Origin of the sequence: Microcoleus sp. D2_18a_B4 (assembly GCF_036702475.1) — a bacterium.
Taxonomy (GTDB): Bacteria; Cyanobacteriota; Cyanobacteriia; order Cyanobacteriales; family Microcoleaceae; genus Microcoleus.
In genome coordinates this window covers 1-57,671 of sequence record NZ_JAUBTL010000038.1, presented here as the reverse complement: position 1 = coordinate 57,671, position 57,671 = coordinate 1, and the positions used below count along the sequence as shown (strand labels likewise).

General features: G+C 44.9%; 55 protein-coding genes and 1 pseudogene (1 of these 56 running past the window's edge). 34 read left to right on the top strand and 22 right to left on the bottom strand.

Features of this window, described 5'->3' with window-relative positions:
- The 3 genes from QUB04_RS20770 to QUB04_RS20760 form a co-directional block, all read right to left on the bottom strand.
- On the bottom strand, positions 1-3,647 hold the 5' portion of the coding sequence (locus QUB04_RS20770; RefSeq protein ID WP_333287215.1) for a PAS domain S-box protein. The gene continues 1,843 nt to the left of window position 1, outside the view; the window shows 3,647 of its 5,490 coding nt (coding positions 1-3,647); the start codon lies at positions 3,645-3,647; its stop codon lies beyond the left edge, outside the window.
- A 724-nt stretch (positions 3,648-4,371) separates the two neighbouring features.
- Complete coding sequence (locus QUB04_RS20765) at positions 4,372-4,593, bottom strand: PAS domain-containing protein (RefSeq protein WP_333287213.1); 222 nt, start codon at positions 4,591-4,593, stop codon at positions 4,372-4,374.
- A gap of 57 nt (positions 4,594-4,650) precedes the next feature.
- Complete coding sequence (locus tag QUB04_RS20760) at positions 4,651-4,806, bottom strand: hypothetical protein (protein WP_333287211.1); 156 nt, start codon at positions 4,804-4,806, stop codon at positions 4,651-4,653.
- Positions 4,807-4,824: 18 nt separating this feature from the next.
- Here QUB04_RS20760 and QUB04_RS20755 point away from each other — a divergent pair, with 18 nt between their 5' ends.
- The 5 genes from QUB04_RS20755 to QUB04_RS20735 all read left to right on the top strand — a co-directional run bounded on the left by QUB04_RS20755 (position 4,825) and on the right by QUB04_RS20735 (position 8,969).
- Entirely contained in the window at positions 4,825-5,067 is a 243-nt protein-coding gene (locus QUB04_RS20755; protein WP_333287209.1) for a hypothetical protein, read from the top strand.
- A 243-nt stretch (positions 5,068-5,310) separates the two neighbouring features.
- Positions 5,311-5,709 carry a hypothetical protein gene (locus QUB04_RS32580; RefSeq protein ID WP_445301079.1) on the top strand — a complete coding sequence of 133 codons (399 nt, stop codon included), beginning with the start codon at positions 5,311-5,313 and terminating at the stop codon, positions 5,707-5,709.
- A gap of 296 nt (positions 5,710-6,005) precedes the next feature.
- Positions 6,006-7,403: a magnesium transporter gene (mgtE, locus tag QUB04_RS20745; protein WP_333287207.1), complete on the top strand. Its 1,398-nt coding sequence runs from the start codon at positions 6,006-6,008 to the stop codon at positions 7,401-7,403.
- Positions 7,404-7,642: 239 nt separating this feature from the next.
- On the top strand, positions 7,643-8,566 hold the full coding sequence (locus QUB04_RS20740) for a hypothetical protein (RefSeq protein WP_333287205.1): 924 nt from the start codon (positions 7,643-7,645) through the stop codon (positions 8,564-8,566).
- A 43-nt stretch (positions 8,567-8,609) separates the two neighbouring features.
- On the top strand, positions 8,610-8,969 hold the full coding sequence (locus tag QUB04_RS20735; protein ID WP_333287203.1) for a hypothetical protein: 360 nt from the start codon (positions 8,610-8,612) through the stop codon (positions 8,967-8,969).
- 408 nt (positions 8,970-9,377) lie between these two features.
- On the opposite strand, the gene QUB04_RS20730 is transcribed toward QUB04_RS20735, so the two are convergent.
- A complete protein-coding gene (locus tag QUB04_RS20730; RefSeq protein WP_333287201.1) occupies positions 9,378-9,896 on the bottom strand; it encodes a hypothetical protein in 519 nt (172 codons plus the stop codon).
- 20 nt (positions 9,897-9,916) lie between these two features.
- Positions 9,917-10,999 (bottom strand): ParM/StbA family protein, encoded by a 1,083-nt coding sequence (locus tag QUB04_RS20725; protein ID WP_333082516.1) that lies wholly within the window; start codon positions 10,997-10,999, stop codon positions 9,917-9,919.
- Positions 11,000-11,321: 322 nt separating this feature from the next.
- Here QUB04_RS20725 and ftsH2 point away from each other — a divergent pair, with 322 nt between their 5' ends.
- From ftsH2 to QUB04_RS20700, 5 genes are all read left to right on the top strand, one after another.
- Positions 11,322-13,208: an ATP-dependent zinc metalloprotease FtsH2 gene (gene ftsH2, locus QUB04_RS20720; RefSeq protein ID WP_006633417.1), complete on the top strand. Its 1,887-nt coding sequence runs from the start codon at positions 11,322-11,324 to the stop codon at positions 13,206-13,208.
- A gap of 179 nt (positions 13,209-13,387) precedes the next feature.
- On the top strand, positions 13,388-13,753 hold the full coding sequence (locus QUB04_RS20715) for a hypothetical protein (protein ID WP_333142222.1): 366 nt from the start codon (positions 13,388-13,390) through the stop codon (positions 13,751-13,753).
- A gap of 245 nt (positions 13,754-13,998) precedes the next feature.
- On the top strand, positions 13,999-15,288 hold the full coding sequence (locus QUB04_RS20710; RefSeq protein ID WP_333142221.1) for an aminopeptidase P N-terminal domain-containing protein: 1,290 nt from the start codon (positions 13,999-14,001) through the stop codon (positions 15,286-15,288).
- A gap of 255 nt (positions 15,289-15,543) precedes the next feature.
- Positions 15,544-18,471 carry a PAS domain S-box protein gene (locus QUB04_RS20705; protein ID WP_333142220.1) on the top strand — a complete coding sequence of 976 codons (2,928 nt, stop codon included), beginning with the start codon at positions 15,544-15,546 and terminating at the stop codon, positions 18,469-18,471.
- Positions 18,472-18,477: 6 nt separating this feature from the next.
- Positions 18,478-19,707 carry an ATP-binding protein gene (locus QUB04_RS20700; RefSeq protein ID WP_333142219.1) on the top strand — a complete coding sequence of 410 codons (1,230 nt, stop codon included), beginning with the start codon at positions 18,478-18,480 and terminating at the stop codon, positions 19,705-19,707.
- A gap of 15 nt (positions 19,708-19,722) precedes the next feature.
- Here the strand turns inward: QUB04_RS20700 and QUB04_RS20695 are convergent, their stop codons facing one another.
- The 7 genes from QUB04_RS20695 to QUB04_RS20665 all read right to left on the bottom strand — a co-directional run bounded on the left by QUB04_RS20695 (position 19,723) and on the right by QUB04_RS20665 (position 26,426).
- Complete coding sequence (locus QUB04_RS20695) at positions 19,723-20,304, bottom strand: HAD family hydrolase (RefSeq protein WP_333287198.1); 582 nt, start codon at positions 20,302-20,304, stop codon at positions 19,723-19,725.
- A gap of 264 nt (positions 20,305-20,568) precedes the next feature.
- A complete protein-coding gene (locus QUB04_RS20690) occupies positions 20,569-21,249 on the bottom strand; it encodes a hypothetical protein (protein ID WP_333287196.1) in 681 nt (226 codons plus the stop codon).
- Positions 21,250-21,387: 138 nt separating this feature from the next.
- The gene (locus QUB04_RS20685) at positions 21,388-21,876 is read right to left on the bottom strand and encodes a hypothetical protein (RefSeq protein ID WP_333287194.1); all 489 of its coding nucleotides are present in this window, start codon (positions 21,874-21,876) and stop codon (positions 21,388-21,390) included.
- Entirely contained in the window at positions 21,873-22,061 is a 189-nt protein-coding gene (locus QUB04_RS20680; protein ID WP_445301080.1) for a hypothetical protein, read from the bottom strand. The genes QUB04_RS20685 and QUB04_RS20680 overlap by 4 nt, the downstream gene beginning before the upstream one ends.
- Before the next feature lie 35 nt (positions 22,062-22,096).
- Positions 22,097-23,371: an RNA-guided endonuclease TnpB family protein gene (locus QUB04_RS20675; protein WP_333287190.1), complete on the bottom strand. Its 1,275-nt coding sequence runs from the start codon at positions 23,369-23,371 to the stop codon at positions 22,097-22,099.
- Between the two features lie 174 nt (positions 23,372-23,545).
- Positions 23,546-24,898 carry an AAA family ATPase gene (locus tag QUB04_RS20670; RefSeq protein WP_333287188.1) on the bottom strand — a complete coding sequence of 451 codons (1,353 nt, stop codon included), beginning with the start codon at positions 24,896-24,898 and terminating at the stop codon, positions 23,546-23,548.
- Between the two features lie 61 nt (positions 24,899-24,959).
- Positions 24,960-26,426 (bottom strand): ATP-binding protein, encoded by a 1,467-nt coding sequence (locus QUB04_RS20665; RefSeq protein WP_333287186.1) that lies wholly within the window; start codon positions 26,424-26,426, stop codon positions 24,960-24,962.
- A 253-nt stretch (positions 26,427-26,679) separates the two neighbouring features.
- On the opposite strand from QUB04_RS20665, the gene QUB04_RS20660 reads away from it, so the two are divergent.
- A complete protein-coding gene (locus tag QUB04_RS20660) occupies positions 26,680-27,042 on the top strand; it encodes a TRADD-N-associated membrane domain-containing protein (RefSeq protein ID WP_333287184.1) in 363 nt (120 codons plus the stop codon).
- Positions 27,043-27,122: 80 nt separating this feature from the next.
- On the opposite strand, the gene QUB04_RS20655 is transcribed toward QUB04_RS20660, so the two are convergent.
- Entirely contained in the window at positions 27,123-28,085 is a 963-nt protein-coding gene (locus tag QUB04_RS20655) for a glycosyltransferase family 9 protein (protein WP_333287243.1), read from the bottom strand.
- A 172-nt stretch (positions 28,086-28,257) separates the two neighbouring features.
- On the opposite strand from QUB04_RS20655, the gene ispD reads away from it, so the two are divergent.
- Positions 28,258-28,944 carry a 2-C-methyl-D-erythritol 4-phosphate cytidylyltransferase gene (gene ispD / locus QUB04_RS20650; RefSeq protein ID WP_333287182.1) on the top strand — a complete coding sequence of 229 codons (687 nt, stop codon included), beginning with the start codon at positions 28,258-28,260 and terminating at the stop codon, positions 28,942-28,944.
- A gap of 155 nt (positions 28,945-29,099) precedes the next feature.
- Here the strand turns inward: ispD and QUB04_RS20645 are convergent, their stop codons facing one another.
- Entirely contained in the window at positions 29,100-29,837 is a 738-nt protein-coding gene (locus QUB04_RS20645) for an SDR family oxidoreductase (protein WP_333287180.1), read from the bottom strand.
- A gap of 33 nt (positions 29,838-29,870) precedes the next feature.
- Positions 29,871-30,638 carry an SDR family oxidoreductase gene (locus QUB04_RS20640; RefSeq protein ID WP_333287178.1) on the bottom strand — a complete coding sequence of 256 codons (768 nt, stop codon included), beginning with the start codon at positions 30,636-30,638 and terminating at the stop codon, positions 29,871-29,873.
- Positions 30,639-30,814: 176 nt separating this feature from the next.
- Between QUB04_RS20640 and QUB04_RS20635 the strand changes: the two genes are divergently transcribed.
- Positions 30,815-31,750 (top strand): AraC family transcriptional regulator, encoded by a 936-nt coding sequence (locus QUB04_RS20635; protein WP_333287176.1) that lies wholly within the window; start codon positions 30,815-30,817, stop codon positions 31,748-31,750.
- 53 nt (positions 31,751-31,803) lie between these two features.
- On the top strand, positions 31,804-32,136 hold the full coding sequence (locus tag QUB04_RS20630) for a hypothetical protein (RefSeq protein ID WP_333287174.1): 333 nt from the start codon (positions 31,804-31,806) through the stop codon (positions 32,134-32,136).
- Positions 32,137-32,278: 142 nt separating this feature from the next.
- On the opposite strand, the gene QUB04_RS20625 is transcribed toward QUB04_RS20630, so the two are convergent.
- The gene (locus QUB04_RS20625; protein ID WP_333287172.1) at positions 32,279-33,211 is read right to left on the bottom strand and encodes a LysR family transcriptional regulator; all 933 of its coding nucleotides are present in this window, start codon (positions 33,209-33,211) and stop codon (positions 32,279-32,281) included.
- 261 nt (positions 33,212-33,472) lie between these two features.
- Between QUB04_RS20625 and QUB04_RS20620 the strand changes: the two genes are divergently transcribed.
- The 6 genes from QUB04_RS20620 to QUB04_RS20595 all read left to right on the top strand — a co-directional run bounded on the left by QUB04_RS20620 (position 33,473) and on the right by QUB04_RS20595 (position 36,716).
- Positions 33,473-33,766 (top strand): hypothetical protein, encoded by a 294-nt coding sequence (locus QUB04_RS20620; RefSeq protein ID WP_333287169.1) that lies wholly within the window; start codon positions 33,473-33,475, stop codon positions 33,764-33,766.
- 103 nt (positions 33,767-33,869) lie between these two features.
- A complete protein-coding gene (locus QUB04_RS20615; protein WP_333287167.1) occupies positions 33,870-34,133 on the top strand; it encodes a hypothetical protein in 264 nt (87 codons plus the stop codon).
- Positions 34,134-34,214: 81 nt separating this feature from the next.
- A complete protein-coding gene (locus QUB04_RS20610; protein ID WP_333287165.1) occupies positions 34,215-35,279 on the top strand; it encodes a tetratricopeptide repeat protein in 1,065 nt (354 codons plus the stop codon).
- Positions 35,280-35,394: 115 nt separating this feature from the next.
- Complete coding sequence (locus QUB04_RS20605; RefSeq protein WP_333056916.1) at positions 35,395-35,691, top strand: DUF4258 domain-containing protein; 297 nt, start codon at positions 35,395-35,397, stop codon at positions 35,689-35,691.
- Complete coding sequence (locus tag QUB04_RS20600) at positions 35,684-35,938, top strand: YgiT-type zinc finger protein (RefSeq protein WP_333287163.1); 255 nt, start codon at positions 35,684-35,686, stop codon at positions 35,936-35,938. Before QUB04_RS20605 ends, QUB04_RS20600 begins: the two co-directional genes overlap by 8 nt.
- 268 nt (positions 35,939-36,206) lie before the next feature.
- Positions 36,207-36,716, top strand: a complete 510-nt coding sequence (locus QUB04_RS20595) for an N-acetyltransferase (protein WP_333287161.1) — start codon at positions 36,207-36,209, stop codon at positions 36,714-36,716.
- A gap of 243 nt (positions 36,717-36,959) precedes the next feature.
- Here QUB04_RS20595 and QUB04_RS20590 read toward each other — a convergent pair whose 3' ends face one another.
- Positions 36,960-38,537 (bottom strand): adenylate/guanylate cyclase domain-containing protein, encoded by a 1,578-nt coding sequence (locus tag QUB04_RS20590; RefSeq protein WP_333287159.1) that lies wholly within the window; start codon positions 38,535-38,537, stop codon positions 36,960-36,962.
- An 88-nt stretch (positions 38,538-38,625) separates the two neighbouring features.
- Here QUB04_RS20590 and QUB04_RS20585 point away from each other — a divergent pair, with 88 nt between their 5' ends.
- The 10 genes from QUB04_RS20585 (at position 38,626) to QUB04_RS20540 (ending at position 46,464) form a co-directional block, all read left to right on the top strand.
- Entirely contained in the window at positions 38,626-38,886 is a 261-nt protein-coding gene (locus QUB04_RS20585) for a hypothetical protein (RefSeq protein WP_333287157.1), read from the top strand.
- Between the two features lie 277 nt (positions 38,887-39,163).
- Positions 39,164-39,994: a prepilin peptidase gene (locus QUB04_RS20580; protein WP_333287155.1), complete on the top strand. Its 831-nt coding sequence runs from the start codon at positions 39,164-39,166 to the stop codon at positions 39,992-39,994.
- Positions 39,995-40,055: 61 nt separating this feature from the next.
- Positions 40,056-40,271 carry a hypothetical protein gene (locus QUB04_RS20575; RefSeq protein ID WP_333102041.1) on the top strand — a complete coding sequence of 72 codons (216 nt, stop codon included), beginning with the start codon at positions 40,056-40,058 and terminating at the stop codon, positions 40,269-40,271.
- Positions 40,272-40,473: 202 nt separating this feature from the next.
- Complete coding sequence (gene accD, locus QUB04_RS20570; protein ID WP_333287241.1) at positions 40,474-41,424, top strand: acetyl-CoA carboxylase, carboxyltransferase subunit beta; 951 nt, start codon at positions 40,474-40,476, stop codon at positions 41,422-41,424.
- A gap of 380 nt (positions 41,425-41,804) precedes the next feature.
- Positions 41,805-41,996 (top strand): translation initiation factor IF-2, encoded by a 192-nt coding sequence (locus QUB04_RS20565; RefSeq protein WP_333058460.1) that lies wholly within the window; start codon positions 41,805-41,807, stop codon positions 41,994-41,996.
- Positions 41,997-42,141: 145 nt separating this feature from the next.
- Positions 42,142-42,630 carry a photosystem II cytochrome c-550 gene (psbV, locus tag QUB04_RS20560; protein WP_190663569.1) on the top strand — a complete coding sequence of 163 codons (489 nt, stop codon included), beginning with the start codon at positions 42,142-42,144 and terminating at the stop codon, positions 42,628-42,630.
- A gap of 154 nt (positions 42,631-42,784) precedes the next feature.
- Positions 42,785-43,285, top strand: coding sequence for a photosystem II cytochrome PsbV2 (gene psbV2, locus QUB04_RS20555; RefSeq protein WP_333287153.1), 501 nt, complete (start codon positions 42,785-42,787; stop codon positions 43,283-43,285).
- 125 nt (positions 43,286-43,410) lie between these two features.
- Positions 43,411-43,749, top strand: coding sequence for a cytochrome c6 PetJ (gene petJ, locus QUB04_RS20550; RefSeq protein ID WP_333142200.1), 339 nt, complete (start codon positions 43,411-43,413; stop codon positions 43,747-43,749).
- Between the two features lie 393 nt (positions 43,750-44,142).
- Positions 44,143-45,156: a CHAD domain-containing protein gene (locus QUB04_RS20545; protein ID WP_333287151.1), complete on the top strand. Its 1,014-nt coding sequence runs from the start codon at positions 44,143-44,145 to the stop codon at positions 45,154-45,156.
- Positions 45,157-45,381: 225 nt separating this feature from the next.
- Positions 45,382-46,464 carry a hypothetical protein gene (locus QUB04_RS20540; RefSeq protein ID WP_333287150.1) on the top strand — a complete coding sequence of 361 codons (1,083 nt, stop codon included), beginning with the start codon at positions 45,382-45,384 and terminating at the stop codon, positions 46,462-46,464.
- Between the two features lie 189 nt (positions 46,465-46,653).
- On the opposite strand, the gene QUB04_RS20535 is transcribed toward QUB04_RS20540, so the two are convergent.
- The 3 genes from QUB04_RS20535 to QUB04_RS20525 all read right to left on the bottom strand — a co-directional run bounded on the left by QUB04_RS20535 (position 46,654) and on the right by QUB04_RS20525 (position 49,895).
- Complete coding sequence (locus QUB04_RS20535; RefSeq protein WP_333287149.1) at positions 46,654-47,151, bottom strand: 2TM domain-containing protein; 498 nt, start codon at positions 47,149-47,151, stop codon at positions 46,654-46,656.
- A gap of 165 nt (positions 47,152-47,316) precedes the next feature.
- Positions 47,317-48,153, bottom strand: coding sequence for a cyanoexosortase A (gene crtA / locus QUB04_RS20530; RefSeq protein WP_333287148.1), 837 nt, complete (start codon positions 48,151-48,153; stop codon positions 47,317-47,319).
- A gap of 1,022 nt (positions 48,154-49,175) precedes the next feature.
- Positions 49,176-49,895 (bottom strand): PEP-CTERM sorting domain-containing protein, encoded by a 720-nt coding sequence (locus tag QUB04_RS20525; protein ID WP_333287147.1) that lies wholly within the window; start codon positions 49,893-49,895, stop codon positions 49,176-49,178.
- A 1,138-nt stretch (positions 49,896-51,033) separates the two neighbouring features.
- On the opposite strand from QUB04_RS20525, the gene QUB04_RS20520 reads away from it, so the two are divergent.
- The 3 genes and pseudogenes from QUB04_RS20520 (at position 51,034) to QUB04_RS20510 (ending at position 52,153) form a co-directional block, all read left to right on the top strand.
- On the top strand, positions 51,034-51,255 hold the full coding sequence (locus QUB04_RS20520; RefSeq protein ID WP_333287145.1) for a hypothetical protein: 222 nt from the start codon (positions 51,034-51,036) through the stop codon (positions 51,253-51,255).
- 173 nt (positions 51,256-51,428) lie between these two features.
- Positions 51,429-51,603, top strand: a pseudogene (locus QUB04_RS32575) (DUF255 domain-containing protein); the annotation flags it as partial.
- 316 nt (positions 51,604-51,919) lie between these two features.
- Complete coding sequence (locus tag QUB04_RS20510) at positions 51,920-52,153, top strand: hypothetical protein (RefSeq protein ID WP_333287141.1); 234 nt, start codon at positions 51,920-51,922, stop codon at positions 52,151-52,153.
- On the opposite strand, the gene QUB04_RS20505 is transcribed toward QUB04_RS20510, so the two are convergent.
- Positions 52,154-53,728 (bottom strand): outer membrane protein assembly factor BamB family protein, encoded by a 1,575-nt coding sequence (locus tag QUB04_RS20505; protein WP_333287139.1) that lies wholly within the window; start codon positions 53,726-53,728, stop codon positions 52,154-52,156.
- A gap of 284 nt (positions 53,729-54,012) precedes the next feature.
- Here QUB04_RS20505 and QUB04_RS20500 point away from each other — a divergent pair, with 284 nt between their 5' ends.
- The gene (locus tag QUB04_RS20500; RefSeq protein ID WP_333287137.1) at positions 54,013-56,100 is read left to right on the top strand and encodes a thioredoxin domain-containing protein; all 2,088 of its coding nucleotides are present in this window, start codon (positions 54,013-54,015) and stop codon (positions 56,098-56,100) included.
- Between the two features lie 165 nt (positions 56,101-56,265).
- Here QUB04_RS20500 and QUB04_RS20495 read toward each other — a convergent pair whose 3' ends face one another.
- The gene (locus tag QUB04_RS20495) at positions 56,266-57,354 is read right to left on the bottom strand and encodes an ABC transporter ATP-binding protein (protein ID WP_333287135.1); all 1,089 of its coding nucleotides are present in this window, start codon (positions 57,352-57,354) and stop codon (positions 56,266-56,268) included.
- Positions 57,355-57,671 lie beyond the last annotated feature (317 nt).

Below are 57,671 nucleotides of genomic sequence, written 5' to 3'. Positions count from 1 at the left end.
TCTCCAGAAGCTTCTAGTGCCAGCATTAAGCGTTCCTCACTCAGTTGTAAAGCGGTTTCCGCTTGATGTTGTCGCGTCACATCGATCGCCACACCACCTACTAGCATTTGCCCAGGTAAGTCGGGGATGAGAAATTTGTAAACCAGAAACTCACCCAGGGTTCCATCTCGACGGGACGCAATCTCAATCGTTTCAATTAGCTCGTTGGTTTGAACAACCGTTTGGATATTGTCTATATATTGTTGGGCGAAGGCGGCGGGGTAAAGTTCAAAAAGGGATTTTCCAATCACATCGTCAGTGGGTAACTCCAAGGTATTGAGATAAGTCTGGCTGGCATAGAGCATTACACCATTTTCATCGGTAATCCAGGCAGGGGCAGGGCTGTGATTCATGAAGGCTTGGAAGCGAGTTTCACTCTCTCGGAGTGCCTGTTCTGCTTGTTGGCGTTCCGCTTCGTTGCGTTTGCGATCGCTAATATCCCGGCAGATACAGAAGTTCATCATCTCATCTTCTAATTTCACCCGGTTCCAGCTAATTTCCACGTCATATACAGAACCATCCTTGCGGCGATGTCGCGTTTCAAACAGCGGAATAACCTCCTCTCTCTGGAGCATAAGTTGTAGTTCTTCCCTCGTCCATTCAGCATCCCAATCAAACAGACTCAGATTCAGGGTTTCTTCTAGGGTGTAGCCCAGCATTTGAGCAAAACTGGGACTAGCTTCGACAACTTTTCCGACGGAATCCATGACAACAACACCGTCCAGGGAAGTGTTGAAGAAGGTTTTACTCCGCAAGAGTTCCTGTTCTAGTGCAAGTTCGGCTTTTTTGCGATCGCTAATATCTTTCATGAAGCAGTAATGCCCCAAAAATTGATGCTGTTCGTCGTAAGTTGAAATCATCACCAATTGTTTATAAAAAACCGAACCGTCTTTACGAACCCCTCTGGTTTCAACTTCAACTCGGCCATCTTGCACCATCAGCCAATAGGCTGGCACCACTTTTTCCAACTCATCGGGATCTACGGTTTTTTCCCAGGACATCCCGATCATTTCTTCTGGCTGATAGCCTGTCACGTCAGAATATGCTTTATTGACATAGAGGTAACGTCCTTGAGTGTCTATTTTGGAAATGCCGGACAGCGCATTTTTCATCACTTCGCTCATTTCTCTAAGCTCTGCTTCTGCTTGTTTTCGATCTGTGATATCTTGTGAAAAACCCAGTAGGTACTGGGGCTGATGCTGTTCGTCGTAAAGGGGAATCTTCATTGTCTGCAGCCAACGTTTTCCCAGACTATGACTGTCAATGACTTCTTCGAGAATATTCTCAGTCTTACCTTTTTCAAAAATTTCTCTATCCTTTTGGTCAAAAAAGATAGCGGGTTCTGTTGGGAACAAATCATAGCCACTTTTGCCGATCGCTTGTTCGGCTGAAATGCCAAATAACCGTTCGCTGGTTTTATTCCAAAACTGAAATACGCCACATTGTTTAGGCTGTGCGTCCTTAACAAAAACCGCCACCGGTAAATTATCCAGCAGTGCTTGTAAGAAATTGCGAGTGTTTTGGATGTCCTGCTCTATTTTTTTTCGCGGGCTAATATCAATAAACGTAACTATAACTTGTTTAATTTGACCTTTTTGGTCTAACTCCGGGTAGGCATTAACTAATACCCAAACACAACTATCAATTTCTTGTTTAATTCCTAAAACCTGATTCTTGATGGAACTTCCAGTAGATAAAACCTGATTCACGGGATATTCCTCTAGGGGCATCTCGCTGCCATCTTCCCGCACCAAATGCAATGCCGGATCGCTCACGGGTTTTCCCAGCATTTGCTCCATTGAAAACCCTAGTAATTCAGCGGCCGTTTCATTACAGAATTGGAGGCTGGTATCTGTCGCATGAATCACAAAACCCGCATTTAAGTTATCGATCAATTGCCGATATCTGGCTTCGCTGACCTGTAAAGCAACTTCAGCTTGCTTGCGCTCCGTAATGTCGGTGTGAGAGCCAGTCATCCGAATTACGTTACCTGCATCATCCCAAAGCGCCTGACCCCGATCCAAAATCCATTTGTAGGAACCATCTTTGCAGCGAATGCGATGTTCTGTGATATAAAAAGGAGTTTTCTTGGCAAAATGATCTTGAATGACTTGCATCACCCATCCCAAATCATCGGGATGTACCAGATTAGCCCATTCGTCTAGAATGTTTTGGATTTCATGGTCTTCATAGCCCAGCATTTTCTTCCAACGACTAGAAAAGAAGACCTCATTGGTTTGAACATTCCAATCCCAAATGCCGTCATTATTCCCGCGTACAGAAAGTTCCCAGCGTTCTTCACTTTCACGTAGTGCTGCTTCTGCTTGTTTGCGGTCAGCAATATTCCTGCCAATCTTTGAGGCTCCAATTATATTCCCTGCTTGGTCTTTAATGGGGGAGACACTCATCGAGACATCGATTAATGTTCCATCTTTCCTCAGCCTCTTTGTATCGTAGTGTTTGATGCGTTCTCCTCGCTGGATTTTGGTGATAATTTCGTTTTCCTCATCTCGATAGTCTGCGGGAATCAGTTTTATCCCTGATTGCCCTACTATTTCGGCCGCTGTATAGCCAAAAATTGTTTCGGCTCCTACATTCCAACTTGTAACTACACCCTCTAAATCTTTGCTGATAATGGCATCTTCCGAAGATTCAACGATCGCAGCTAGTCGGGCGATCGCAATTTCTGCCTGTTGTCGCTGGTGAATTTCCCATTGCAACTGGCGATTGGCTTTTTTGAATTTATCGACTTTGCAATAACTAACTTGTGCGAGATACACGACCAACATCAGCAGCCAAACTAAAAGTAAGCCACCAATTAACACAACTTTTGGTAAATAAAAATTCTCCCTTTCTACTAAATCCAAAGTGGGAGAAACCTCTATTCGCCACTCGGCACTATAGGCTCTTATTACAACTGTTTTATGCTGTGAATATTGAGATAGCCGCTCTTGGCCGTAAATCAAATTCGGACCATCATATATAGCCACATTGTAGCCCGGTGGCACTTTTAAAATACTGTCAAATAGAGTTTTAAAATGAAAAACTCCGACAATAAACCCATCAAACCGCTCCCCTACAAATAAAGGACAACTTGCTAGAAATCCTTGATCTCCTTTAACGAGTGAAATATTGCGAGTTAACATAGGTTGACGCAAATCACGCGCCACTTGCAAAGTGATTTGGCGACGCCGTTCCCGATTAATATCTAGGTTTTGCGCTGCCTCATTCCCCCCCTGTGGCACAACCCATCGCACTTTAAATGATGGATCGACTAATTCGATCGCCTGATAACCGTAGAAATCCTTTACATAAGCCTCTGCATCGGCTTCCCAAAGAGCCTTTGGTGTACCGCCATTGGCTTGCCAGCGATTCGCCATTTGCCGAAGTGTCAGCATCCGAGTTGATAATTCCTCGCTCAGTTGTAACTGAATCGCATGGGCTTCCTGCTGAATTAACTGCTCAATGTGAATTTGTCCGTTGAGGGTTAGCTGTTGCCACGTAAATAAAACAGCAAGAGAGGCCACCACACCAAGCAGAAGAGGTAGCAATCTTTTAAGCGGTCTTTGGCATAAGGTTATCATCAGGTTGAGTCGAGTAATAGCCATAAATTAAGCGCTCTCTGAATAGAGCTGCCTTCAATTTTGTGGGCGATAATTTCAATTTAATTATACAACACAGCAAAGTTTTGAGCGTGAAAACCCGTTAACGCTAGGACAATCTCTAAACTTGATCAGCCCTCAATAAAACTGTTAAATTCTACCGATAAAGAATCTTTTTCCTTAACCCCTAGATGTCTAACTAAATTTATAGAGGGCGATCAGCTAGAGCTGTTCAGATTGTAAATAGGTATTGTTTGCCAACAGTGGCGGCAAAACCAGTAGATTTGATGCTCGCGAACGTGACGGAGCATTTGACTCGAGCAGCAGGGGCAGTGCGTCATAAAGACCTCTTTTTTAACTAAAGAGTATTTCACTCTTGTGGCAAAGTGCTGTAAGCTCGCTTGAATCTGCAACAACAAGACCCTAGAGAACAAAAATAAAGATTTGGTAAAGAATACAAAATGGTTAAGGAAAAGATACAACTTTAAACATTCCGTAATAAAATCAAGAGCGCAGAGAATTTTGATCCCACAATACGCACCTTCTAATGTCCCATCTGGTTTGTTATAATTCTATACTATTCAGATGCAGCTTTTGATCCCCATTCCTACATAAAAGGGTTTTCCTGTTCCCTGTTCCCTGTTCCTTGATGTGATATGAGAGTCTAAATTCCAGCCCTACACATTGGCAGTTTGAACAGGAACCATAGCTGGAGCGAGGGGATTCACTATCACTGCTGGGAGGTGATATTGACAGTTTTAATTAATTGTTGACTATAGCAAGGTAATAAGTTGTCAAACCAATTGTTGCCCAAAACTTCTTTGTGTGTATAACCCGTGACGCGGCCGAAAAAAGGATTTACGTAGCCCCCGAAACTTAATTTTAGAGGGTGCTGGTTGAAGTTAGCCGATCGCACTACCCAAAACACCCCAATAGCCCAAAATACAAACACCCAAATATATTGACAATATGGTGGTTTTGCGTATTATATTAAAAACCAGTAAAATATCTATTCGGATGCCGAACGAATGGGGAGCATCTCATATTTGTAAAAATACTTCTTCTGGCTCCTTCCTTCTGACTCTTTCCTTCTGCCTCCTGCCTCCTGCCTCCTGCCTCCTGCCTCCTGCCTCAAAACTCCAAATTCTAGCAGGGCTGCTTTCATTGAGATGCTCCCGCACGAATGAACTCAACGCTAACCAATAAAACCCTCAAAGTCGCAGCATTTACAGCCATATTTTCGATATTATTTTCCGCCGCTTTACCTACAGTTGCCTCAGCCCAGACAGCACTGGAAGAAATTGGGCAAACCGGCCTTCTAAAAGTTGGCATCAGAAAAGATGCCCCTCCCTTCGGCTACTTGGAAGGTGAAAAATGGCAAGGAGTTTGCATGGAAGGCTTAGAACTTTTCCGAGCTGACTTATAAAAAAAATTAAATCGCTCCATCCGCTTAGAAAAACTAGAAACAAATCTCAACGAATCAGCCGAAAAAGGGCGCTTCCGCAGCGTAACCAGCAAGCGCGCTCACCTAGAATGCGGGCCTAATACAATCCTAAAAAATCCCCCCAGCGGGATTGCATATTCACTGCCTTTTTTATACAGCGGGACTTATCTGTTAGTCAAGCCAGAAAACAGACTGAGAGTCAACCCTTCGGGATTCCTGCAAGACGTGACCATTGGCGTGCTAAGCGGTTCTGTTACCCAACAATTCATTGCAGGCCGATATCAACTAGCTAACCAGCGAATTTATGAAGGTATCACGGGCAGAGAGTCGGGTGTAAAAGATGCGGCATCCGGCACAATCGATGCCTTCGCTAGCGACGGAATGCTGTTAGTAGGAGAGGCGCTGAGACAGGGTTTAACTCAAAGCCAATATTCTGTTATACCGGAGCAGCCTTTAACCTGCATTTCTTACGGCATGATACTGCCAGCAAGCGACACTGAATGGAAAGAAACAGTCAATAATTTTATTCGCAATCAAAGTTCGACGAATTTGTTGGAAAAAGTGCTGGGGCGCAATTCTCCTTTCCTACCGATGAGTGTCGCCGATCGAGATAAATGTATTTGAAGCCAAATCGGGCAAGGTGCTCGGCGCGCACCAGAAGAATAGGGGTCAATCGATTTTAGATTTTAGATTTTAGATTAAAGAATTGACCCCACGGATAAATGCGGGGGCAATAAGTGATTTTCGATTTTAGATTTTGGATTGATTCCACGGATAAATCACGTGGCGGGTACCACCTTTGAAATTCGTGGTCAGGTGCGGATATTGTCAGGGCAAGTCCGATCGCTGCAACCAGTGGCGTCAATAGGCTCTAAACTGGATTCAGGAAGGCGCGCAGCACAGGTTTAGGAGGGTCATCAGTGACAGAAAAAAGTTATCAATCGTCTTCTCTACCCACCTACGCGCGGAAAGAACTGCGGGAATTAGTTCGCTCGCAGTTAAGGGCCCTGTTGGAAGAAGGAGACTTTAAAGGAGCAAAAGCGATTTTGCACCCGGTGCAGGAAGCAGACATAGCTGAAGCTATCGAAGGCCTGCCAGAAACCATGCAAGTAATAGCTTTCCGCTTGCTTTCCAAAGACGAAGCAATCGCAGTCTACGAATATCTCGACTCCAGCGTTCAGCAGTCCCTCTGCGAAAAATTCAAACGCCAAGAAGTCATTGACATTGTAGACAAAATGTCCCCGGACGATCGAGCTAAACTATTTGACGAACTGCCGGCAATATTAGTCCGTCGTCTGTTGGGTGAATTGAGCCCGACGGAACGGGAAGCTACGGCTCAACTTTTGGGTTACGAAGCCAGTACCGCCGGTCGGATCATGACCCCGGAATATATTTCTCTCAAAGAAAGCTTTACCGTCGCCCAAGCTTTAGACCGAATTCGCTCTTTGGCTAAAACTACCGAAACAATTTATTCTCTTTACGTCACCGACGCCGGACGCAGCTTGACAGGTATTTTATCCCTGCGGGATTTAGTCACTTCCCCCCTCGACAAAACTGTCGGCGAAATTATGACCCGCGAGGTAGTTTCTGTTCAAACAGGAACGGATCAAGAAGAAGTAGCTAGGCTGATCCAGCGTTACGATTTTTTAGCTGTGCCCGTTGTAGACCGCGAACAGCGTCTGGTCGGCATCATTACAGTTGACGACGCGATCGACATTTTAGAACAAGAAGCAGCCAAAGATATTTATACCTTGGGCGGCGTCCAGTCCGGCGGCGACAATTATTTTCAGACCGATTTAATCACTGTTGCCCGGAAAAGGGTCGTGTGGTTGTTTGTTCTGCTTTTAACTAATACTGTCACCGGCGCAATTATTCGAGCTCAAGAAGATATTTTGAACCAAGTAGTTGCCCTAGCAGCCTTTATTCCGCTGCTGACTGGCACTGGAGGCAATGTCGGAGCTCAGTCCTCAACTGTTGTAATTCGCGGTTTGAACACTGACGAAATTACAGCAATGGGCCCGTTTCAAGTAATTGTTCGCGAGGGGATGGCGGGAGCGCTGCTAGGAGCTATATTGGGGACTGTAGCGACGGGCTGGGCTTATACTCTGCAAGGGAGTTTAGAAGTGGCACTCGCGGTGGGAGTGAGTTTGTTTGCGATCGCAATTTTAGCTTCTCTTGCCGGTTCAGCTCTGCCGTTTCTATTTCGTTCTTTGGGTTTAGACCCCGCTTTAATGTCTGCTCCCTTTATTACCACCGCAGTTGATGTCCTCGGGGTGTTGATTTATTTCACTTTAGCTCGACAAATTTTGCAGCTTTAATATATTTAATTACATGGCTGTGAATAAAAAACTTAATGTGTTTTTCACCACTGCTAAATTCGGGGTCAATGTGCGATTCCCTACCGGATATCTGCACTCGCGCGTACTTTATTTTTATCCGCATACTTGCACCAGTTGAAAAAAAGAATGCAACTATAGGCCCGTGCTCCAAACTCCGAGCTTCCTCAGTCATTCCAAATCTAAAATCTAAAATCTAAAATCTAAAATGGTATTAGCCTATGTCATCATCCAATTCACCAACGAAAATCCAAAATCCCACGTCCAGCAATTTGTTAGAAACTGCTGAATTGGTTTTTCTTGCTGCCTCTGCTGTGGGATTGGCTGCTAGTTTGGTTTGGGGGCAGAGCGTTTATGCTCAAGTGCCTGTAGTGATTGCGTTGGTGTTGAATTTTGTGAACCGGCAGAAGCTGCACAAGCAAGTTAAAGCAAGTACGGCGGCTACGTTCGATCGCGTAAATCAACAAGCGGCTACTACCGATCGCGCGATCGAGGAATTGCAAATTGCTGTAAAGGCTTTAGACGAAGCTCTTGCTCAAACATCTCGCGAAAATCTCAATGTTGCGCCTGGAGAAAACGTACACTCTCTAATTTCAGCCATTGAGAACCTGCGCCAGCGACTAATAATTTTAGAAAAAACTATTAAAATGATTCAAAGCGAGATCGAACTCACCAGTCGCCAATTCAAACAGCGACCGGAGTTGCAACAAGTCGAAACTTTGACAACAATAATTCTGGACTTGCAGCAGTTTATCAACGAACTGCCACAGTGGGGGAATTTGCAGCAGCGGCAGCTAACAGAACTTCAGCAAAAAGTAGACAATGCTTTGGCTGATCTCTCAGAAGAAATTGCTGTGATTCCCAACCGCGTGCAAGAGGCGCTAGCTAGTCGCGGTGGGGAAATTAACCCACAGTTGGGTTCTGGTTTGAATGGCGAGCAAAAGAATGGTTATCGACCTAAAACCCAGAATGAGAAAATTCGCCAAAAATATCCCAGAGCTTATGTCAAGTGGAGTCAGGATGAAGACGAAAATTTGAAGAAAGAATATGCGAGCGGTCAACAAATTGACGAATTAGCTCAGAGATTTCAGCGACAGCCTAGTGCCATTCGTTCGCGCTTACAAAAATTAGGATTAATCGAATAATGGTAATATCATTTCCGGTTACACTCATACATGATGTTGACTGTTGACGGTTGACTGTTCACTGTTCACTGTCAACAGTCAACAGTTAACTCGAATTTACTATTCCGATGCTAACGGATTTGATATAATTTGTAACCACAAAAAACAGTCAACAGTCAACAGTCAACAGTCAACAGTCAACAGACAACAGTCAACAGTCAACAGACAACAGTCAACAGTCAACAGTCAACAGTCAACAGTCAACAGACAACTGACAAATAACAAAACGATCGCCCTTTTTTTTCAAAAGAGCGATCGCTTTGTGTCTGTATTCAGTACCGGCTGCCAACAGCGCGCCACTAACATTACATCTCAAGGCTTTTTAGCCTTGGTCTACCGATACTTTTTTGCTAACATTTGCTAACAAATACATAAGTTGAGAGCTGATCTCAACCAAGGCGTATCAACCGATGCCCGTAGAAATTTCTACAAGCACTTATATTCTTGCCTTCAGCTTGGTTATCGCTTACAGCCCCACGCCAATCTGATTATTTGCTTTGATAGTGTAGAGGCAACTTATTTATATAGCGGTTGCGTACTACCAAGGTTTTTCACCTAAATCAGAGTGGCTAAATTCATTCTAAGCTGTCGCGCATTTAAATTGTATATTCAGGGCGGGCGGGACGCCCAACCCCTACTCCCCACAAGACTTTAATTTTTTTTGACAGACAACTTAAATGCCGCAACAGCTTATATGATATAAAGATCTCTGGCAAATGTAAGTTATTGTTAGCAAATGTTAGAAAAAGTCTTACTGTTAATCTACCTCATTTTAGAAATCTTGGGGTAACAAAGAACTTAAACGCTCCAACAAAGGATCGGAATTCCGAGGAGGAGCAACCTCAGCATCAGGCACTACATTATCATCCGCCACAGACTCAGACTCAATCGGGCCAGGCTCTACTACTTTTGAAACTGGGGCAAAAGAAACTTGAGCAAACTTACTGTTAACACTCCCCTGCAACTGATCCAACTGCGCGCTGAGTTGACTCAGGTGATGTTCCAGTCCCTCCAAACGGCTTAATTCCTCTGCCGAAACATTGTGCTCAAACTCAGCAAATTTGACCACAAGTTCAGCAATACGCTGTTCCAACCGTTGAAAGCTCTGTGTAGAGCTAGCAGACTCAGATACAGACAAAAACTGCCACAAAGCTTGCTTGCAGAGATTGCTGAAAGTCTGATACTTCGTGAAAGCCAACTCTTTTTCAATAGCGGCCAGCAAAGTTTGATCCGCAGCATCTTCCGTAAACGCCACCGAGAAATTCGCCTTATTTTTTGCCCACAGTGCCATAGGGTTCAAGCCTTAATGCGTTACTTTATCGTGGCTAGCTGAGCCTCAGCATAAATAAACTGTCCCAAAGCATTAGCTTTCCGAGAAGGCTGAGCCAAGTGAGCCTTAAGATTGGCGTCTTTAAGCAAAGGTTGCAACACCTCCCAGAAAAACTCGCCGCCACCGCCAGTCAGAACCACATCCGTCACACGTTCCGGCAGCCACTGCACCAAACGTTCGGACAGTTCGTTAGCGAAAGCCTCCCGCAAATCCTTAATAATCGGATCTAAATTAGTCGGCTTAGTCGCTCCTCTGGGGCGGTAGAAACGCTGGCCCTCGGGTTTATTCACTGCTTCCAGTAAAGACAGAGATTGAGGGTCTGCTCCCGGAATCTTTGAGGCAACTTGTTCGTAGAATTTGTTCATTGCGAAGGAATCGCTCTTTGAAGCCGCCCGAGCGAACCGGAAACGATCGACCATTAACAAATCGGTAGTTTGGTGTCCGATATCCACAACAGCCACCGACAGTTCGGGCAACTCCGGCGTAAACTCCTTGTTATCTTGAGCCTCGCACCAAATCAGGCTGCCGAACCCTTCCGGCATCACCCAAACGTGACTGATGTTAATATCCACACGCTCGCCCCGGTACACCACAACGTGGGGAGAGCGCAGTTGGCTGATAATCTCTTCCTTTTCCTTCTCAAACTGATCCTGCGAATAAAACGGCAAACCCAGCACAACTGCTATTTCGCCTTTCATCTGGAAATATCCAGCACAGGAAAAGACCTTAACCAAAGCATCTACTACTTTCGACTGGTCAGCGCCACCGAGATTAGCGCCAAAATCTGCCGCCAATTGACCGATCGCGTAACCCCTGCCCTGGTACTCCAGCCACATATCCAACAGAGGGTCTGTTGCTTTGGACTCAAAGCTGCCACCCCGCACCTTTTCCACAGGCATAGTAGCCACGTTGGCAGGGATGAAAACAACGCTACTAGGGTTGCGACTCACGCAAGCTTTAGTTGCCGTCCGACCCAAATCAGCACTAATAATCGATTTGTTAGAAGCGACTTTAGTCTGCTGGGTCAGCATAGCCGAATTAGGAACAAGCTGTCTAGTTGTCATTGAAATGTGTTACCTCACTGAGCCTCACCATTATCATGCCTTATCCCTTGACACTGCCGCGCTTAAAGACAGTGGGTTTTGCGGCGATTCTTCTAACTCTACCTAGATCGGTATCGAAATCAGCACCAAACATTATATTCGGGACGATCGCCCTTACAGTAACTAACCTAACTTTTTCTGGAGCGATCGGCCTCGAACCTCTGTTGCCTGAGAGTGCATTGTTAAGTTAAATTTAGTTAAGATTCTGAGTGTAAACTTTTGTCGCACTTCTCCGACACCGCGATCTTACCCGATCTGTCCCCAATTCAAGGCATCCGCATTTATGAAAATTTCTTGGCGAACTATACTACTTTGGACTTTACCCGCCTTAGTCATCGGCTTTTTCTTGTGGCAGGGGGCCTTTGCCCCATCCCCCGCAGAAATGAGCAAGAACACCGCCAGCACCCGCCTAAGCTACGGTCGATTCTTAGATTACTTAAACGCCGGTCGAGTGACCAGCGTTGACCTTTACGACGGAGGCCGGACGGCTATTGTCCTAGCAGTCGATCCCGAACTGGACAATCACGAGCAGCGGTGGCGGGTAGACTTGCCCTCAAATGCCCCGGAACTGGTTTCTAGGCTCAGAGACTCCAAAATCAGCTTCGACACTCACCCACTACGCAACGACGGTGCTGTCTGGGGACTTTTAGGCAATCTAGTATTTCCCCTCTTGTTAGTAGGAGGGCTGTTTTTCCTCTTCCGCCGCGGTGGCAACGTGCCAGGGGGCCCTGGCCAAGCCATGAATTTTGGCAAGTCCAAAGCTCGCTTTCAAATGGAAGCTAAAACAGGCGTACTGTTCGACGACGTAGCAGGCGTTGAGGAAGCCAAAGAAGAACTTCAAGAAGTGGTGACATTCCTCAAAAAACCCGAACGCTTCACCGCAGTCGGGGCGAAGATTCCCAAAGGCGTCCTGCTAGTTGGCCCTCCCGGAACCGGTAAAACCTTGCTGGCAAAAGCGATCGCAGGCGAAGCCGGCGTGCCTTTCTTCAGCATCTCCGGTTCGGAATTTGTGGAAATGTTCGTCGGTGTCGGCGCTTCCCGCGTTCGGGACTTGTTCAAAAAAGCTAAAGAAAATGCTCCTTGCATCATCTTTATCGATGAAATCGATGCAGTGGGTCGCCAGCGCGGCGCCGGTATCGGCGGCGGTAACGACGAACGCGAACAAACCCTGAACCAGTTGCTGACCGAAATGGACGGTTTTGAGGGCAATACTGGCATTATCATCATTGCTGCCACGAACCGCCCCGACGTGCTCGACTCAGCGCTGCTGCGTCCGGGACGTTTTGACCGCCAAGTTAGCGTAGATACGCCGGATATCAAAGGCCGCTTGGAAATTTTGGAAGTTCACGCGCGCAACAAGAAGCTGTCTGCGGAAATTTCTTTGGACGCCATCGCCCGCCGTACTCCTGGTTTTACCGGCGCTGATTTGGCTAACTTGCTCAACGAAGCTGCGATTTTAACCGCCCGCCGCCGCAAAGAAGCGATTACGATGCTCGAAGTTGACGATGCAGTCGATCGCGTGGTAGCAGGTATGGAAGGCACTCCCTTGGTGGACAGCAAGAGCAAGCGCTTGATTGCTTACCACGAAATCGGCCACGCGATCGTCGGTACAATCATTCAAGCCCACGATCCAGTTCAAAAAGTTACCTTAGTTCCTCGCGGACAGGCCCGCGGCTTGACTTGGTTCATGCCCAGCGAAGACCAAGGTTTGATTTCTCGATCGCAAATTTTAGCCCGCATTAGCGGTGCTTTGGGTGGCCGCGCAGCCGAAGAAGTAGTTTTCGGCGATGCCGAAGTAACCACCGGTGCCGGCAACGATTTGCAGCAAGTAAGCGGCATGGCGCGGCAAATGGTGACTCGCTATGGGATGTCTACCTTGGGCCCGATCGCCCTGGAAGCCCAGCAAAGCGAAATTTTCCTTGGCCGCGACTACACAGCGCGATCGGAATATTCCGAAGAAATAGCCTCTCGGATTGACGGACAAGTTCGATCGATTGTCGATCACTGCTACGACGACGCCCGCCGAATTATTCGCGAAAATCGCACCGTGATCGATCGCTTAGTCGATTTGTTGATCGAAAAAGAAACCATCGACGGCGAAGAGTTGCGCCTAATTGTCTCTGAATACACTTTTGTTCCTGAAAAAGAACAATACGTTCCTCAGCTTTAAAAAGAAGAGTGAATATTGAGGGCGAATAGAATTCGCTGCTACACAAACAAAGTCCGCCTGCGCGGACTGAAGAAATTCAACCCGCGCAGGCGGGTTTTGTCTGTGTAGCAGCGGTTTCAACCGCCCAGTCAAAAGAAACTTCTTCCTCCTGCTATATGATTAAGAGTTCATCGATTTGTTTGATAGTAATTTCAACATTAATTTTTGGCATTAATTTGAGCGCCCGCGCCGAAAAATTAAGATGTTTTGTAGATATTTGCATCGACTCCAGCAGCGTTGAATTAAGCAAATCCGATATTCCCGGTGCTCCCTCTTATCCAGTCAGAACTATTTTAGTAACTCAACAGTTTAGTAACGAGAAATTGTTGGCGCAAATGGAAGTTGACTGCAAGCAACGACAGTTGAGAACTGTCAGAGTTAGCCAAGATGGCGAAAATTGGTCGAATTTCGATCGGAGATGGACTTTAGTAGATCGCAACTCATCTTTGTCTGGGCTGGTTGACTATACTTGTCAATTGGCGATCGCAGAACCAGAGAATAAATAAGTATAGCCTTTCTCAGTAATATGAGGTGTACGCTTGATAAGCGGGCATAGGGCATAGGGCATAGGGCATAGGGCATACCTCACCAAGATTGAGAACTGCTGTAGACCCAGAAAAAAAACAGAGCACCTATATCTTCAACCCTTGCCTTGCGGGTGCAAGTCTGACAAGCAGCGCTTGAAACCGCTGAGTGTTAATATTACACTCAATCTAAAATCTAAAATCTAAAATCTAAAATCTAAAATCGGATGACCAACCCCACCGAATATCGGCAAAGACGCGAACAGTTAATGGCAAAAATTGGCAGCGGGACGGCGATATTTCGCAGCGCACCCGCAGCCGTCATGCACAACGATGTAGAATACGCCTACCGACAAGATAGCGATTTTTTCTACTTAACAGGTTTCAACGAAGCTGCGGCGGTAGCAGTGCTCGCGCCGCACCACGAAGAACACAAATTTGTCTTGTTTGTGCAGCCAAAAGACTTGGAAAAAGAAACTTGGCACGGTTATCGCGCCGGAGTAGAAGGCGCTAAAGAACTTTACGGCGCGGATGAAGCTTTTCCCATCGCCGAACTTGCGGAAAAACTGCCGAAATATTTAGAAAAGGCCGATCGCATATACTATCACTTCGGGCGCGATCGTACTTTCGACCAAACAGTCCTCAATCACTGGCAGCGCTTGATGGCAACCTACCCAAAACGCGGCACAGGCCCGACAGCGATCGAAGATTCCAACATCATTTTACACCCGATGCGGCTGGTGAAAAGCGAAACTGAATTAGCATTAATGCGAAAAGCCGCTAATATCTCAGTTGCAGCGCACAACCGCGCCCAAGAATTCGCTAAGCCGGGCAGATACGAATATGAAATTCAAGCTGAAATAGAACATACTTTTGGCTTAAATGGCTGCACTCCCGCTTACCCTTCAATTGTTGCATCCGGTTACAATTCCTGCGTCCTCCACTACATCGAAAACAACCGCCAAATGCAGGAAAACGATTTGTTGCTAATAGATGCTGGTTGTGCTTGCGGTTACTACAACGCCGATATTACTCGCACCTTTCCTGTTAGCGGCAAATTTACAACTGAACAACAGATAATTTATGACTTAGTTTTGCAAGCACAATTGCAGGCAATTAGTCAAGTATATCCGGGAAATCCTTACAGCAAAATTCACGAAACAGCAGTGCGCGTTTTGGTGGAAGGTTTAATGGATTTAAAACTTTTGGTGGGGGACATTGAAGAGATAATTAAAGAAGAGAAATACAAGCCATTTTATATGCACCGCACTGGTCATTGGCTGGGATTGGATGTGCACGATGTCGGCGTTTATCAGTACGGCGAAAATCCGCAAGTTTTGCAGGCAGGACAAGTGCTGACGGTGGAACCGGGGATTTATATTTCTCCTTATATTAAACCGGTTGAAGGACAGCCGGAGGTTCCTGAAAAATGGCGCGGTATTGGTGTGAGAATTGAAGATGATGTTTTGGTAACATTGGAAAGTCATGAAGTCTTGACGGCGGGAGTTCCTAAATAATTGTTGACTGTTGACTGTTGACTGTTGACTGTTTGAACAATACCGATGCAACCGGAAACGATTTATGTAGGGTGCGGATCTGTTCTATGGTTCAATGGAATTTGCTCCTTGACGGGTGGCGACGCACCTTAGTTACAACTTGATTGTGTGTACCGCATATAAATTGAATCTGCTGTAAGTTGGCAGTGCAGGCTTGAGCTTTGTTAGTATTAACTTGAAAAAGCTCAAGCCTTTACTGCTAAACCTAGAGCAATTATGTGTATTGATCCTACCAAGATCGATCGACCTCTGGAAACCTGCGAAGCATTGGTAGCAGAGCAAAAAGCAAAAATTCGGCAACTAGAAGAGGATTTGCAGCAGCAGAGAGAATTGTGCCAGAAATTAGAAGCACAACTCAAAGCAGTCGAGAATCCTGGCATTTCGGGCTCCGTAACTGAATCGGATATCACCGAGGACGATCGTATTCGGTTAATCACATCTCTGGAAAAAAGCCAGGAAATGTACCGAACTCTCATCAAACATTATCCGAATGGGTCGGTGTTTTTGTTCGATCGCGATTTGCGCTATACTCTGGTTGACGGCCAAGGTTTGGCAGTAGTTGGTTTGTCCAAAGAACAGTTGGAAGGCAAAACATTGTGGGAAGTATCCCCACCTGAAGATTGGCAACTTTTTGAGACTACATATCGCGCTGCTTTGGCAGGAAAAGAGAATACTTTTGAATATAAATACGGCGATCGCATTTATTCAACAACAATTGTTCCCGTCAAAAACGACCGGGAAGAAATTTTTGCAGGAATGGTCGTTACTCAAGATATTACCGAAAAAAAACAGGCAGAAATAGCGCTGGAAGAAATCAAAAATCAGCTACAAATTAAATATCAAAAGCGCACTGAGGACTTGAAAACAGCCAACGATCAATTGCAGGAAGAAGTTCTCTCTCGCTGGCGCGCCGAAAAAGCTCTGCGGAAAAGCCAGGAACAGCTAGAATTGTTTTTCTCTCAATCTTTAGATGGTTTTTTCTTTATGATGCTGGACGAACCCGTCCACTGGGACGATACAGTTGACAAAGAAAAAGTTTTGGATTACATATTTGCTAACGGGCGGGTAACGAAGGCAAATGATGCTTTGATAGCTCAATACGGAGGTACTAGGGAAGAGTTTATTGGCCGGACGCTTTACTCTTTCTTGTCGCACGACTTGACTGGTAGCAGAGAGATAATCAAGCAATTTTTTGATGCTGGCAGAATTCACATCGAAAATGAGAATCGCACGTTTGACGGAGTTCCAGTTTGGATAGAAGGCGACTATATTTGCATTTACGATTCCCACGGCAGAATCATCGGGTATTTTGGCGTACAGCGCGATATTAGCGATCGCAAAAAAGCAGAAGCAACCCTCAGAGATAGCGAAGAACGCTTTCGGGCAACCGTCGAACAAGCGGCAGTCGGTATTACCCACCCTGACGCAACAGGCCGCTATTTGCGAGTCAATCAAAAATTCTGCGATATAGTGGGATATACTGCGAGCGAACTGCTGTCGCGAACTTGGATGGACGTTACTTACCCAGAAGATATAGATGCAGATTTAGAACAAAACAAGCAATTATTTGCCGGCCAAATTGACAGTTTTAAAATGGAAAAACGCTTACTGCACAAAGACGGCACTGTAGTTTGGGTAAATATTACAGTATCGCTCATCCAAGAACCGCTGAGCGGGGCAGTTTACAATCTAGTAGTGACAGAAGATATTAGCGATCGCAAAAAAACCGAAGCAGCGCTGAAAGAAAGCGAAGAAAGGTTCCGAGAGCTAGCAGAAAACATTGAAAGCGTGTTTTGGATGGTAAACGTTCAACCCCAGGAAATTATTTATATCAGTCCGGCTTACGAAAAGATTTGGGGCCGAAGCTGCGCTGATTTGTATGCTAACAGGCGCTTTTTTGCAGATTCCCTCCATCCAGAAGATCGCGAGCGCGTTATTGCTAATTTAACTAGACAAATTGAGTCTGAAGACGAGATAGAATATCGAATTGTCAGGCTGGACGGCAAAATACGCTGGATTCGCGATCGGGCTTTTCCCATTAGAAATCAATCTGGTAAAGTTTACCGCATCGTGGGCATTGCGGTAGATATTACCGCAGGCAAACAGGCAGAAAAAACCATCCGCGAAAGTGAAGAACGCTTCCGCCAGTTAGCAGAAAATATCCAAGATTCCTTCTGGCTAATGTCTGCGGACTTCACCGATTTATTGTATCTGAGTCCAACTTACGAACAAATCTGGGGGCGCAGTCGCGAAGAATTGTATGCTGATCCATTAAAAATGATGGAGTGGGTGCATCCAGAAGATAAACTCCTGTTGGAAGAGGCAATGGGGCGAGTTTTGCAGGGCGAGTCCACCAATACCGAATATCGGATTTTTCTGCCAGACGGCACAATTCGCTGGGTGTGCGATCGAGCTTTTCCCATTTACGACGAATCGGGCAAAATTTACCGCATCGCGGGTATTGCCGAAGATATCAGCGATCGCAAATGTACCGAGGCCCGCATCCAAGCAGCACTCCGCGAAAAAGAAGTATTGCTCAAAGAAATTCACCACAGAGTCAAAAATAATATGCAGGTAATTTCCAGCTTGCTGCAACTTCAAGCTCAATATATTGAAGACGAACCGACGCTAGCTTTATTTGAAGAAAGCCAGACCCGTATCCATTCAATGGCTCTGATTCACGAGCAACTTTATCAATCCGAACATCTCGATCGCATCGCCCTTCCCCCCTACGTCGAAAACTTGGTTGCTAATTTGTATCAATCTTTTGGTTGCGGCAACACTGCCATCCAATTCAATCTCAACCTTGACCCAATTTATTTAAACATAGAAACAGCCATTCCTTGCGGTTTAATTATAAACGAAGTAGTTTCTAATTCCCTAAAATATGCTTTTAGCAAAAGTGCGAAAGGTGAAATTAACATAGAATTTAAGGAATTAAGTTTTCAGGAACTCCAATTAATTATTCAAGATAATGGTAGCGGATTCCCGGCGGGTTTCGACGTAGAAAATCCTGAAACATTAGGATTGCGATTAGTGAGAATGTTGTCTTGCCAATTAGATGCGAGTATTGCCATTGACAGTCAGTGTGGAACCTGCTACACTTTAATTTTTAAAGAGTTAAATTATCGGCGACGCATTTAAGGAAAAATGAACCCTATAAAAATTTTGGTTGTCGAAGACGAAGTTATTGTAGCGCAAGACATAGCAGGCCGATTAAAAAAACTGGGATATGCAGTAACCGCTACAGTTTCTTCAGGAGAAGAAGCAATTCAAAAAGCTCTAGAAACCCCGCCCGATTTAGTGTTGATGGACATCGTGCTTAAAGGTGAGATAGACGGGGTAACAGCAGCCGAAAAAATCAGAACTAATATGAATGTACCGACAGTATTTTTAACAGCTTATGCCGACGATAAAACGCTGCAAAGAGCGAAACTTACAGATCCATTCGGTTACATTATAAAACCATTTCAACAAAATGATTTACGGGTGGCGATCGAGATTGCCCTGCACAGACACGAAATCGAAACCAAGATGCGAGAATCTCTCAAAGCCGCGGAAGCAGCCACAGAGTCGGTGGAAGAAAAATCGCACCGCCAAAACCAGTATATTTCAATGGCCGCTCACGAATTGCGGAACCCGCTCAACGCGATTTTAATCTCTGCGGAACTTCTAGAGCTCGATCGAACTCGCAGCCGTGACGAATCCCAAGTTAGAACCCTGCGCCTGGTGCACTCAGCTACCCAAAAGATGAACCAGCTAATCGATGATATGCTGTTTATGGGGAGAGCAGAAGCAGGTCAACTCAAATGCAATCCATTACCGATAAATTTAGTCGAATTTTGTCAAGACTTGCTCGATCAATTGCAGTTAGGAAATGAAGCCAAGCACAAACTAACATTAATCCCATCAGATGTTACCAGTGCAATATTAGATCAACAATTGCTGCACGGCATTATTTCTAACTTAATCGTCAACGCCATGAAATATTCTCCAAACGGCGGGCAAGTCACCTTGGAATTGGAATACCGTCAAGCAGGCGAGGGAGACAAAGAAGCTATTTTCTGCTTATCTCCTCAGTGTTTGTTTGGCAATTCCCTATTTACAAATATTAACTCTCCCTTACTAATTATGCGTATCCGAGACGAAGGTATCGGCATCCCAGAAACCGAAGTAGGGAAAATATTTGAAATGTTCTACCGCTGCAAGAATACGGGAAAGATTAAAGGTAACGGTTTGGGATTAACCATTGTTAAAAAAGCTGTCGAATTGCAAGGAGGCGCGATCGCCTGCGAAAGCAAAATGGGCGTGGGTACAACCTTCACAGTCGCGCTTCCTTACGTAGCACTTTCCTGTTCGACTCAACGGCAAAAAACTTAAATGCCCCTACAAAAACTAATCAAAGTGTTGCAAAATCCAGTCCACCGCCACCGCTAAATTTGCTGCAATAAAATCCGGTTTAGTATGGTGCTGATACTCCCCACTCAACACGCTTTCCCCGTAACCAGTCTGCACCAAAATGCCAGTACAGCCGGCATTGTGAGCCATATCAACATCAGTCGCTTTATCCCCCACCATAAAACTATTTCGCAAATCCAAATCGTATTCCCAAGCCGCCGCTACTAACATCCCTGTATTTGGTTTTCGCCAAGTCGAATACCGCGTAAATTCGGGGTTTGTTCCGCCTTCGGCTGCGCTTAAATAAGGACAGTAATAAAGAGCATCTAACTTGGCTCCTGCTTCATTTTCTAATAAGTGACACAGGCGTTTGTGCAAAGCTTCTACGTGGCTAACCGGATTATAACCCCTGGCTGGACCGGATTGATTGGAAACCAAACAGCAAAATATTTGTTGGTCATTTAAGCGGCGTACAGCTTGGGCTATTCCGGGGATTAAATTCAAATCTTCTACTTTGTGGATGTAGCCGACTTCGATATTGAGAACGCCATCTCTGTCAAGAAATACTGCTCGTTTCATTGTTGTATTGTTTTTGATATAATATAAAACTCGGTGGCATCGGAATTGATATTACTTAAACTTTTCCTCCGCTAGTCCTCCCGCCTACCCGCTAGTCCGCCAGGGAATGAATTCCCTGTCTAATAGCTAAAGTCCTCTAAAAGAGGACTGAATCATTCATTAGTCCTCTTTTAGAGGACTTTCGCTTTGAGGCAGGGGTTTCAACCCCTGTCGGACTATCGGTGTAACGTTAAGTTGACTCCAATGGACACTGCCGTGTCCTCATCATGATTCTAAAATAGATTGTTTGCCTAGCCATTCGCGGAAACTATCATGATACAAACTATAGCAAATTTCTCCTCCAATTTCTTGTTTATTTAAGAACTCGATCCAATTGTCTAACACTTTTTCAACATCGTATTCATCCTGATCAATTATATTGGATATCGCACTTACAGACAAACCTGTTGGGGATTTTACCAAAACATTCAGCACAGACAAGTCAACTGCCGATAAGCCATCACCTCTCATCCGCAGCCAGTGGTTTTGATAATACGCTGCTAAACCGGGAGGAATTTCAGAGAGAAGTGAGGACTCTCCCAGATTAGCATCGGGGTGTGGATTCTCGCCGATCGCCCTTAACATCTGACTCAGATACATAAAATTGTTTTCGCTGACAGTTGCGAGTTGTTGGCAGAATTCGGGTTGAGTTAAATCCGGTGCGGTTGATAGGTATTGCTGAATGTAGTTCAGGGCATCCTCCCGATTTTGGGCGGGATAATCTCTTAAATCGAGAGTTTGAGAGGGCGTTTCAATTAACAAACCGGATTTCTCTCTCAAAAACGGGCGGCGGGCGAGGATAAAATAAGTACGATCGCCCAAATATCTCGGCAGATAAAACAGATTTGTGCTGGGAGGCTGACTCGTGCGGGCGATCGCGTCTACAGAATCAATGACTATTATCAACTTTTGGCGATCGGCTAATTTATCGCTAATTTCAATACTCCGGACAGTTTTTGGAACGATACTACAAGCTTTACAGGGCAAGGATCATAAAAAAGTCGAATTAAATGTAAGTCAGGGGTAAAGCTGACATTGATTTAATTATCCACAGTGGCTCAAAGTCTTAGAGCCTAAGCCATTCAGCCCTATAAAAACTGTCCGGACTATTGTAATTTGCTGAAGCAACAAAGACAGAAACCAACTCCCATCATCGGATTCGAGATTTTGAAGTTGAGATTTGAGATTGAGGATTTCCGATGTTTCCCCATTGGCGGCAAGGTATTTGTCAATCAGTTGAGTGCAGACAGAAGCGAGAAAATCTTCAGCTCGATTTTTGCCCTCAACAGCAGCGTTGTAATAGATACTGCGAGGATGGGCGGTGACATATTGGGCGAGGATGGAACTTTTGCCGCAGCCGGGAGTGCCGACAATTGTGAAATAACCGCGGCTGTGGGAGTCCAAAAAGTCGGATATCGCAGAAAAAACAAACTTGCGCCCTGCAAAATTCTCGGTTTTTTCTCGCAGGAGTTGCTGAAATTCTATTGGGTAAGCAGCGGTAGAGATGGGAGTTGGCAGAGGTGAGGAATTCATGTTAGTTCCTCCATGCCTTCTAACCGCAGGAAATAGACGCGGCCCGATCGATCGCCTGCTACAATTGTGACTCCATCGGGGGCGATCGCGCAAGAGGCGATCGAGCTTTCACCCGTGAAACTGGCAATCACATTTCCACTCAACAACTCCCAGACTTTGAGGGTATTGTCATCTGAACCAGAAATCGCCCGCTTGCCATCCGCAGTGACGGCGACTGCTTTTACCGACTTGCTGTGACCTTTGAGAGTGAACTACCTACACGCCCGCTGACGCTACAGTGTAGGCTTCCCAATTCATCAGGGATTGCCTCGACTATCAGAGATTTTTTACCTCCTGATAGTTTTGGTCTTACATCCCCTCCAAGGGCAGTAGCGCTAGTTCCTAACGCCAATAATCGCAAACCTTCATTTCTGATATTTATTGCCGCATTAATATCGCGGTCATGTTGTTTTAAGCAGTGGGGACAATCTACAAACCTGACACCCAAAGAATCACATCCTTTTTGTAATGCGGGTATCGGCAACAAAGTTTCACTACATAATTGAGAAGAAGGAAAAAAACGTCCTATTTCTTGATATGTATGTCCGAATTGCTCGGCTTTATATTTAAGCATTGTCAGGAACATTCCCCAACCTTGGTCACTAATAACTTTAGCAAGCTTGTGATTCTTGACCAGGTTTTTTACTGCTAAATCTTCTACACAAATCACTTGGTTTTCGTAGGCTATCTTGCGAGATAGCTTATGTAGAAAATCCTGTCTCACTCTAGCAATCTTACTAGATACGTTGGCCACTAAACCTTTAGCTTTTTGACGCTTTTTTGAAGCTTTATTTTTCTTTCTTGCTAATTTCTGTTGCTTGCGTTTTCGGTTTTTTTCTAGTTTTGCTAACTGTTTTTTAGGCAAGTCATATTTTGACCCATCTGAAGTTATGGCAAAGTTTTTTAAGCCAAGATCAATACCAATTGCTTCTACGATCGCAGTTACAGGTCTATCTTCTTGGTTGAAAAGAATGGAGGCATAGTATTTGCCCTCGGTATTTTTAGACACCGAAACAGTCGTGAATTTTACGAATGGTAGGTCTCTATGAAATACGGCTTTGACGATACCCAAACTGCCAGGAAATTTAATAGTAGAATTCTCTACCATCAATTTCACATTTTGAGGATATTGAATTGATTGCTTACCATACTTGGATTTGAAAGTTGGATATTTTGCCCGGAATTCAAAGAAATTGACGAAGGCCCTAGACAAATTAAATGTTACCCGTTGTAGAACTTGGCTATAAGCCAGCCCTAACCACTCGTATTCTTTTTTCAATCCAGGTAGAAGTTTGTCCATTGCAGCCTTAGATAGACCTTTCCCTGTTTCTTTATAGGTAGTAGTTGTGGCATTAAGCATATAATTCCACAACCATCTAGTATTACCAAAACATTGAGCTAGATAGGATTCTTGCTCCGCCGTGGGATAGATTCTAACTTTGATTGCTCTGTACATGGCTTCGAGCTTACCGTGTTTCTGTGTTTATGGTAGCTGACTTTAATCAAGGTTGTGTTAGGCTTTAACATAAATTAATGTGGATTCGCGATCGCGATCGTCCGAAAGCTGTCCAGATAAATAAGTTGCTCGGAAGTTTTTTATGTCGCCAACTTGTCCGCAAATTTTCCCATTTTATGTCATTGCCTGTTCTAAATAGTCAGCAATCCGTTGATTTATTTCCTTAAAAATCTTTCGCTTTGAATCCATCTTCTGTTTGGATTTCAGAAAATCAAGAAAACTACCATGATAAATACTGTAGCAGATTTGTCCGTCTACATTCTGCTTTCTCAAATACTCAACAAATTCATCTTCTAAAACCTGTTTCACATCGCATTCATCCACCTCGGCAATTCCAGCAATCATCTCGCAGGTGATCGGAGTACCAAACTCTAGTAAAATATACAAGATAATCTCCATCAATTGCCCTGGCTTAGCTTCCATTCCCATCCGCACCCAGTGGTTTTGATAATACTCTTGCAGCCCGTCTGGCAATTGCTTTAAACTTAAGTCATTGTAATCGCCCTTAGCAATTGCTGGCAAAACATAGCGCAAATACATAAAATTATTTTCGCTTTTGTCTGCCATTTGCTCGACAAAAGTTGTATCGGGAATGCTGCGGGTTTGAATCCAGTTTCTCAGTCCATTGTTATCGTCAGAATCGGTATTAAGAGCAAAGCGAATATATTCTTTGATATCGCCTTCTCTTAAATATAAGTCTTTTACAGGAACTCCAGGAGATACAGACAACCGCTTATGGCTGAGGTTATAGGGTCGCCTCGTTAGCAAGAAATAAACCCGATTTGGCAGAGTTGTGGGTAAGTGTAAAAGATTTTGTCCTGCTTCTTGTTCAACTTCATCGAGTGCATCAATCGCAATTACCAAACGTTCGCCAGTAGTGAGTTTGTCCACCACGTTTACCAGTAAAGTTGGTAAATCTGCATCTGCTAAATTTTGCAATTGATAGCGGTCAATTAATTGCTGACGAATGCTCTTCAAAAACAATTCTGGTCTGTTACGACCTTCGACAAGAATATTAAAGTAGCAGGGAGATTGATGTTCAGAGACGTACTTGGCAACGATCGAAGTTTTGCCCATTCCCGCATCGCCGATGATTGTAAAATAACCGCAAGGATTTTCATTGATAAATTGCTGAAAAGCATCAAAAACAAATTGGCGGCCGCAAAAGGATTGATTTTTTTCTGCTATAAGTGATTCAAACTCTGGCGGCAGCGAATTTTTGGCATACCAATCTTTGGGGTCAACAATATCTGTTGGTTCTATTCCTAAAACTTCCGCTATTTTGGTAACTTGCCATCTGTTTACGCCATTAATATTTTGTTTTGTGCCGAGTAATCTTTTAATTGTGTCAGGGGAAACATGAGCTTGAATCGCTAGTTTTTCTATGGTAAAATCAGCTTTTTGGTATGATTCTCTGAGCTTTATTTTTCCAGTTTGACTGGATTGAACTTTATCGGATTGGTGCATAGGATTTTTTTAGGTATGGTTGTTAGCTTTTTTAAGTTTAATCAAATACTTTAGTTTTGCTTTAAGGTGATCTTAGATACTCCTTTATTCTCTGGTTTATTGTTTGAAAGATAGGTCGGTTTGATTCCATTGTATTTTGAGATTGTATAAATTCAATGAAATTACTATGGTAGATAGTATAATAGTTTTTACCGAATTTTGTTTCTTGTCTCAAATACTTAAGCCAATCACGCAAAACATCTTCAATATCACATTTCTCTTCACCAGCAATTACATCGAGTTGATCAATAGGAATCTGACAGCCATTCTTATAAACTAATATATATAACAGAACTTGCCTTCTTAATTTATGTTCATGTTCCTGTATTTCCATACCCTCCCAATGGGTTTGATAATACCTACTCAGTGCAGGCGTTAACTTATTGAAAATTGGCTCCTGATAAAAATCATCCAGAATATCTTGTATTAAATAGTTGAGACATCTAAAGTTGTTTTCACTTTTTTTAGCTATCCTTTCAATAATTGTTTCTCTGCTGATATTGTGATTCTTCATCCAATGATTGATTTTGCTATTCAATTGATTCTGTTGAGCATTAGGATATGACAGGTAATCAGTCATATCTTTATAGTGAAGTTCAATATGACGTTGATCAGTCAAATTAAATTGATATACTGGAGTACCTAAGTCGGTATTTAAATAATCTTTATTAAGATTATAATAATCTGTCTTAAGATTAGAAGGTTGTCTTGTTAGGAAAAAATAAACTCCATCAGGTAAAGTTTTAGGTAAATATAAAATATTTCTTCCCCCTACTTTGCCTTGGTCAACTTCATCAAGATCGTCAACAACAATGACTAATCGTCCACTAAATTTCGTGTTGTTTGTAATTTTAGACAACAAGGCAGGTAGATTATCTTCTTCTGAGTTATCCAAATCATAACGGTCAATAAGTTGTCGGCGAATACAGTTTAAAAATTGCTCTGGTTTATTTTGATAATCCCTGGTAAAAAAGTAAGAAATTACCTCTGGATGATCATAAACATACTTGGCAACAAGAGAGGTTTTGCCCATTCCTGCATACCCGACTAAGACAAAGTAACCTTTTTCATTGGTGCTGATAAATTGCTCAAAAGCTTCAAAAACAAATCGGCGGCCACAAAAAGTCTTATTGTTGTTTTTTATTAACGATATAAATTCTTCTGGATAGGGAGATGAGTTAGAAGCTTGAGGAGTAACTACTGGTTGGGATATTTGACTATAGTTCTCTCTTAAGTTTTTATACAAAAGCCTCAACTTACCTGCGCCTTTTTGTTTACCAAGTTCAGGAAAGGTTCTTTCAAATCCCTTGTAAACCTCTCCCATCCGTTGTTTGACAGTAGGTACTGATATATTGAATTTATCTGCAATGTTTTTCTGACTTGTGTGTGCATCTGTAGAAGAGCATAATGTTTCTAATAATGTTTCCATTTGTTCCTTAGATAACCCATGTCTCCCAGATTCACCTTCAATAAATTCCTTCCAATCCATATAAGTTAACCCAAATTTTAATTTTTAATTGTAAATTAACTAAACAAATCTGTCAATCAAATTATCAAATTCAAACCTTATACCAAATCTGGGAATGCTTTTTCTACTTTGATTAGACCTTGACTATACTTTGATTAAACAGACCTCTCATATACCTAATTATATACCTGTGATAAACCGCAGTAAATGAAATTGATGTCATGATTTTGTCAGGACACAAAACAATTATTGATAAACCAAAGAGGTCTGTTAAATGAAATCTAACTTATCCAGCAAATCGCACCCCGATCAAGATTATAGCGACATTGCAGAAGAAATACTGGAAGAATGGCTGCGACAAGCTCGCCAAAGCTACAATGTCGCCCTTACCGTCATCGGTACATCGGCAATTCTTGCTTTCGTAGGTGTGGGACTTGTTTATGTTAATCAAGTTCGGGAAGGTGCTATCACTACTGCAGCGGGAGGAGTAACAACTGTTGCCGCCACTCGGTTTGCAAACCAAAAGAAGAAGGAATTACAGGAGATGATGGAGCTTGTTGAAAAACGAAGAGCGAAAGAGGAATTACGGAAAAAGATTCCTCGTCCCCAGGCTCCGCCTCCTGTGAAGCCCCGATAAGCGAGGCAGAGCCTCTAGATATGGGTTCCCAGACAGAGCCTGGGAACCAGCTAAAAAGTCCTTACTACGAACTTTTGTTCTTAGCCGCCCCAAACCTTCTTTAAAACCTCTTGAGGAGAGATGTCTGCCATTTTGCCAGTAGGAGATTTAATGCCCAAAAATCGATCGCTCTTTGGCAACAATTTCGCCGGTTCAGTCGGGCCGAACAAAGCTATTGTATAAGTTTGAACCGCCACAGCTAAGTGCATCGGCGCACTGTCAGTACATATCATCAAATTAGCAGCAGCAATTGTCGCCGCCAACTTGCCGACATCATCCGGCGAGATAACTTTTACATTCGGACATAACTCGACTAACTTTGTCACGAAGTCTGCATCTTCTGGGCCTTTCACAACAACAACAGGCAAATTCGGCTGCCGCTGCTGACAGTCTGCGATGATTTGCTTCCACTTGTCTGTAGGGTAAATTTTGTCAATACCTTTAGACACAGCTAATTGACTGGAACCGCCGTGAATCAAAATGTAGCCGCTTTCTTTTACGCCCAACCGGTGCTGTTCGGCTTCCGCCCACTGAATATCCTGTTTTGGTACATTAATTGCGATCGCCGGACAAGGATTTGTAATATTAAATCCTTGCAGCAAATCGTGGTACATTGAAGCGGCGTACTGTTCAGTTTTCAGCGGTACAGCAGCAGTGAGAAATCGAGCGCCGTTGGTTCCCGAATAGCCAACTCTCTGCGGAATGCCGGTCAGCCACAGTAGCAGCCCTACAGTCCACCGCTGGCCTAGGGAAATTACTGCTTCGTATTCGCGATCGCGAATTACACCCAGTAAATTGCCCAAATCTGCCATAGCGTTGCGGTCTTTGAAATTGTACGTCAAGACTTCTTTGACGGATTTGCAGACTCGGTAAGCACCCTTTGCCCTCGGTTCCACGATGACATCAATTTGCGCGTCGGGATAAGACTGCTTGAGGTCATCAAGAGTGGGGAAAAATAAAATTTGGTCGCCAATCCCGCCAGGGACAAGTGCTAGTATTCGCATCATAAACGATCGGGCTATTATTGATCGAGGTAGCTCTCAGAGATCGGCTCTCAACTATCAGCTTATAGTATTTCTAGACCTTAAAAGCTACTGGCTGACAGCTAAACAACAGACTCAAAAGTACAGGACGCTCTTATTATATATATCTAGTTGGGTTAAAAACGGTTAGTAAATGCACTTATTAATTCCTGCAGCGGGTTCGGGGCGACGGATGGGGAGTCAGCGGAACAAACTGCTGCTGACTTTGCTCTCTAAACCTTTGCTGAGTTGGACTTTGGCTGCGGCTGAAGCTTCGCAGCACATTAGCTGGATTGGCATCATGGGCCAGCCAGACGATTTTTCTGATTTTAAAGCAATTCTGACCGATTTATCTTTGGTTAAGCCCGTGGAACTGATTCAAGGAGGCGCCACCAGGCAAGAGTCAGTTTACAACGGTTTGCAGGCTTTGCCGCCCAATGCCGAGCGAGTGTTGATTCACGACGGCGCGAGGTGTTTGGCAACTGCTGAATTGTTCGATCGATCTGCAGAGGCCCTCTTGACCTGTCCCGGCTTGATTGTCGCCGTCCCGGTCAAGGATACGATTAAGGTCGTAGATGAGCGTCGGATCGTGCGAGACACCCCTGACAGAAGCAATTTGTGGGCAGCCCAGACTCCCCAAGGATTTGAAGTGAAATTGTTAAAGCAGTGTCACCAAGAAGGGCGAGAGAAAAATTGGGAAGTTACCGACGATGCAGCTTTGTTTGAAAAATGCGGTTTACCAGTGCAAATTGTGGAGGGGGAAGAGACGAACTTGAAAGTCACAACCCCCGTTGATTTAGCACTGGCTGAATTTATTTTACGGCAAAGATACGGGAAATAGTTTTGAATTGTGTAAGGCGCAATTGGGAATTGGCAAGGGGAATTGGTAAGCTAACTAAGTCCTCATAAAAACTCCGAATACCCAGATACCCGACTTTTAAAAGAAGTTGGGTATCTAATAACCCTCGCCTTTTAGATTTAATTAAATTGACCTACTTAGTAAGGGCTGGCTGTTGGTCGGACAATAATTTCGCTAACATCAACATCGTCAGGTTGTTCGATCGCAAATACAATCGACCGCGCGATCGCAGCAGCAGGAATAGATATTTTGCGAAATTCTTGCATTCCCGATTTTGCAGCTTCATCAGTGATGCTCTCGGCTAACTCAGACTCCGTTACTCCAGGAGAAATCACCGTCACCCGAATGTCGCCCCCAACTTCTTGTCTCAAGCCTTCTGAGATTGCTCCAACGGCAAATTTAGTAGCACAGTAAACAGCAGCAGTAGGAGAAACCGCGTGTCCGCCGATCGAGGAAAGATTGATAATCTGACCAGACTTTTGGGCTTTCATCACAGGAAGTGCCGCCGCGATGCCGTACAAAACACCTTTGATATTGACATCAATCATGCGATCCCATTCCTCAACTTTCAGTTGTTCGAGTGCGGATAGGGGCATAATGCCAGCATTGTTAATCAGGACATCTACGCGATCGAACTTGCTTTGGGCGAATTGAACGAGATCCTCCATTTGACTGCGTTGCGTCACATCTAGAGCCTGGTATTCGACTGTTCCACCCTCCGCACGAATGTCTTTGGCGATCGCTTCTAGGCGATCGGTGCGACGTGCGCCTAAAACAACTTTTGCGCCTTTTTTGGACAGCAACTTAGCGGTGGCTTCACCGATTCCGCTACTGGCTCCAGTGATCACAACAACTTTATTTTCTACGTTCAACATGGTTATTTTTCCTTTTCTTAAGGTTGACTTGAATTAAAGAAACTGACCGCCAGAGACTTCGATTCTCTGTGCATTCACCCATCTGTTCTCTTCCGATAGCAAAGCCGCGATCGCACCGCCGATATCATCAGGAAGACCGACGCGACCCAAGGCAGTTTGCGAAGCGATAAAGCTGTTAATCTCAGGATTGTCACGCACCGCACCGCCATTGAAATCCGTTTCAATTGCGCCTGGGGCTATCACATTCACAGCAATCTGTCTGTGTCCCAGTTCTTTCGCCATGTATCGGGTCAAAACTTCGATCGCTCCCTTCATGCTTGCATAAGCTGCATAGCCCGGTAGAGCAAAACGGGCAAGCCCAGAGGAAATATTGACTATCCGTCCTCCATCATTTATCAAAGGCAGAAGTTTCTGCGTGAGGAAAAAAACGCCCTTTACATGAATATTCATCAATCGATCGAAATCATCTTCGGTGGTATCAGCAAAAGACGCATGAACACCAACACCAGCATTATTCACGAGGTAATCAAAATTCTCTGTCTGCCATTTATCTTGAAGTGACTGCTTGACTTGTTCCACAAAACCGTCAAAGGTTTTAGTGTTTGAAGTATCCAGTTGCAGTGCAACGGCTTGAGCTCCGATTTCGGCGATCGCAGATACGACATTTTGGGCATCCTCCTCGCTGTTGTGATATGTCACGATGACATCGACTCCTTTTCTGGCAAGAGTCAAAGCCGTATTTTTTCCAAGTCCTCGGCTCGCCCCTGTTACCAATGCGATTTTTGTCTTGTCTTTGGTCATTGCCTTATCCTTTTACTGTTTGATTCAGATGTGTTCATCCTATGAGTAAAAGCAAGGGTTTTGAATACACAGACCTCGCAATTTATTGCCTAATCCTCCAAAGCCCTCTTTTAGGAATGGCTCAAGATGCTCTATGATGAGCAAAAGGAAATGGTTAAATCAATCAAAATACTAGCATGGCGATTGAAATGCTCAACCAAGTAATAAACCAAGATGCGATCGGCAATCAGTGTCAAGAACTGGCGGCATTGCTAACTCGGCACACCGACAGCAAAGGGAACGGTTTTCATAAAACAGAGATAGACAAACTGGAATTTATACGAGAATCTTTTGTTCCCTCCGCACTGCACTGTGTCTATCAACCTGTTCTCGGCATCGTCATTCAGGGCAAAAAAGAAGCGTTGCTGGGTGAGGAAACCTATCGTTATGGCCAGGCTCAATATCTTGTGGTTTCGGTTGATTTGCCGATTAGCGGATTTGTTGTAGAGGCTACCCCAGACAAGCCGTATTTAGGATTAAAGCTGAATCTAGATCCGCGCCAACTCTGTGACATTATTACTGCTCAAACCAAGCCAAGTGCGAATAAGAAAGAAAACTCTGTTAGAGGTTTGTTCGTCAGCACCGCCGATGCACCGTTGCTCGATTGCGCCCTCAGACTGACAAGACTTTTGGATACGCCACAGGATATCCCTATCCTGGCACCGATGATTATCCGCGAAATCTATTACCGCCTTTTAATAGGCGAACAAGGCGAAGCAGTCCGCCAGATTGCGACATCTGGCAGCAATATGCAGCGCATCGCTTCGGCGATAAAACTCATCAAAGCTGATTTTACAAAGCCGATGCGGGTTGAGTATCTCGCAGGACAAGTCCATATGTCTCCTTCATCTTTCCATCACCATTTTAAAGAAGTGACATCGATGAGTCCACTTCAATATCAAAAGCAATTAAGATTATTAGAAGCACGTCGCCTGATGCTTGCCGAAAACTCCGATGCGGCAAATGCTGCTTATCAGGTGGGTTATGAAAGCCCCTCACAGTTCAGCCGCGAATATTCTCGTATGTTTGGTGCGCCGCCGATTAAAGACATTGAGCGTTTGCGTACTGCTTGAGCGTAACTGTTTCGACTATATTGGTTTGGTTGTTCCGTTAAGACAAGTGGAGGATGAAAGAAATGCAATATAGCGGTAAATGGCGGATCACAGAGATGGGAATGTGGGATAGTGATTACTTGGACATGGAAGTTGAAGCCTATATCGAGATTGATGAAACAGGTTCAGGAGAATTTCAATTCGGTTTAGTATCAGGTGAAATTGACGGCGAAGTCGTAAAAGATGGAAAGGATCAGCGATTTGAGTTTACATGGGACGGTAATGACGAGAACGATGCTGCATCTGGTAGCGGTTGGCTCAAATTAAAGGATAAAAACTCGGTAGATGGTCGAATCAAATTCCACCAAGGCGACAGTTCTAGTCTTGTTGCAAAGCGCATGAAATAGGCAATCAGCGATCGTACTATTTTATGCCATTTTTTTTACCGCAGATGAACTCAGATAAAATCCCATCTGTGTTCATCTGCTGATATCTGCGGTCACAAAATCCCAATCTGACCAATAACCAATAACAACTGGCTTAAGTTTATCATGAAGGATTAATCGGAAACTCACCCTCACTATCAACGTCTGCGGCACTTTTAACTAAATCCAAAAACGCAAACACGGCCGGAATCAACAACCCATCCCTCAAAACAGCCACCCCAATTACCCTTTCAAAATCCGCCGGTAAACTGCAAACTTTCACCGAAGATGGTATCGGTTCCGCAGCCAAACGCGGCAGAATTGCTGCACCCAAACCTTGCATCACCATACTGACAATAGTTGAATCTTCGCTGAGTTCGTAAGCGATATTTAAGGGAAACCCCGAAGTTGTCAAATATTTTCGCAGCGGTACAGAACAAGCAATTTCTGCCGGCTGCAAAATCAACGGATAAGCCGCTAATTCTTTCCAGGTAATCTTAGCACTTGACAATTTGGCAGTTGGTGGCAGCAACACAACATATTTATCCCGCAAAATTTCTCTAGTTTCAAATTCATCGGAGATGGGAAGAGAGACAAAACCGATGTCTGCTTTGCCCGATCGCAAAGCCTCTTCCACAGCTTGGGTATAATAAACTTCGGCAATGCTGACCGTAATTTTGGGAAAGCAACTGCGAAATTTAGCAATAATACCCGGTAGGATATGAGTTGCGACACTCCGAAAAGTAACTATCCGTACCTGGCCTCCCTGCAAACCTTTTTCCAAATCCGCTTCTTTGACCATCATTTCTAAGGCGCAGGCTATTTGACGCCCGTGACTCACTACCCTTTCCCCCACTGGCGTCAGTTGAGCACCGTGTCGCCCCCGGTGGAACAATTGCACTCCCAATTCTGTTTCTAAAGAGGCGATGGCGTGGCTGACGGCGGATTGGGACAGTTCCAATTGCAAAGCCGCCTCGCTAAAGTTTTCACAGTCTGCTACAGCTATCAAAGCTTGAATCTGAGAGAGTTTCATCCGCCGCGTATTGATTTCGTTCATAGCGTTTGTGCCAGTAGTACCCAAATTGTCACAAGGGCTTCGATATATCGATTTTATTCATACAACCTATGCAAGCAATGCTTTGATTGTCAATTGCCCTAGAGTTAAGGTTAATTTATCAGGTAACAGATAGACTTTTACAGGAATTGCACGACAAAAATATTGTGCTGTAATTGTGATGAAAATATTGCAGTTCAAAGCTGTTTTTTGTAATTGTATTGGTGCAATCTTTGTAGGAGTTATCACTTTAAGGTGTTGGCTATGTCTACTTACAACAGTCGGATAAACCCCCGAATAATGATGTTTTTTTTGATAGCCGATCGAGCTAAACCATCCGAAAAACATAAAGGGCTATCTCTCTTTTCAGCTATAAAAAAAATTGGGCAGTTTTTGCTCTACCTCATTTCTAGTGAGGACGAACTGAGAATTTGGCAGACGTGCGATCGCTATGGTAACACTTGGTGGCACGGTTGCGATCGGGCGACTGGTCGTTTTACCTGCGTGGCGACGGATGATGAAATGCGCGCTTGGATCGATCGGCGTTATTGCCAATAGTAGTGTGGGTTGCGTAGAAATGAAGTGAAATACAGTCCTCGATTAGCAATTACCCATTAGCAATTACCCATTAGCAATTACCAATTACCAAGTAGGAGATGCTATGCTTCAAATATCTTCCGAATGTGCAGCGCCAGATCGCATTATTCTGATGGAAAACGAGGTATACAGATTGCCTCAAACTCATCGAGAAATTCAAGTTTTGTCAGGAATTGCTTGGATCACGGTTGACCAACAGGACATCATCTTGCAAAGCCCTGAAAAAGCATCGCTTCCACCCAGCAAAAACTTTGCTGTCATATCCGCTCTCAACAATATGCCGCTGATTATGGCAGTCTGGCAAGACAAAAACCCAGTCAGAACCTAGAGATTGAGAAAAAATTTGGCAGGAACACCCCAAAAAGCTCTATCTTAATAGTTATCACTTAGCTATTGGAGGACTCGATCGGTGCACTGCCGCTCTTATCACTTCAGCTATCTCGCAGCTATAAGTATTGTGTTATCGCCCGCACTCACCTTGCTGGCAATTTCAGACGCCCGGGCTTATGCCCCAATTATAAATGCGAGGCGCGCCCAAGCGAGCGAGCTCGCTCAGGCAACTGACCCCAAAACGCAAGCAGACGAACTCTTTGAAACAGGAGTAAAACAGCACCGCGAGGGTTTGTTTCGAGAAGCAATTCAGAGTTTTGAGCAAGTTTTGGCAATTCGCAAGCAACTAGGCGACCAAGCGGGAATCGGAGAAACCCTCAACAATATGGGGGAAGTTTATGGCGAAATGGGTTTGAGGCCCAAAGCTTTGGAAGTTCTGCAGCAAGCTTTAGTCATTCACCGAGAAATCAGCGGAGGGCGTCGTACCGCGCGCACTCTCAATCTCATAGGTTTCGTCAACCGGATTGGGGACAATTTTTCCGAAGCGATGAAACTGCACCAAGAAGCTTTGGAACTTGCCAAAACTACCGACGACCAAATTGAAATTGGAGAATCCCTCCACAACATCGCGGCCGTGTACGCAGAACAGGTCAATTACGCCAAGGCGATCGAATTTTACCAGCAAGCGCGGACGATTCGCACGGCCGCCGGCGATCGGCGCGATTTAGGTCGTACCCTCAATAACATGGGCGGCGTCTACTACAACATCGGCGACTTTAATAGAGCGATGGAATTTTACCATCAAGCTTTAGCAATTCGCCGGGAAATCGGAGACAGGGCTGGCGTCGGCCGCCTCCTCAACAACATGGCACTTACCTCCCGCAAACTCGGCAAAGATACTCAAGCGCTGATCTATTTTCAGCAAGCAATACCGATGTTAGAATCTATCGGTGACAAGACAAGTATCGGACGCTTGCTCAACAATATGGGCGCAATTCATGAAAGTCTCGGTCAAAATGCTCAAGCTCTAGAATCCTACGAGGGAGCTTTAAAAATTGCCCGCGAGGGCGGCGACAAAGCCGGAGAAACTACAGCGATGGAGGGCATTAAGCGATTGTCTTCCGGTCAGCTTGTACCGCAATAAGAGTAGTTAGTAAGTCGGGTCGAAGGAAGTAAAACCAGATATTTAAGGAATTGAAAATGATAGATTTTTGAACAATAACTTGCTATGATTGCCTGGATGTAACATTAATCAGCCAGTGCCTCGCAACGATATTGACCGTATCAGAGAGAAAATTCGCCTCCGCCAGTACGATATGTCAGCCCACGCAATGGAAGAAATGGCTGAGGACTTGCTGACTATCCTGGATGTAGAAGAGGCGGTTCTGAGCGGTCAGATTATCCGGGTTGAAAAAGACGACCCCAGAGGTACAAAATATGTAGTAGTGGGGACTGCACTGGATCGACAAACACCTGTTGGAGTGGTTGGACGTTTCGCTAGTAACGGACGTTATCTAATCATCACGGTTTATGAAGTCACTCAACTTAATGGCTAATCGTATGTATAAATACAGATGTGAGTATTGCGAAGGAACCGTTCAACCCCGCACTGTCAAGCGCGAGGCATTCAAACATAAAAATGGATTTGTCATTCTTGAAGATGTGACCATCGGTGTTTGCGATAACTGCGGCAATCGATACTATTCAGCCGATATTCTTCATGCGGTTCATGCCGTTGCAACTGGAGCGAGATTGCCTGAAAGAACCGAACAAATTCCGGTTACTCATTTAGAATCAGCATAACCAGTGGAGCGCTTTAATTGCATTAAAACGCTGTGACGATAAAGGAGACTGTCCGGGGGTTAAGATTGGAAGCGATCGATCGACTTTGGCGACGATTTGGCATTTATCTGCAAGTCGTTGTATAATGGCTTGCCAAAAATATATAACTCAAAAAGAGGAAAAAGGCTTCAGGGGCGCTATAATTTGATTGATATCGCGATCGAAAGATAGAAACAATTTCTGTAGTAATTTGTCTGCCAGAGGGGCCGCACAACCATTAATCTAAGCTATGGATATCCGTACCGAAAAGCCAGAAGATGTAGAAGCTGTTCGCAACATTAATATTGCGGCATTCGGGCGAGAAAATGAGGCTAACTTAGTCGATAAATTGCGGGGAATTGCATCTACATTTTCCTTCGTTGCGGTAGAATCCGATCGCATTGTCGGACACATTTTCTTCAGTCCGGTTGTTGTCGCAGGAAAATGTTCTAGCAATTTGTCGATTCTGGGGTTGGCACCAGTCGCAGTTCTTCCGGAATATCAGCGCCAAGGTATAGGAACGCTGCTGATTCAGGAGGGTTTAAAAGAGTGCGGGCGATCGGGATTTCAGGCAGTAGTTGTGCTTGGTCATCCAGATTTTTATCCGCGTTTTGGGTTTATTCCTGCTAGTAGGAAGACCTTAAAATGTGAATATGATGTGCCCGATGAGGCTTTTATGGTGTTGGAGTTAGAAAGTGGAGCCTTGCAGGATTGCAGCGGAACGGTGAAGTATCGATCGGAGTTTAGTCTCTGCGAGTGATATTAATTCCGCCCTTCATCGGAATTATTCATCTCTCTCTGATCTCCCTCTGCGTTCTCTGCGTTCTCTGCGGTTAAATCATTCCGATGCAACCGGAACTGATCTGACGAACTGGCGGTTTTTATTGTGCAGTATCGTAAAAAATTATAAAAATAACATTTAGTAGTCACAGTGGAAAATGGTTGTGCTGTACTTGCCTTTGTGAACCATAAAACCTGTACAACTATTGCCCAGCAAAGTTATTTAAACGCCCGCTTTTCCCTTCTCCCCTTTTGCACCTTGCAAAGCAAAAATCGGAGTTTGAGCAGATTTCCCCTTCAGAGAAACAGCTCCCAAAGCCTCGCAAATGAAGTTTAGCTCGATCGACTCACACACCCTTTCAGCAATCAAAATTTGGTTTTCCGCCGCCTTGCTCATCAACCGAGCCGCCGTATTCACCGTATCGCCGAGGATATTAAACTCCCTGCGCCCTCGCGGTTCCCCAACCTCAGCAGCAAACACCGGCCCCAGGGATAGCCCAATTTGACAGCTTACTCCCACCTCTTCACCGCCGATAATTACTGGCGGCAAACCTGAAATGATATCTCGGATCGCAATCGCCGCACTAGCCGCGCGGCTGGCATCATCCCTGTGAGCGTCGGGCACGCCAAAATAAATCAGCATATCCGAACCATCTAAGTGCGCCGTTACTTTTTGCAACACGCCCCCTTTAGCTGAGACTACAGCATCGATCGACGCAAACACCCGAGAAAAACTCACTACCAGATTGACTTCTTCCTCCGGCGAAGCTTTCTCCACAGACTCCGGTAAACCTATCAAGTTGACAAACATCACCGTCGGTTCAGGAAAATCCGGCGGAATTTTCCGCCTGTCTGCATTTTCCACCAGCAGTCTCAGGATAGTTTTGGGAATATAACTAGCAAGGGGTTCCAGCCGATTCACAGCTTGCCCGATTTCGCTTACCAAACCCGCAACGCTGCGATCGAGCAATACCGAACTCGGCATCCGCCGCCGAGTCAAAGTGATATCATACTCTCCGAGTCGATCGTCCGTGAAATCGTCCGCCACCAAAAAATAACCCGGTTTGCCCGGTTCAAAACGAAATTCCTCTCCCAAAGACTCTCTAGCAATTTCAGTCACACACACCCGCCCCACAGTTCCAGAACCCTCAGCTTGCTTGGCTTGCTGAACTGAATGCCCCAGCAGTACGTGAGCCATCCGTAGCGGGGTACCGATGTCAGCACTAATATAGCGGCCGCAGTGGATGCCCACCCGCATCCTCAAAGACAAAACACCCCGCGCCGTTTCAATATTGGCAAATTGAGCCATCGCCCGCTGCATCCGCAAACCAGCCCGCACCGCCCTCGCTGTATCCTCTTGGTAAACTCCAGACGGAAACTGCACCAGCATCGCATCTCCGGTAAACTCCAGCAAATCCCCGCCCGATTTGCTGACAATTTCAATCATCGAGGCAAAATAGTCGTTAATCACGCCCAGCAGGCTTTCCGCTCCTTTGCGCCCCTGGGTCGCATTCGCTTCCAACAGCGACGTAAACCCTGCCAAATCGGTGAACAGCAAGGTGCCTGTTTGCCACTGGTAGCGCACCTCGCCGGGGTTGGGCGGAGATTCGGACACGGGCCGGGGCACGTAGTCGTGGAGGATGTAGCGCAGAGTTCGCAGGTGATCGAAAACCCCCATTAGCGTTGCGGGGGACGGATCTACCCACGCAGCAGCGTACAGTTGAGCCGAAAGGAGCGATCGCAGCCGCAGTTCGATCGCAGCCAAGGGAGGATTGTAGGTTAATCTATTAATAATTTCCACCTAAGTTTATTCTTAAAAAATAAGGTAAGTTCTATCGATCGAGAGGCAATACCAAGAGCTCGACCTATACCATTATGATAAGTTTCCAGTGACCCCATACCAGCCAAACCCTAAACCCCCGATAGAAACTTCCGAAAGTCACAGCTTGCTAGCTCCCGATTTGATCCGAGCTGCTCGATCGGCCTATGGTATGTATCTGAAAGTGCATTCCGAGCAGATGCAGCGTCCGGCCGGTGTAGTTGTCAGTCAAGGAAGCGATCGAGGCCAGCTAATTTTTGCTTCGCAGCCAGTTTTGTTGCCAGGTGAACGTTTTGTTACTTTTGACGAAATTGAATCTCAAATGTATTAATTAGTAATTGGTCATTGGGCATGGGGCATGGGGCATGGGGCATGGGGCATGGGGCATGGGGCATTGACAACTAATATTTATGTTGGCTCGAACGAGTGTCAAAAAATAGGTTTGTAGTGAGAACTTTAGTCCTCATAATTTTACTTTTGACTAAAGTCCCTACTACAAACCTTATTGGTAATTGACCGGACACAATCTAACAATTAATAAATAACCACAGACAACAGTCAACAGTGAACAGTGAACAGTCAACAGTGAACAGTCAACAGACAACTTAATGGAACTTATCTTTAATTCCCTTGTCACGGCGATCGTCTTTATTTTCGGAGCGGCTATTGGCAGCTTTCTAAATGTGGTAGTCTATCGGTTGCCTGCCGGTTTGTCGGTGATCCACCCTCCTTCTCGCTGTCCCAAATGTTTAAATCAACTCAGAAATTACGAAAATATACCCGTTTTCGGTTGGCTATGGCTGCGGGGACGCTGCAATCACTGCCACAGTCGGATTTCTGCCCGCTATCCACTGGTGGAAGCTGCTACGGGTTTGCTGTTTTTGTTAATCTTCTGGCGGTTTGGCGTAACAGTGCAAACTCTTGGTTTTTGGGCTTTGTTTAGCTGGCTGTTGGCTTTGTCTTTGATTGATTGCGATACAATGACTTTGCCTAATTCTTTAACTCGATCGGGTTTGGTGCTCGGATTGGTTTTCCAAATGGCGAAAGGTTGGTGGCCGACATTTAGTCTGATCGACTCGGTAAACTATCTGGTACTCGACGGGATCGCGGGAGCAGTTGTCGGGTTGTGGCTGTTTGACGCGATTGGACTCGCCGGGACAATCGGCCTGGGGCAGAATGCTATGGGCGCCGGAGATACCAAATTAGCCGCCTTGATGGGAGCTTGGCTGGGCTGGAAATACTTGCTGCTAGCGGGATTTATTGCCTGTGTCGCCGGGGCTTTTGTTGGTGGTGGGGCGATCGCTATCGGGTTGCTCGATCGGCGTCAACCCATGCCTTTCGGCCCGTTTCTGGCTCTAGGTACAGCAATTACTGCTCTGTGGGGCGAAGCGATCTTATCTAGTTACTGGCAGTTGTTTTTCCCGAATTTTAGTTTCTGATCGGCAGGTAGTCAGGCGCGATCGAACATAATATTGTCTCAAAAATTGGTAAAATTGTTCCGTGTCTTGGATTACACTTACAACTACTAGCTTTCGTTGGGAAGCGGAATTAATGCAGCAGCTCCTAGCTGCTCATGAAATCCCGGCCCGGATTGTAGACTTGGGCATAGCATCTTATTTCGGGGCTGGAAGTGCTACAGCCCTGCAAGTTCTTCCACAACACCAGCGAACAGCATGGCTCCTCATCAGTCCAGTTGAAGAGGACAATAGTCAGTAGTCAAGTCTGTTGTTTATTGTCTGTTGTTATGGGTTATTGGTTATTAGTTATTAGTTATTAGTTATTGGTAGCAGCTAACAACTCACAAATAACAACAGTCAACAGCCAACAGTCAACAGTCAACAGTCAACAGTCAACAGTCAACAGTCAACAGTCAACAGTCAACAGTCAACAGTCAACAGTTAACAAATACCAAGTTTTAATGTCTCTATTTGATTGGTTTGCAAATCGACGAAAATCAGTACCGAACTCCCAAGAACGGCCGGAACGAGAAATTGCGGACGGACTTTGGAATAAATGCGAAGCTTGCGATGCCCTGAGTTATACCAAAGACCTGCGAGCAAATCAAATGGTTTGCTTGGAATGCGGGCATCATATCAGAGTTTACAGTGACGATCGCATCGAGCAGTTGATCGATCCCAATACGTGGGTACCCATTAACGAAGGACTGCACGCCACCGATCCCCTGAAATTTCGCGATCGAAAAAAATATAGCGATCGACTCCGAGAATTTCAAGAAAAAACAGGCCACCTAGACGCCGTAGAAACAGGCATCGGCAAACTCGAAAATTTGCCAGTCGCCCTCGGAGTCATGGAATTTCAGTTCATCGGCGGCAGCATGGGCTCAGTAGTCGGAGAAAAGCTGACTCGCCTCATCGAACACGCCACGCGGGAACGCTTGTCAGTGATCATTGTCTGCGCTTCCGGCGGTGCAAGAATGCAAGAAGGAATGCTCAGCTTGATGCAAATGGCTAAAATTTCCGGGGCTCTAGAACGCCACCGGGAAGCGAGACTGCTTTACATCCCGATTTTGACCCACCCGACCACCGGTGGCGTCACCGCCAGTTTTGCCATGCTGGGAGACATTATAATTGCAGAGCCAAAAGCTACTGTAGCCTTTACGGGCGGCCGAGTAATCGAACAAACTCTGCGGGAAAAGCTGCCGGAAAATTATCAAACTTCCGAATACTCCTTCGCCCACGGTTTTGTAGACTTGATCGTACCCCGGACTCAATTAAAGAAAACTCTCGGTCAGCTCATCAGCCTCCACCAGCCCCAGCCTTTCTTGGCTGACTCGGAATTCCCCGCCCTCGAAGCCAGTGACAGTCACGCTTTGCCCCCGCAGACTCACGCTTTCAAACTTTCTCCCTAAGCTGCTGCGCCGGAGGATTGTCTGTTGGTGAGTGCGGGGCACAGAGGGAAATTTCTGAGGAATTGCGAAAAACCCGGCTTCTACCAAAAATATTTAGTTTGGTAACGAAACGTTCACGCAGACACCGGGTTTTGATCCCAGAGCGCGCAAGTCCTATTGGTAATAACGACCCAGCAGTGGGATGATATTGATCGGAAGTTGATTGGCCCTGAAGTTAGGCTGGGCAAAAATGCCTAGTCGCAGTTAGCGGTTAGTTAGCTTGCGATCGAACAAAATCTCAGAACAAACTAACAGAACAAGCTAACAGCGCTTTCTAAAATTGTCCGGCTTTCAGTTAATAGCCGTCAACTCAATTTTGACCTGTCAGCGACCTAAAAATTATGGGTTTTGCAGACCTGTCCATCGCAGAAATAGCAGAGGACTTCAACGTCCCTGTGGAAGAAGTGATCCGCTTGTGCGACGAGTTGGAAATTGCCTACAAGCACCCTCAAACCCGTTTGGCTTTGGAGGATGTTAAGGCAATTATGTCCACTCTCGAAAAAAGGCGCGACTCAAAACTTCTTGCAGATTAGATCGCAAAATTCCTCTACCTTTAAAGGTATGGCTGCACAAACTTTCGCCAGTTGTTGCAGACTCAGGGAATTTTGAACACAAATCTGTTTGCCAGGTATGATCTCTTAGCGTTCAATAATTTGCCGGATTTTTTTAAGGAGAACCATGCTTAAAAGATATTTCATTGCTCTGACCGCTGTATTCTTGACATTTCAGTTATTTGTCAGCAGTGCGATGGCTATCGAACTGAGTCCTGAACTTCGCACTCTGCCTTTGAATGACAAGGGTACTCCAGTGGTGCTGAGCCTCAAACAAGTTGAGCAAGGCAAACGCCTGTTCAATTCGGCTTGCGCTCAATGTCACGCTGCGGGCATGACCAAAACTGACCCGAACGTGAATTTGAGCCCGGAAACTCTGGCTTTGGCCAACCCGCCCCGGAATAATATTGAGTCGCTGGTGGACTTTATGAAAAATCCCACCACTTATGACGGGTTTGAGGAAATTTCGGAACTGCATCCGAGCATGAAGAGCGCGGATATTTTCGCTGAGATGAGAAATCTCTCGGATGACGATTTGTACGCGATTGCCGGTCACATTCTGTTGCAGCCGAAAATTGTCTCCAAGCAGTGGGCTGGTGGCAAAGGCGCTCGCTAATCGATTTTAGATTTTAGATTTTAGATTTTGGATTTTGGATTGGGAGAGGGCTGAAAATCGGCAATAATTGCTGGCTGGTCGTTTTTCGCTCTAAAATCTGAAATCTAAAATTTACCTCCGGCTCATTGATTCTCGCAAAAGGTTGTAGTCCCTCATGCTGCGTCGTGGTGCTTTTGTCTGCTTTCTGTTGGGGATGTTAATTATTTTGCCGATCGTGCTGTTGGCTCCTCAACCTGTTTTGGCTGCTGCCGATTCTTACGTGAATAGGTATTTACAAGCCAGCGAACCTGTGGCTTTGGAGTTGGACTCTGAGGGACATACTCGCTTGTTTTCGGCTCAGGATTTGTCTGCGGGCAAGGTGTTGTTCGAGCAAAGTTGCCTGAATTGTCATGTCGGAGGAGCTAATTTGCCTGATCCGACGATATCTCTGTCTTTGGCTGACCTCAAGGGGGCAACCCCTCCCCGCAACAATATCAATAGTCTGGTGGCGTATCTGAGAGAACCCATGACTTATGACGGTACAGAGGAGACTTTTTGGTGCCGCCAAGTGCCGGAAAGCTGGATGCCACAGGCTGAGATTGAAAATTTAGCGGCTTTTGTGATCCGGGCTGCTCAGAAAGCTCCGGGCTGGGGCGTGGAGAATTTTGAGAGTTGAACTGCCACTGCCAAAAAGTGGTAAATTACTCGGAAGAAGGCGATACGACTGCGCGATCGCGCCTGTTTTAACAGGTAAAATATCTAAAGAATCACCCTTTGCGTGTCCATTAGAGGAGAACTGCGTTGAAAAGACTCTTATCGATCGCCCTATTAGCGTTCGCAATTTTTACCGTCGGCTTTGGTCGCCCTGCTTTGGCAGGTGATGCGGTTAAAGGAGCTAAAATCTTTAGCTCGAACTGTGCTGCTTGTCACATCGGTGGCGGCAACGTGGTTATGGCCATGAAAACCTTGAAAAAGACTGCTCTTGAGAAGTACGGTATGAATTCTCTCGAAGCTATTACCACTCAGGTAACTAAGGGCAAAAATGCTATGCCTGCTTTCGCCGGCCGCTTGAAGCCCGAACAAATCGAGGATGTAGCAACCTACGTGCTCGAGCAATCTGAGAAAGACTGGAAAGGCTAAACTGCCTCTTTGAAGTCGGGCAGCCTGGGCGGGTTTGATTTAATTTAAAACTTGTCCTCCCGATCGCACCCTCTCTCACCCTTTGGCGAATAAACATCGGTTTGCAGCGATCTTAACCTATTTGGGAAAGCGCGCCAGAAATCCGATTTTTATTAGCTCAAGGGCGAGGGAGGGTAATTCTATTTTAGATTTTAGATTTTAGATTTTAGATTGAAGAATGAAGATTTTAGATTGCTCAATGCTGATTTTGGAGAAATTGTCAAGCACTTTATATTAAGATTTATTGTGGCTGCGCTCCCTAAATTAAAAGTGTGTGCTAGGATATAACCCCTTATTAGCAAAGCCTTGAAATCAAAATTAAAATCAATCAGGAAAGTGGAGTCTACACCTGCCATGAACGTAAAAACATCAGCAAAAGTTAAAACTCCAGTTAAAACTCTCGGAGACGCTGCATCTGGGGCGATTGAGAAATATTTCCGCAAAAGTGTAGCGCACGAGGCTGAAGTTCTCAAAGACAAAGACGCGGAAGAACTTCATCAAATGCGCGTGGGATTGAGACGTTTGCGATCGGCTGTGACGGGTTTTGCTCCGGTTTTAGATTGGCCAAAAGAGGCTTCTGAAGGCAAAATTGGTAAGGTGGGGCGGATTCTGGGAACGCTCAGGGATTTGGATGTGATGCTCGAAAGTCTCCAAAACCGCTATTACCCGAATTTGCCGACTCAAGAACAGAAAGTTTTGGATAAAGCTTTGTTGACTTTGCTCAAACAGCGACACCGGGCTTTGAAAGAGGTGAGGGCGATTTTAGAGCACAAAACCTACGAATCGCTGAAGCAGTCGATCGAGGATTGGCTGGAAAAACCGAAGTTTCAGGCGATCGAACATTTGCCAATTGCTGAGGTTTTGCCAGATTTACTGTTACCCCAAGTCAGCGAGTTTTTCCTACATCCTGCTTGGTTGCTGGGTACAAAATATGAAGATGGCAAAGTTAAAGTTGCTGATGATTTAAATGCTGAGGCTGTCGAAGAGAAGTTAGCAGCCGAGGGAACTATTCTGCACGATTTGCGGAAGCAAGCTAAGCGGGTTCGCTATTTGATGAATCTGTTTGGGAATTTTTACAGCGAGACTTACGAAGTTTATGTCGAAGATGTGAAAGCTATTCAGGAATGTTTGGGCGATATTCAAGACAGTGAAGTTTTAGGCGAGTTTCTGACAGATTTTGTCGATCGCGATCTGAAAAAAGAGTTGCCGAAGTTGGCTGGTTTGTTGGCCGAAAATCGCTACGCAGCTTGGCAAAAATGGCAGGTTTTGCAGCGCAGGTATTTGAATTCGGAAATGCGGCAAGGTTTCCGATCTGCTTTAATTCATCCTGTGGTTGAAGATGCGGCTAAGCAAGATTCGTCGCAGTAATTTTAGTGGGTTTGCAGTTAAACTTGGGCGCACTTTGGGTGCAACTGCAAGCAACACAGAAGTAGCTCGTTCTAATTAAACGTAAGACGCTCTATACTAGCGGTACCCTACCCCCTGCTCTTAAAATTTTGATTGCCTATGTTAAAATTCAGTGGCGGCGGGGAGAGTCCCCCGCCTGTCAAGATTTGGGTTGAAACTAAACAAATATTTACTCTGAATAAAAAAATGAGTGACCAACTTAACAAACCTCTGGAAATATGGATCACTGAAGATTTACTACTTCCTGGGGTACGCCCAGTCCCACTGCTAATGCACCTCAGCCCGCCGGACACTAATCCACAGTTACAGTTTTGGAATTGGCTCAGGGATAAATTACCGGAGCTAGTCAAGATTCACCGATTTACAGACTTGGCAGATGCAGGCAAGATTGTGGTAACTCCACATTTTATTTCAAGTTATTATGGCCTTCATAAGGAATCTGAATTACATAAATTCCGGCGCCAAGTATTAGGATCAAAAAGGACGCTCGTCACCTTTGCAAACTGTTTGGAGTGTCAGGCTTATCCAGGAGAAATCTTGTTTGCCTCGGCAACTTACCGTGATAAAAAAGAAAAATCCATACCCACACCCCCATGGCTTTATGACCTGGGAGAGAAGGTAAATATGCCAAAACCATCAATACCTACTGTCGGTTTTGTGGGAAATGTTGAATATCCATCCCGACTAAATACGTTGATACTACGTTATATTAAATTTTCGGATTCTCTGGTTAACTGGATGGCAGGCAACCTTTTTGTTAATCGTAATTTGGATTTGGGAAGGCGAAGGTTGATTGCACGATTAGTCAGAAAAAAAATAATTAATGAAGTGCGAAAAGCTAAAAATCTACAAATATCTTTGATTGAAAGAAAGGGAGATTTTTTTAGTCTTCCCGTGGAAGAAAGAAACCGCCAAAGAGCCGAGTATATCGAAAATATCGAGAATAATGCTTATATCTTGGCGATGAGGGGAGACGATAATGGCTGTTACCATCTCGGGGAGGTGATGTCAGCAGGGAGAATTCCGGTTTTCATTGATACCAATAAATCGTTACCGGAGTTGAGAGGTATGAAATGGGAAGATTTTTGCGTGATCGTTCCTTTTTCGGAAGTCCATCGGATTGGAGATTATATCCAAGCTTTTCACGATAAACTTTCGGATGATGATTTTGCTGAGGCCTGCCGGAAATCTCGCGCTGCTTTTGATCAGCTACTGCCTCACAATTTTGTTCTCAGGATTTTGGAAATAATTGCCAAAAGTACCAACTAATGATGTAGAAAAATTCCGAGATAATGGTGGCTAAGAATATAGGAGTTAATTTAAATATCGGAGAAAAATACAGGAGTTATTAATCATTTGTCCGATTTCTCTCCGGCATAAGTGTTAGAGTTGGCTAGTTATTTGTATTAGCGGTAGTTGATTAGAAGAAAAAGCGCTCGCTTTTTTCTTAATAGAAAATCACGACTGCAACCACTTCATAAACTTATTCGTCGCAGTACCAATAGACTCTCCGACTTGTTTCTTCAACCGCCACCGCTGAAACGCTTTTTCGTAATCTTCCCCTTCAGTTTGATAAACATTCCAAGCATTTAGCGACAATCCCAATCCCCACGTTAGTAAAATGAACAGTGACCAAGAAAGCTCGTGCGAACCTGCTAGATTAAACAAAACTAAAAAAGTATTGATAATGCCGTACTTGGTCACATTTTTCTGCAATTTGCGACGACGGTAAGTGTTAAAAACCAGCTTTTCTTGAACTTCTCCTCTAGTTGCTAACCATTGCTGTTCCGCCGCTACAATATCCTGTTCGGAAATGCCCAATTCCGCTGCAATCTCGAAAAGCTGCACTCTGGATAATTCCCCTTCATCCTGTCGGCGTGCGATCGCAAGCTGTAAAATACCCTGAGCATCCTCTGAACCGTAAATTTGATTTATTTGAGTTTCATTTGTCGCCATAAGAGGTTTCCTATAATTCCTGACATCCTTTCTATGATAGATAGAGACGCAGTTAAAGGACAGGTAGTGACATTGGCGGATTTCAACACCCGGACATTTGAGTGAGACTTCTGACTATGGGAGGGGAAATCGAAGAACCGATATATTTCCCCAAGTTGCAACTAATTAATTTCCCGAACTTTGACTAAGTTGGCTATCTCGTTTCAACATAAATTGATAAAATATCCCAAACAAAATCACCGCAATCATCCCCACCACTAAAGAACCTTCACCCTCATGCCAATATTTAAACAAATCTAGGCGCTTAGATGCCACTAACAATGCCATTCCCGCCACTCGAAAAACATTAATAATAAAACCAAAAAGGACAGCGACACCTATTACCAAAGCCTTATTTTGTTTAGTAGGAAACATCACCAAACAAACTACAGCTAAACCTAATAAGTAATTCATTGCCTCTATACCCGAACAACCCCCATTTACCAACACCCTTCCTGTCGGTAAAGCAACATAATTACCGTCACGTGTTACATTAAAACCGACATACCACAAAGAATAATAAGCAGTCTTAGCAGTAAGCGAGGTAACAAAATCCACTAAAGGTAACGTAATGACACTGGGGGTGCCATGAAAAAATAGTATTACCAATTCACGCCAATATAGTTTTAAGTTCTGATAACCTACTGCAAGCAGGCTCAAACCTAAACCCGACAAAAAAGGTGCCAGTCTTAAAAAAGGATCGGATTTACTGGAAACCCCAGCACTTTGAAATAAAATAAAAGCTATTAATAGCGTCCCAGCGACTATCGATAATAGGTCACTTTTTATATCACTCTGTTTGAGAATATCCTGGTTGTCCCAAAGCAGGGAACCCACAGCACACCAAAAAACTATACTCATCCAAAAATGAGCAACATCGTCGAATTTCCACAGGAGTGTCATATTCAGGGTTACTAAAGCTGTGGCGATAATGATGAGCCAAAAAAGTTTTCTCTTGAACATTTTAGATATTAGTTATTAGTTGATTGATGAGAGCCATACTGCGGACAGTTTTTGATAGTCAACCGTAGAATAAGGGTTGCAAGGCGATTCGGCAATCAAAGTACCCACGGAAAATCGAGGGTTTCAGACTACGAACTAAAAACAGTCCAGACTATTCTTAGATCATATCATAAAAATAGTAGGGGAGGTGGACAACTCAGTAGCTTGAACCCCTCCTACGGAAAGGACTCGGAGGATTTTAAGGGCTGTAAATCTTTGAGATGAGGTTAGTAGACACTCTGGAATTTGATGGATGGTGAGACTCAGAGGCAACGCATAGCTCAGCATTAGGACACATACTGAAAAGACTGCTACTCGAAATGATTGGTTGGGTGCCGAGCACTTGCTTACTTGGCCCCTGTAAGCAAAGACTAAAAAGCGAGTGAATCAACAAAAATTAAAAATAAGTAGCCTCAAGGAGGCTTGGATTTCTTGAGACTAGACGCAATTGGCACCGCGCATGGTGTGACACTGAGGTTCGAGTAAATACGGCTGAGCGAGTTAGAGTTGGAGCCATTCTCAATGGTGATTATCTGCTTTTCAAGAATCGAGCGTGTCTTTATAGCAATCCTAAATCATTTGTGAATTTCTTCCTCAGAGCGGCTTCGGGGAGGGTTGGGGTGCGGTAAAAAATTTACAATTCCTGCAAGGATTGCTATAGAGCGGAAATTCTTCAGAAACAGCCTTACGGTAGTTCTTAAATGCGCTGTCTAGGGGGGATTTGACGGCAGCATCTCAATGAAAGCAGCCCTCCGCTAGAAATTGGAACCCGGAGCCAGGAGCCAGGAGGAAGGAGCCAGAAGAAGTGTTTTTACAAATATGAGATGCTCGCTTGAGATAGGCTTCCAAGTCCGCGATTTTCACTGTGGCGCGCTATCAAATACTAAAAAACCTGGTTTCTTGGTGAAACCAGGTTTTTAGCTCGAACATAAAATAATCAGTGTGGCATCAAGCCAGAATCGAAAACCAGTTCAAACGATCGCCTATTCAGCTTTTTGAGCTTGAGCGCGTTGCTTTTTGAACTTAGCACCAAACCCAACAGCGGCTGCAGCAGCAAGCATTGTTAAAGGTTCAGGAGTAGCTTCAGTGTTGCTAGTGCTCATGTAAGCATCGCTATAGTCCTGACGACCAATACCCTGGACGTGCAACCCTAATCTTAAACTACCTGCATTCAAAGCGGAAACTACGCTAGCATAATTTCCAGTAAACTTCACTCCGAACATTTCGCTACCTTGGACAGCCAATCTATTACCACGACCCTCATCCCTTGTGAAGGCATAGTCTGTGGTGAAGCCAGTACCACCTTGAGGCAATTGATCGTTACTAAGACCACCCGTAAAGGATACCTGACCAATGTTACCCTGGTTAGCCACGGCATTAGACAGATAGCCATTATCATCAAAGAGAACTTTACCGATAAACATATCAGGGACTGCCGCATTTCCCGAGTTGAAGATGTTAAAAAGAACTGATGTACCACCATCGTCAATTACGTTAAATGAGAAGCTGTTTTGATAGGCATCTCCATACGTATCGCCACCAGTGATATTACCAAAGCTGAAGGCGGAGGCAGGTGCTGCGGATACTGCACTAACAGCGGCGATACCGGCAACAGCTAAAATAGATTTGACTAAGTTTAATGGGGATTTCATGGTTGACACCTTTATTTTTATGTTGACTGGAAGCAGGTTTTTTTCCTTCACATATTCAATCTAAAGCAAAGCCCAAGTTAATGCAAGTAGTTTTGATAAAGATTCGATGAAGATTGGGAATAAGCTGATGGGATTTAGGCAAAATGCCTAAATTGATGAGTTCTAGCTAGCTATTTCCTATCGCGTGCATCAAATAATAGGGGTGCTCCCACCCGGATTTTATTCCTGAGTTTTCTCTCTTTTAAAAAGCTATAACTCAGCTCCCTAAACAGGGGTGTCACACAGCATAATTACTGATAAAACTCTTTTAAAGCTGTAAATTATGCCCTTAAAAAGTTTTTGATCCGTGAATGTACGGTATAAAAGTTTAAGTGAGAGGTTGATGGGTGGGTAAAAATAGGTAAAAACCGATAGTGACAGTGGAAGCTGCGGACTGTGGGCTATAACTCAGGACAAAATCTTGGATCATATTCGGTGCGTCGATTCTCGCTTTCGGATTCAGCAACAAGCGCTATTTAGACTTATATGTTGCACCATTACCAAGAACGCACTCTCGGGCCCGTTCCACAAAGAATGAGTTTTCTTGTGGGGAGTAGGGGGTGGGCAGGAGAGGCCGCCCAAAACAGGCTTATCGATCATGGTGCAACATCTCAATTTAGAGACCAATGGTTTCGGTGCTCGTTATTATCTGTGACGCTGGAACTTTGACCGAGTAAAAGGACGACTCGACTTTCTGCGACATAGTTTGCGGAACGCCTCTACCGTCAGGGCTGTTTCATTCGCAGGAAAACCAGCCTTTTGACTCTTGTCGTGCCAAGAATGCCGACCCATACAGGATTTGTTAGGCCTTTGGTGGGATTGGGGCAACCACGGGAGGCTGCCCCGACAAGAGAATGAAACTGCCCTGCGTCTACCGTGGAAGGCGCGGTGGTCGTTATCTACAAATGTTGGGACTAATAATTCTATTTCTGGGTCTGCTTTCGCTAAAAATGGGTTAATATTATTTTCCCCAAAAAGCTTGATGCCCAGATGTAACGGGTGATAAGCAAGTAGAAATACTTGACGCTGTAAGGGTTTGAGTAGCTTGTCATCAAAACAATGTGTGCGTGCGATCGCTACTGTTTAGACTTTCTACAAGGTCTAATCACGATCGTTCGCGTTCGCTACCATCAAAATGGTCAATAAACTTGTGATAATTACTACTCTCTTGAGGGAGGTTCAACAGCCTAAACCCTCTAAATATCAAGGTTTCAGCGGATTTCTCACTCCGTCAATTCCCAGATTCAGTTTGGCGCTGTTTGAGGACAGCAGGAGGAACCGTCGCAGTCAGCAAAAATTGTCCCAGCCGTTGATTGAAGCTTCTCCGAGACGATCGACTCATTTGACATCTAAATTATCAGCGATCGCCTGATTGATATGGCGATCGACCGTCCTCACTCTTTTAAGATACAAGGGGCGGGTTTTTGAGATTGTCAATTATGGGCAGGTATTGTTGGTGAACCCGCCCCTACCGTATTAGGGGTAATCGACCGGACATAATATGACAAGCTTAGCCAGCAAAACCGAAAACACGCCGAAAATCCGATCGACTGGTGGGCCTGGTGCGATCGCTGCCTCAGAAAGGGCCCGGAGGGAGAATAAACCGATTTTTCTGTCAATTCGCTACTCTAGCTGCCACTGGTGTAGGGTGATGGAAGGGGAAGCATTTTGCGATCGGGCGATCGTCCAATACATGAATTCGCACCTTATACCGATAAAAAGCGCTTTTCACTCTCCCACCTGTTTCTTCAACCGCCACCGCCCAAACGCTTTTTCGTACTCTTCCCCTTCAGTTCGATCGACATTCCCAGCCCGACCTTCGTAAAATCAACAGCGACCAATCAAGCCCGTGTACTGCTGCTAGATTAATCCTAAATAAGTCGTAAATTTTTTACCCCACCCCAACCCTCCCCGAACTCGCGGGGAGGGAGTAAGAAATTCACAAATGATGCGAGGATTTCTATAACAGGTTTCCTATAATTCCTGACATCCTTTATATGAGAGATATAAGCGCAGTTAAACGGCAGGTAGTGGCCTTGGCTGATTTCAACACTCTTTTAAGAACAGGCAAGATGCCTGTTCCACAACAGAGTCTACTTATTGTGGAACAGGCCGGAAAGCCTGTTCCCGCAGTTAAACGGCAGGTAGTGGCCTTGGCGGATTTCAACACCCTTTTAAGAACAGGCAAGATGCCTGTTCCACAACAGAGTCTACTTATTGTGGAACAGGCCGGAAAGCCTGTTCCCGATAGAAGTACAAAATACCAATAACTAACCCAAAGTATACATCCAGCCATCCCTGGCGCAAATCCTCACAATTCCGTCCCAAACTACAGGCGTCGCCTCAAATGACATACCCGGCTTAAATCTCCCCGATTCTATTACTTTCAAACGGTAAAACTCCCCTTTAGCATTTCTCAAAGCATTCTGATCCCCCGACTTCGCTCGTTCCCAATTCAAATTGAACAAATAAACACCGTTGTATCCCGCACTGATCAGTTTATTGCCATCGGTAAAAATCGGAGTCGAAATTGAAGAACCAATCGCTTTTTTAAATACTATTACCGGAGTATCGTAAGACTGGTTTCGCCAAGGCACAAAATTTTTTTTACCTGTAATCATATCTTGGGAACCGATGTACAAATTGCCGTCGAGTGCATTTGTGGCAAACAGCGCCGGAAACTCCCCTGAATTGTACTCGTCATTCAACGCCACAGAGCCAATTATCCCGCCTTCCCAGCTAGAAAGTCGGCGGTTTCCGGTAGGCAAAAACCATTCGACGCTGGCATTCGGTTCCTTGTTGGGATTCAGCTTCAGCACTCCGCCGTTGCCCTGAATGTATTGTTTTTCAATGGCACAAAACAGTTTTCCTGATTTAGAAATTACAGCACTTCCATCCAAATCTGAACCAGTATAAAAATCCCAAACAATCTTTTTAGTTGCAATGCTAATACCGTAAATATGACCGGAACCAGCCGCTATAAATATTCTATCTTTGAGCCTTGATGGGGATGATTCAGCTACCAAGTTGCCGCGGTGCTTGCTGATATCTGCTGCTGCATAAAGCTGTACTTCCGACAAGATATTTGGCTGCTTGATGCCTTGTTTGATTTTTGCATTGCTTGTGGAACTATCGAGAAAATAGCCGATCGCATTTTCCCCCGCATTGAACAAAACGCCACCGCCGATGTCCAAAGCGCTGCTGTCATTATCGCGGCTGTAGCTGGGCGTTCTCCTGATGTCCAATTTCCAAAGTTCCTTGCCAGTTCTAAAAGATATTGCCCTAAAACTCGGCACGACACTTTTGCCACCACCGCCACTGCGGCTGCCTTGCAAAATTACAATTTTGTTTTCCGCGCTAGCTTTTTCATCGATATAAATCGTTGAGGAGCCTTTGATTATATCATCAAACTTATAGCGCCAAACTTCTTTATTGGTAGCAATATCTATTTTTCGCAAATTGTGGTCATAAGCACCTATAATTAAATAAGTTTTTCCCCCGTCTCTGGTAATTGTCGGCTGTCCTGTCCAACCGGCACCGCTCCAAACTACAGACCGCCTTCCCAGAAAAGTCCTGCCGCTGCCGAGTTGAAATTTGTCGATTAACTTCAAGCTTTTCGGAACACCTCTGCCGTAGAACCGACGCTTGTCGTTACCTAAAAAGGTCGGGACTAATAATTCTATTTCTGGGTCTGCTTTAGCCAGGAAATTGTTAAGATTAGTTTCTAATAAAGCTGGCTCCGAGGATGCAGTTTGGCTCAGTTTGAGAACAGCAGGAGGAACAGCAGCACTCAGCAAAAATTGTCCTAGCTGTTGATTGAAGGTTCTCCGAGATGATAAGCTCATATTAGATCGAGATAATCAGCATTATACCAAATTTTTATGAGGCCCCGTAGAATCTGATCCCCCCTAACCCCCCTTAATAAGGGGAGTAGGGGGTGGGACAAGATTCTTCTCAAAGTCCCCATTCTTAAGGGGGATGCGAGGGGGATCGAGATATGTGCAACTTCACATTTAATTGGTATTAATATTAAAACATAATTATCAGCCACAACTCAACTAAAACATCTCGCGCTAAACTGCTATAGAACTGACAAGCTTACTCAGCACGAGTTAAAGTGGATTTGATTATGGTCAACCGTCTTGCTCAATCCCAAAGCCTTTACCTGCGGAAACACGCCGAAAATCCGATCGACTGGTGGCCTTGGTGCGACGAAGCCCTAGAAGCGGCCCGAAGCGAAAACAAACCGATTTTCCTGTCAATTGGCTACTCTAGCTGCCACTGGTGTACGGTGATGGAAGGGGAAGCATTTTCCGATCGCGCGATCGCCCAATACATGAATTCGCATTTTATACCGATAAAAGTCGATCGCGAAGAACGCCCGGATATTGACAGCATTTATATGCAAACCTTGCAAATGATGACCGGTCAAGGCGGTTGGCCGCTCAACGTTTTTCTCACTCCAGACGAGCGAGTTCCCTTCTACGGAGGCACTTATTTCCCCGTAGAACCGCGCTACGGACGGCCGGGATTTTTAGAAGTTTTGCAAGCAATTCGCCGCTTTTACGACACAGAAAAAGGCAAAGTAGAAGCCTTCAAAGCAGAGATTTTAGGCAACCTCCAACAGACGGCTGCGCTGTCAGGAGTAACCGCCGAATTAAATCGCGAACTCTTCCAAAAAGGGTTAGAACTCAACACCGGAATTATTGCGGGCAGCAACCCCGGCCCCAGTTTTCCGATGATACCTTATGCTGAGCTAGCACTGCGGGGAACGCGATTTAATTTTGAATCAAAATACGACAGCAAACAAGTCTGCACTCAGCGCGGATTAGACTTAGCATTGGGCGGCATTTACGACCATGTAGGAGGCGGATTTCACCGCTATACGGTTGATGCGACTTGGACTGTGCCACACTTTGAAAAAATGCTCTACGACAACGGTCAAATTGTTGAGTATTTAGCAAATTTGTGGAGCGCGGGAATACAAGAACCCGCTTTTGAAACTGCGATCGCGGGGACAGTAGAATGGTTGAAGCGAGAAATGATTGCGCCGACAGGTTATTTTTATGCTGCACAGGATGCTGACAGCTTTAACACTTCGGAAGAAGTTGAACCGGAAGAAGGAGCATTTTATGTCTGGACTTATGCCGAACTGGAACAACTATTAACTGCTGAGGAATTGGCCGAAATTAAAGCACAGTTTACTGTTAGTCGCAACGGCAATTTTGAAGGCAAGAATGTATTGCAGCGCCGCCATCCAGGAAAACTGAGCGACGCGGTAGAAACGGCTTTGGCTAAACTCTTTGCTGTTCGCTACGGTGGCAATCCCGATACTGTAAAAACCTTTCCGCCAGCCCGCAACAATCAAGAAGCTAAAAACGACAGTTGGCCGGGTAGAATTCCCGCCGTTACTGACACGAAAATGATTGCGGCTTGGAATAGCTTAATGATTTCGGGTTTAGCCCGCGCTGCGGCAGTTTTTGGAAATTTGGAATATCTGGAATTAGCTGTGAAAGCGGCTAATTTTATTTTAGACAATCAGTGGACGGATGGGCGGTTTCAGCGGTTGAATTATGACGGACAATCTGCTGTTACCGCGCAGTCGGAAGATTATGCTTTGTTTGTGAAAGCTTTGTTGGATTTGCATCAAGCGAGTTTGACTTTAGGCAACGGGGAAGAGGCAAAACAGTTGCCGAATTCTCAGTTTTGGTTGGAGAAAGCTGTGCAGGTGCAAGAAGAGTTTGATGAGTTTTTGTGGAGCGTGGAATTGGGAGGATATTACAATACTGCTAAGGATGCTAGCGGAGATTTGTTGGTACGGGAACGCAGCTATATAGACAATGCAACTCCGGCGGCGAATGGAATTGCGATCGCCTCTTTGGTTCGCCTCGCGCTGTTGGGCCCGAATTTGGAATATCTCGATCGCGCCCAACAAGGTTTGCAAGCTTTCAGCAGTATTGTACAAGATGCTCCGCAAGCTTGTCCGAGTCTACTTTCGGCGATCGATTTGTATCAGCATTCTACCCTGATTCGCACGACTCCCGACCAGATTTCGGGGTTGATTTCGCAGTATTATCCGACTGCTGTGTGTCAGATTGAGGCTGATTTGCCTGAAGGGGTTATCGGGTTAGTTTGCGAGTGTTTGACTTGCAAGGAACCTGCTAAAAGTCAAGAGCGGCTGTTGGAGGAAATTTTGCAAAGTCAAACGCGAGTTTAGTACCCATACTGTCTATATTATTGAACCGCGAAGACGCGAAGAACGCGAAGGAAGAAGGAGGAAGCAGAAGGAAGAAGTAGATTATCTTCTACCGGGAAGGAAGTACATCTTCAATCCGCTCCTCAATCTTCCAAAGAATCTCAGTGGCTTCAGCCCGCTTGAGTGTCAACAAATGCAGATACTTTCCGGCGGCACGGCAACTCGAACGCTGTCGCCGACTTGGTGTCGCTGCAAGTCATCTCTGTGCAAGTTTTGTCGGCGAAGGGCGATCGAACTTTTAGCAGTCAACCGCACCGTATAGCGCGTATCAGTGCCAATATAAATAGCCTCTTCTACTATTGCGGGCCAGCTATTTTCAGCATCATAATTAGCAGGATAAATAGCAGCTTTTTCGGGCCGCAACACCAGGGTAACAACTTTCCCAGGGGGGATATCTTCGGCTGTTGCAACTAACACGGGCAACTCCTGGTCAACCAACACGATTATTTTACCGTTTTGCTGTTCTACTACTCGACCACTTAAAAAATTGCTGTCGCCAATAAAATCAGCAACAAACCGCGTTTTAGGATATTCATAAATATCAACAGGCGTGCCGACTTGTTGCAGTTTTCCTCCATCCATCACTGCAATTCTGTCCGACATCGTTAGTGCTTCTTCCTGATCGTGAGTTACATAAATAAACGTAATTCCCAATTTTCGCTGCATTTTTTTTAATTCTAATTGCATCTCTTTACGCAATTTTAAATCCAGCGCTCCTAAAGGTTCATCCAACAGCAAAACAGACGGCTGTTTGACTAATGCTCTTGCTAGTGCTACTCGCTGCTGCTGTCCCCCTGACAGTTGGCGGGGATAGCGTTTTCCTACCTCGGTTAACTGTACTAATGCTAAGGCTTCAGCAACGCGATCGCGAATTGTTTTCTGAGGCAAATTCTCCATTTCTAACCCAAAAGCGGCATTTTGTGCTACTGTCATGTGCGGAAATAAAGCATAGTTTTGAAATACCGTATTTACTGGGCGGTGAAATGGCGGGCGATTTTGCATCGGTTGGCCGTGAATGTAAATTTCGCCTGCTGTGGGAATTTCAAAACCAGCTATCATTCGCAAAGTTGTAGTTTTGCCGCAGCCGGAAGGGCCGAGTAAAGAAAAGAATTCTCGATCGTAAATTTGCAGGTTGATGTTATCTACAGCTAAGAAATCTTGACTGCGGACACTTTTAAATACTTTGGAAACTTCTAAAACTTCGACAGCGTGCATTCTGTTAGTATGTGTGAGTAATAAAAATCTGAGATCGAGTCCTGATATCTTGCACCATTCTCCATTACTTGTTTAGGAACGGGCAAGATGCCCGTTCCACAAGAAAATTAAGTTTTGTGGAACGGGCATCTTGCCCGTTCTTGACGATGGTGCAACTCCAATGCCAACTCAAAATTTAAGTGCACCAGGCCGGGCAGAAACCTGTGTTATATCATTTCCGGTTACACCGGAATGATGTTGACAGTGAACAGTGAACAGTGAACAGTGAACAGTGAACAGTGAACAGTGAACAGTGAACAGTGAACAGTGAACAGTGA

Bases quoted from the DNA above. Each gene is read 5' to 3' on its own strand.
- QUB04_RS20755 (WP_333287209.1), top strand. From the start codon at position 4,825: ATGAACTCAACGCTAACCAATAAAACCCTCAAAGTCGCAGCATTTACA.
- ispD (WP_333287182.1), top strand. From the start codon at position 28,258: ATGCACTTATTAATTCCTGCAGCGGGTTCGGGGCGACGGATGGGGAGT.
- QUB04_RS20695 (WP_333287198.1), bottom strand. From the start codon at position 20,304: ATGAAACGAGCAGTATTTCTTGACAGAGATGGCGTTCTCAATATCGAA.
- QUB04_RS20595 (WP_333287161.1), top strand. From the start codon at position 36,207: ATGGATATCCGTACCGAAAAGCCAGAAGATGTAGAAGCTGTTCGCAAC.
- QUB04_RS20535 (WP_333287149.1), bottom strand. From the start codon at position 47,151: ATGGCGACAAATGAAACTCAAATAAATCAAATTTACGGTTCAGAGGAT.
- psbV2 (WP_333287153.1), top strand. From the start codon at position 42,785: ATGCTGCGTCGTGGTGCTTTTGTCTGCTTTCTGTTGGGGATGTTAATT.
- QUB04_RS20620 (WP_333287169.1), top strand. From the start codon at position 33,473: ATGTCTACTTACAACAGTCGGATAAACCCCCGAATAATGATGTTTTTT.
- QUB04_RS20645 (WP_333287180.1), bottom strand. From the start codon at position 29,837: ATGTTGAACGTAGAAAATAAAGTTGTTGTGATCACTGGAGCCAGTAGC.
- psbV (WP_190663569.1), top strand. From the start codon at position 42,142: ATGCTTAAAAGATATTTCATTGCTCTGACCGCTGTATTCTTGACATTT.
- QUB04_RS20580 (WP_333287155.1), top strand. From the start codon at position 39,164: ATGGAACTTATCTTTAATTCCCTTGTCACGGCGATCGTCTTTATTTTC.
- crtA (WP_333287148.1), bottom strand. From the start codon at position 48,153: ATGTTCAAGAGAAAACTTTTTTGGCTCATCATTATCGCCACAGCTTTA.
- QUB04_RS20615 (WP_333287167.1), top strand. From the start codon at position 33,870: ATGCTTCAAATATCTTCCGAATGTGCAGCGCCAGATCGCATTATTCTG.
- accD (WP_333287241.1), top strand. From the start codon at position 40,474: ATGTCTCTATTTGATTGGTTTGCAAATCGACGAAAATCAGTACCGAAC.
- QUB04_RS20500 (WP_333287137.1), top strand. From the start codon at position 54,013: ATGGTCAACCGTCTTGCTCAATCCCAAAGCCTTTACCTGCGGAAACAC.
- QUB04_RS20660 (WP_333287184.1), top strand. From the start codon at position 26,680: ATGAAATCTAACTTATCCAGCAAATCGCACCCCGATCAAGATTATAGC.
- QUB04_RS20505 (WP_333287139.1), bottom strand. From the start codon at position 53,728: ATGAGCTTATCATCTCGGAGAACCTTCAATCAACAGCTAGGACAATTT.
- QUB04_RS20635 (WP_333287176.1), top strand. From the start codon at position 30,815: ATGGCGATTGAAATGCTCAACCAAGTAATAAACCAAGATGCGATCGGC.
- QUB04_RS20655 (WP_333287243.1), bottom strand. From the start codon at position 28,085: ATGCGAATACTAGCACTTGTCCCTGGCGGGATTGGCGACCAAATTTTA.
- QUB04_RS20540 (WP_333287150.1), top strand. From the start codon at position 45,382: ATGAGTGACCAACTTAACAAACCTCTGGAAATATGGATCACTGAAGAT.
- QUB04_RS20630 (WP_333287174.1), top strand. From the start codon at position 31,804: ATGAAAGAAATGCAATATAGCGGTAAATGGCGGATCACAGAGATGGGA.
- QUB04_RS20760 (WP_333287211.1), bottom strand. From the start codon at position 4,806: ATGAAAGCAGCCCTGCTAGAATTTGGAGTTTTGAGGCAGGAGGCAGGA.
- ftsH2 (WP_006633417.1), top strand. From the start codon at position 11,322: ATGAAAATTTCTTGGCGAACTATACTACTTTGGACTTTACCCGCCTTA.
- QUB04_RS20670 (WP_333287188.1), bottom strand. From the start codon at position 24,898: ATGCACCAATCCGATAAAGTTCAATCCAGTCAAACTGGAAAAATAAAG.
- QUB04_RS20675 (WP_333287190.1), bottom strand. From the start codon at position 23,371: ATGTACAGAGCAATCAAAGTTAGAATCTATCCCACGGCGGAGCAAGAA.
- QUB04_RS20685 (WP_333287194.1), bottom strand. From the start codon at position 21,876: ATGAATTCCTCACCTCTGCCAACTCCCATCTCTACCGCTGCTTACCCA.
- QUB04_RS20740 (WP_333287205.1), top strand. From the start codon at position 7,643: ATGTCATCATCCAATTCACCAACGAAAATCCAAAATCCCACGTCCAGC.
- QUB04_RS20565 (WP_333058460.1), top strand. From the start codon at position 41,805: ATGGGTTTTGCAGACCTGTCCATCGCAGAAATAGCAGAGGACTTCAAC.
- QUB04_RS20700 (WP_333142219.1), top strand. From the start codon at position 18,478: ATGAACCCTATAAAAATTTTGGTTGTCGAAGACGAAGTTATTGTAGCG.
- QUB04_RS20495 (WP_333287135.1), bottom strand. From the start codon at position 57,354: ATGCACGCTGTCGAAGTTTTAGAAGTTTCCAAAGTATTTAAAAGTGTC.
- QUB04_RS20705 (WP_333142220.1), top strand. From the start codon at position 15,544: ATGTGTATTGATCCTACCAAGATCGATCGACCTCTGGAAACCTGCGAA.
- QUB04_RS20545 (WP_333287151.1), top strand. From the start codon at position 44,143: ATGAACGTAAAAACATCAGCAAAAGTTAAAACTCCAGTTAAAACTCTC.
- QUB04_RS20710 (WP_333142221.1), top strand. From the start codon at position 13,999: ATGACCAACCCCACCGAATATCGGCAAAGACGCGAACAGTTAATGGCA.
- QUB04_RS20730 (WP_333287201.1), bottom strand. From the start codon at position 9,896: ATGGCACTGTGGGCAAAAAATAAGGCGAATTTCTCGGTGGCGTTTACG.
- QUB04_RS20725 (WP_333082516.1), bottom strand. From the start codon at position 10,999: ATGACAACTAGACAGCTTGTTCCTAATTCGGCTATGCTGACCCAGCAG.
- QUB04_RS20640 (WP_333287178.1), bottom strand. From the start codon at position 30,638: ATGACCAAAGACAAGACAAAAATCGCATTGGTAACAGGGGCGAGCCGA.
- QUB04_RS20665 (WP_333287186.1), bottom strand. From the start codon at position 26,426: ATGGATTGGAAGGAATTTATTGAAGGTGAATCTGGGAGACATGGGTTA.
- QUB04_RS20600 (WP_333287163.1), top strand. From the start codon at position 35,684: ATGGCTAATCGTATGTATAAATACAGATGTGAGTATTGCGAAGGAACC.
- QUB04_RS20625 (WP_333287172.1), bottom strand. From the start codon at position 33,211: ATGAACGAAATCAATACGCGGCGGATGAAACTCTCTCAGATTCAAGCT.